27 protein-coding genes and 1 tRNA gene are annotated in these 43,514 nt (G+C 43.3%); 16 read left to right on the top strand and 12 right to left on the bottom strand.

Annotation, left to right across the window (positions count from 1 at the left end; all coding sequences use genetic code 11):
- The first annotated feature begins 155 nt into the window (after positions 1 to 155).
- From ACYVRA_RS05500 to ACYVRA_RS05490, 3 genes are read left to right on the top strand one after another with little or no spacing between them, the layout of a single operon-like run.
- The gene (locus ACYVRA_RS05500) at positions 156 to 1,697 is read left to right on the top strand and encodes a glycoside hydrolase (protein WP_461251747.1); all 1,542 of its coding nucleotides are present in this window, start codon (positions 156 to 158) and stop codon (positions 1,695 to 1,697) included.
- Between the two features lie 13 nt (positions 1,698 to 1,710).
- Positions 1,711 to 3,000, top strand: a complete 1,290-nt coding sequence (locus tag ACYVRA_RS05495; RefSeq protein ID WP_461251746.1) for a hypothetical protein — start codon at positions 1,711 to 1,713, stop codon at positions 2,998 to 3,000.
- A gap of 15 nt (positions 3,001 to 3,015) precedes the next feature.
- Positions 3,016 to 4,191, top strand: coding sequence for a hypothetical protein (locus ACYVRA_RS05490; protein ID WP_461251745.1), 1,176 nt, complete (start codon positions 3,016 to 3,018; stop codon positions 4,189 to 4,191).
- A gap of 85 nt (positions 4,192 to 4,276) precedes the next feature.
- On the opposite strand, the gene ACYVRA_RS05485 is transcribed toward ACYVRA_RS05490, so the two are convergent.
- The gene (locus ACYVRA_RS05485; protein ID WP_461251744.1) at positions 4,277 to 5,890 is read right to left on the bottom strand and encodes an Ig-like domain-containing protein; all 1,614 of its coding nucleotides are present in this window, start codon (positions 5,888 to 5,890) and stop codon (positions 4,277 to 4,279) included.
- Positions 5,891 to 5,959: 69 nt separating this feature from the next.
- Positions 5,960 to 6,041 (bottom strand) — tRNA-Leu (locus ACYVRA_RS05480).
- A 95-nt stretch (positions 6,042 to 6,136) separates the two neighbouring features.
- Between ACYVRA_RS05480 and purH the strand changes: the two genes are divergently transcribed.
- Positions 6,137 to 7,774: a bifunctional phosphoribosylaminoimidazolecarboxamide formyltransferase/IMP cyclohydrolase gene (purH, locus tag ACYVRA_RS05475; RefSeq protein WP_461251743.1), complete on the top strand. Its 1,638-nt coding sequence runs from the start codon at positions 6,137 to 6,139 to the stop codon at positions 7,772 to 7,774.
- Positions 7,775 to 7,964: 190 nt separating this feature from the next.
- On the opposite strand, the gene ACYVRA_RS05470 is transcribed toward purH, so the two are convergent.
- Positions 7,965 to 11,696, bottom strand: a complete 3,732-nt coding sequence (locus ACYVRA_RS05470) for a phosphoribosylformylglycinamidine synthase (RefSeq protein ID WP_461251742.1) — start codon at positions 11,694 to 11,696, stop codon at positions 7,965 to 7,967.
- Positions 11,697 to 11,812: 116 nt separating this feature from the next.
- On the opposite strand from ACYVRA_RS05470, the gene ACYVRA_RS05465 reads away from it, so the two are divergent.
- Together ACYVRA_RS05465 and ligA are read left to right on the top strand one after the other, a co-directional pair.
- On the top strand, positions 11,813 to 12,622 hold the full coding sequence (locus ACYVRA_RS05465) for a formylglycine-generating enzyme family protein (RefSeq protein ID WP_461251741.1): 810 nt from the start codon (positions 11,813 to 11,815) through the stop codon (positions 12,620 to 12,622).
- A gap of 71 nt (positions 12,623 to 12,693) precedes the next feature.
- Positions 12,694 to 14,679: an NAD-dependent DNA ligase LigA gene (gene ligA / locus ACYVRA_RS05460; protein ID WP_461251740.1), complete on the top strand. Its 1,986-nt coding sequence runs from the start codon at positions 12,694 to 12,696 to the stop codon at positions 14,677 to 14,679.
- Between the two features lie 192 nt (positions 14,680 to 14,871).
- Here ligA and ACYVRA_RS05455 read toward each other — a convergent pair whose 3' ends face one another.
- A complete protein-coding gene (locus ACYVRA_RS05455; RefSeq protein WP_461251739.1) occupies positions 14,872 to 15,519 on the bottom strand; it encodes a hypothetical protein in 648 nt (215 codons plus the stop codon).
- Positions 15,520 to 15,625: 106 nt separating this feature from the next.
- Between ACYVRA_RS05455 and ACYVRA_RS05450 the strand changes: the two genes are divergently transcribed.
- From ACYVRA_RS05450 to ACYVRA_RS05425, 6 genes are all read left to right on the top strand, one after another.
- Complete coding sequence (locus tag ACYVRA_RS05450; protein WP_461251738.1) at positions 15,626 to 20,134, top strand: translocation/assembly module TamB domain-containing protein; 4,509 nt, start codon at positions 15,626 to 15,628, stop codon at positions 20,132 to 20,134.
- An 8-nt stretch (positions 20,135 to 20,142) separates the two neighbouring features.
- Entirely contained in the window at positions 20,143 to 22,668 is a 2,526-nt protein-coding gene (gene bamA, locus ACYVRA_RS05445; protein WP_461251737.1) for an outer membrane protein assembly factor BamA, read from the top strand.
- A 30-nt stretch (positions 22,669 to 22,698) separates the two neighbouring features.
- Positions 22,699 to 23,229, top strand: a complete 531-nt coding sequence (locus ACYVRA_RS05440) for an OmpH/Skp family outer membrane protein (protein ID WP_461251736.1) — start codon at positions 22,699 to 22,701, stop codon at positions 23,227 to 23,229.
- A gap of 8 nt (positions 23,230 to 23,237) precedes the next feature.
- A complete protein-coding gene (mutS, locus tag ACYVRA_RS05435; RefSeq protein ID WP_461251735.1) occupies positions 23,238 to 25,961 on the top strand; it encodes a DNA mismatch repair protein MutS in 2,724 nt (907 codons plus the stop codon).
- Positions 25,962 to 26,020: 59 nt separating this feature from the next.
- On the top strand, positions 26,021 to 27,310 hold the full coding sequence (locus ACYVRA_RS05430; protein ID WP_461251734.1) for a uracil-xanthine permease family protein: 1,290 nt from the start codon (positions 26,021 to 26,023) through the stop codon (positions 27,308 to 27,310).
- 136 nt (positions 27,311 to 27,446) lie between these two features.
- A complete protein-coding gene (locus tag ACYVRA_RS05425; RefSeq protein ID WP_461251733.1) occupies positions 27,447 to 31,586 on the top strand; it encodes a GLUG motif-containing protein in 4,140 nt (1,379 codons plus the stop codon).
- 88 nt (positions 31,587 to 31,674) lie between these two features.
- Here the strand turns inward: ACYVRA_RS05425 and ACYVRA_RS05420 are convergent, their stop codons facing one another.
- The 4 genes from ACYVRA_RS05420 to ACYVRA_RS05405 form a co-directional block, all read right to left on the bottom strand.
- Positions 31,675 to 31,851 carry an addiction module antidote protein gene (locus ACYVRA_RS05420; protein ID WP_461251748.1) on the bottom strand — a complete coding sequence of 59 codons (177 nt, stop codon included), beginning with the start codon at positions 31,849 to 31,851 and terminating at the stop codon, positions 31,675 to 31,677.
- A 136-nt stretch (positions 31,852 to 31,987) separates the two neighbouring features.
- Positions 31,988 to 32,251 (bottom strand): hypothetical protein, encoded by a 264-nt coding sequence (locus ACYVRA_RS05415; protein WP_461251732.1) that lies wholly within the window; start codon positions 32,249 to 32,251, stop codon positions 31,988 to 31,990.
- Entirely contained in the window at positions 32,244 to 32,504 is a 261-nt protein-coding gene (locus ACYVRA_RS05410) for a hypothetical protein (protein WP_461251731.1), read from the bottom strand. Before ACYVRA_RS05410 ends, ACYVRA_RS05415 begins: the two co-directional genes overlap by 8 nt.
- A 187-nt stretch (positions 32,505 to 32,691) precedes the next feature.
- Positions 32,692 to 32,985, bottom strand: coding sequence for a hypothetical protein (locus tag ACYVRA_RS05405; RefSeq protein ID WP_461251730.1), 294 nt, complete (start codon positions 32,983 to 32,985; stop codon positions 32,692 to 32,694).
- Positions 32,986 to 33,140: 155 nt separating this feature from the next.
- On the opposite strand from ACYVRA_RS05405, the gene ACYVRA_RS05400 reads away from it, so the two are divergent.
- Positions 33,141 to 33,857 carry a double zinc ribbon domain-containing protein gene (locus ACYVRA_RS05400; RefSeq protein WP_461251729.1) on the top strand — a complete coding sequence of 239 codons (717 nt, stop codon included), beginning with the start codon at positions 33,141 to 33,143 and terminating at the stop codon, positions 33,855 to 33,857.
- Here ACYVRA_RS05400 and ACYVRA_RS05395 read toward each other — a convergent pair.
- Genes ACYVRA_RS05395 through ACYVRA_RS05380 form a run of 4 tightly spaced genes read right to left on the bottom strand, consistent with a single transcriptional unit; the run spans position 33,854 to position 40,580 of the window.
- Complete coding sequence (locus tag ACYVRA_RS05395; RefSeq protein WP_461251728.1) at positions 33,854 to 35,194, bottom strand: dihydroorotase; 1,341 nt, start codon at positions 35,192 to 35,194, stop codon at positions 33,854 to 33,856. The two genes, ACYVRA_RS05400 and ACYVRA_RS05395, sit on opposite strands and share 4 nt — an antisense overlap.
- A gap of 4 nt (positions 35,195 to 35,198) precedes the next feature.
- Positions 35,199 to 36,824 (bottom strand): hypothetical protein, encoded by a 1,626-nt coding sequence (locus tag ACYVRA_RS05390; protein WP_461251727.1) that lies wholly within the window; start codon positions 36,822 to 36,824, stop codon positions 35,199 to 35,201.
- Between the two features lie 25 nt (positions 36,825 to 36,849).
- Positions 36,850 to 39,627 (bottom strand): transcription elongation factor GreA, encoded by a 2,778-nt coding sequence (gene greA / locus ACYVRA_RS05385; protein ID WP_461251726.1) that lies wholly within the window; start codon positions 39,625 to 39,627, stop codon positions 36,850 to 36,852.
- A 17-nt stretch (positions 39,628 to 39,644) separates the two neighbouring features.
- Positions 39,645 to 40,580, bottom strand: coding sequence for a tetratricopeptide repeat protein (locus tag ACYVRA_RS05380; RefSeq protein ID WP_461251725.1), 936 nt, complete (start codon positions 40,578 to 40,580; stop codon positions 39,645 to 39,647).
- Between the two features lie 59 nt (positions 40,581 to 40,639).
- Between ACYVRA_RS05380 and rpe the strand changes: the two genes are divergently transcribed.
- The 3 genes from rpe to ACYVRA_RS05365 all read left to right on the top strand — a co-directional run.
- Entirely contained in the window at positions 40,640 to 41,302 is a 663-nt protein-coding gene (rpe, locus tag ACYVRA_RS05375; protein ID WP_461251724.1) for a ribulose-phosphate 3-epimerase, read from the top strand.
- 267 nt (positions 41,303 to 41,569) lie between these two features.
- A complete protein-coding gene (locus ACYVRA_RS05370) occupies positions 41,570 to 42,514 on the top strand; it encodes a tetratricopeptide repeat protein (protein WP_461251723.1) in 945 nt (314 codons plus the stop codon).
- Positions 42,514 to 43,514: hypothetical protein (locus ACYVRA_RS05365; protein WP_461251722.1), on the top strand; the 1,001-nt coding region annotated here is incomplete at its 3' end. The genes ACYVRA_RS05370 and ACYVRA_RS05365, both read left to right, overlap by 1 nt.

The following is a 43,514-nucleotide window of genomic DNA, read 5'->3' as shown; positions in this document are numbered from 1 at the left end:
TTCATTAGAAAATCTCTCCTATTTTACGGTATAAGGCCTCTTTCTTGGCTCAAAGTGTCTGGAACCGCCAGGAATAGATGTCCATTCACCCTTAACCATGATCGATATTATGTTTCCTAGCCGTTATTCGGCGGGTAAACCAATTAGGCGGCTACGTGTACGCGAATCCATGGACGGCACCAGGTAATTTTAAGGTGAACAACGCGGTACGGGGCGGCTTCATCACTGATACTCCATCAAATTTTGTAGGTTACGCGGAGTGGTTACGTGACTTCCTTAAATGGCTCAACGAAAACAACGCGCCTATTTTTTCGCTCGGCATCCTCAACGAACCGGACAATGGCGCGACTGCCGCTTATGAAGGCATGGGGATGTCCTCGTCTGTTCATAGGGACTGGTTCAGGACCGTAGGGCATTTTACTACCCAACGGGTAACAAACCCGAGCGGGGCGGGCGTCACCTCATCGATATTTGAAGATGACATTATTCCAGGCTACGGCGGCGGCAAGGCGACCCACCACGTATTAGCCATGACGGCCGACAACATGGGCGATCCTTCATATTATAATGATATAATAAACAGTCAAGAAAGCCTTAACCCAGCGAATAATAATTTTGAAATACTTGGCCACCATTGGTATAACAGCACTCAAAGGGTTTCCGCGCTTGCCGGATCAGGCCCTAACAGCGGCAATCCAGTCGGCACCGCGTGGGCAGACCGCCCTCAGACAAATTATACAGGCCGCTTTGAAGCGGAATCACTTGCCGCGTCCCCGCAAATGTACGCGCCCGGATCAACGGCAGGGAATATAAAACGGGAGATTTGGCAAACGGAGCATGACTTCAACTATTGGGGAAATTCGACAAATATACCCGGCAGTAATGTGCAGCGTTACTGGAATTCCGCGTTTGCCGCTATGAACGATGTGGATTGGGGTCTGCGCGTTGTCCACGAAAGCGTTTTTGACTGGTGGTTTTCTTCCAGCTACTCCGGCCTAGTAACAAGTTATCAGGGTACTCCGATAAACGGTAATGGACAAAATGGGCAAGCCGGAGCGACACCGTGGCCGCAATATACGTATACTCCAAGAGGGCGGGCGTTTGCCCACTACGCGCGCTATGTCAACGAGACATGGCTCTTGGACATAACCCGCACTCGGGGGACCATTGGTGATTTTAATAAAGATATTTCTACTTTCAACGCGGGTTCAAAAGATCCTAAGATAAGCGCGTTTGAGGATACCGATGGCAAGTTTATCAGTATTGTCATGTTTACTCCGAATGCCTCCACCAACACTCCTAACATCGCCAACGCTTCCTTCAGCGGCGCTATCAGCAACGGCTTCGGCGCTGGCGGTTTAAATGGAACCAACGATCCTACCCGGCTCAGCGTCAATGTGGGCAGGATAGAGATTGTTTTGCCCGAAGGTTTTACGGCGACTAGCGCCAGCGCTTTGCGGTCTTATGGATGGGAAAACGCGACAGGCGAAACATGGGATGATGTGCCGACAGGCACGCCCCGGTATTGGATTAACGAGCCTGTGTTTCTGTACACCACAGCCGAAGGCAAATCAGCCGTAGAGGTCACCCTGCCGGGAGGAAACATAATATCGATCATGGTTAAGGGTGAATGGACATCTATTCCTGGCGGTTCCAGACACTTTGAGCCAAGAAAGAGGCCTTATACCGTAAAATAGGAGAGATTTTCTAATGAAAAAAACTTACCTTGTACTTATTGCCGCTCTTACGGCGGTTGGGTCGTTGTTTGCCCAGGAGACGATATATTCCGGCGAGATCAAGACCGGTTTTTATATTCAACAGGAAACGATAGGAGAACAGGAACCCGTGGCGACGGGGGGGATGACCAATAATGACGGCGATTCCGGCACAGGCCAGGGGCGGCTGCGTCTTGATTTTCATTTCTCCTACCAGAACCTGGGGGTGCGCCTCCGCTTCCAGATAGAGCCGAATTCAACGAACTTGGGCCCATATTACCCCGCGTGGAGCTTCGTTTATGCCTACGGTAATTTGTTTAATGACCAATTTAAAATTTCCATGGGACTTTTGGGTGAATCGCCCTGGGGTACGGGCGGTCCCAGATTTCGTGGCGAGCCTGAATCCCGTGAATATATTGAGTATAATGAATTGAGCGGAGATCCTTATAACGCGAGCGAGGGGCTTATGGGGATACGTTTTGAATTAAAGCCGTCCTTTATTCCGGGCTTGAATATTGGTTTTGTGTTGAACCAGCCCGATCGTACCCAACTTCCCACTGTGACGCAAACCTTCGGCGACGTGCTTGAAGAATCTGTCGTGGGAGCCGCTTATGAGAATCAGTACTTTGCCGTCCGCGCGGGCTACCGTTTTGACAGTAAAGTAGACGTTTACGCGGATTCTAAAATAAATGAAGGAGGCCGCCTGACCTACCGCCTTGAGGAGAAGGTACTGAGAACGGTTGTGGACGATATGCGGGTATGGCTTAACGGCTATTATTACGGGATAGGAGGCGAACTGCAGAATATTGACAGAATGGACGAGGCTGGTAACATTATCAGGAAAAAAATGGGAGGGGGAGAATATTTTATCAACTGGCTGTACTGGCTGTGGGACACGGATAATTTTATTGCCCAATTTGACGCCGGTTTTGGCATATACAAATCATACAACAATATGGAGATAAGACCGACCGAGAGGGATGAATACCAGAGCCTGGAAGTCAGACCGGCGTTTTATTATAAATTTTTTAACAGTCTTCTTCAGGCCGGGCTGGCTCTTGGTGTCGGCATGGAATTCGGCGCCGGAAAGACTTATAAGTCTTCCCCATATCAGTATATTTCCGTTGAGCCGCAGATTAGGCTTAATATTGCCGGCGGCGGCTACATCGCGGCAGTGTACAATTTTACCGACAAATACGCGTGGTTTGATGAAAGTAAAATGGAGCGGCGGGGGGAAAAGTCCGTAAAACATTCGGTAAACATCCGCGCGGTGTACGCGTTTTAACAAAGGGGGAACCGCATGAAAAAGACAGTTACCGCGTTGCTCTTAAGCCTGATTGCGGCAAGCTCTGCTTTCGCGGTGGAAGACATACAAATTACAGGGGAAATCAAAACCGGATTTTTATTCGAGAAGCGGGACGAGGGCGGCGAGACTACTTCTTACGCGAGAATAAACAACAATGACGGCGATGCGGGCGCGTCTGAAGGGCGGATACGTATCGGCATTGCCTTTGAATTGAAAAATATCGGGATACGGACAAAATTTTATCAGGATAATTTTAGACGCGGAACCGGTTCAAATGATCCGAACCTGCTCAAACTCCGCACGGAGTTCGCTTATGGCTACGGCGGCACGTTTAACAACCAGCTTAAAATTTCAGCCGGACTTTTGGGTGAGTCTCCATGGGGAACCGGCGGGCCTGATTTATATCAGGAACTGGAATATTCAGGCGGCGCTCCTATAATGGGGATACGCGTCGAATGGAAGCCACTTGGTATTTTACGCGGCCTTAACCTGGGTTTTGTGCTGAACCGCTCGGATGAGGGGGTGCCGTGGGACGCGAAGGAGCAATTTGGCGATCTTTTTAAGGAGTCAATAGTAGGTATCGCATGGGAGCATAAATATTTCGCGTTCCGCTTTGCCTACCGTTTTGACCGTGATGTAAAAAGCGACGCTGTATTCGTAACCGGGGAAAAATTTGTGTACCGCGTTGAAGAACGCGTTCTTTGGCAGTTGTTGCCCGGTATGCAAATATGGGCAAACGGGTACTGCGAGGGCATTAACTCGGAAAACAGGGGAAGCGGGTATGGTCCGCCGGGTTATATTCAAAACTGGTTCTATGCCCACTATGATTCCAGATATTTTAACGTTGGCATTGACGCCGGATATAGGGATAATTTTGTAAAAAAAACAGGACAGGTACTGGAGATTAGGCCGTCTTTCTACTACAAATTTATCAACAATTATTTGGTCGCCGGCGTTATGGGCGGTCTTGTAATGGGCTTTAACGGCAGCGAGTCTTATCCCGATGTTTTTTACAATAACTGGTATCTTGAACCGCAGGTAAAAGTAAACTTCCATAACAATTTTTATATTGCCTTCGTCTACCGCTATACTTCCAACGCGTACCAAACGCTTGACAATAATGACTATTACACCCAATGGTTTAATATGCGTTTGTGTTATACATTTTAAAAATACAGTTTTCCAAAAAATGTCTGTCCCTAATAAAAAGGCTGCCCGGAATCTCCGGACAGCCTTAATAAGCCATTTAGCCATGTTATTCGGCGGTTGTGTCACCGCCGTCAATAGTAATAGATTCAATGGTGATAATCACTTTTGGGAAACCTTCTTTTACAGAATCAGGATTATCTTTATCATCTTTAAACATTGCCTGTATTACGAAAAAGCCCAACGTAGCCGCTTTTTTATTACTGGAGAACGGCCGGTACTCCACCAGATGATCATTCTCCGGATCAGTATTGCCTGTGAATGGGGTTTGTTTGCCGGTTTCGGTTCCATTCCAATTGCTTGTGGCAGTCGGGTCAGCCAAATGCAAGCGGAACGCGGCAAACCCCAACTCACCAGAAGCGATTTGCGCATTTGTCAGCGTCCCTTGAGTTCCTCTTGCAACGGTTCCGACAATTCTGAAGGTGGCTCCGGTTAATGCCGGATCCATCAACTCATAGATTTGGTCTGCATTAAGAGGTATGATCGCCCTTTGCCTGTTGCGGCCGTCGAAGGTAATTGTCAATTTGCCGTCCGCATAAGCGGTTTCCGCATATTCCCTTGGAATGATATAGGAAGGACTGCCGCCTGTGATAGCCCCATTCTCCGGAAGCGTACCCCATAAAGAGGTATCCAAATTCAGCTTCATGTCTACAGGCGCAGGATCGCCGTCCGCCCACTTTGCGGTAAGGATGTAATCTTTATTAATAAGGGTTTCCGCGTCAAACAAGTTTTCCCCGTCGTACCATCCGAGGAACGTATGTCCTGACCATTTCGGTTTATACGGCAAAGTAACTTTTAAGTCGGTTTTAACTTTAATGGGTTGGATTGATATATTCGCTCCGCCGCCTGCGAAAGATACGGTGTATTCGGTAACCTTCGAGAAAACCACTTTTTCTATTTTAACGGTTGCCGGACCGCTTTGATTGCGTTGGAACCCAATGCCGGAACCCGCGTCTGTAATTACGGCTTTATATGAATATTTTCCCTCGTTGTCGGTATTAAGCGTAATATTCGAGCTGCCGCTAGGATACGGGCTAAGATCAACGTTTCCGCCGGATTTTTTTACGAGTACCTGTACGCTCCCCTCAGTGACTTGTAAAAATACTTCAACTAGGCCATAGTCGGAAAGTCTCCATGTGTCATTAGCTTTTGGCGCGGGGAAGTTGTACTGAGCGCCGCCGCCTGAATATTGGGCGGCAGTTCCGTTAAAAGTATAGCTGCCGTCAGCATTTGTGGTACCCAGATCTGTTCCAAAGTGGTTGACTCCCACCAACTTCGCCGTCTTGTGAACCAGCGTTTCGCCTACAACTTCAACGTCACTGTCACTGGTGATCGCGGGATTTACCGTTACGGAGCAGGTGGCTTTTCCGCCGTCTTCAGCGGTAGCGGTAATGGTTGCGGTACCTGCGGACATACCGGTAACCGTGCCGATAGGATTCACAAAAGCCACTGCATCATCGCTGGAAGTCCATGTTAGCTCCACGTCAACGGGATCTGTCGTAGCGGTAATTTTGCTAGCCCTGCCAACTTCCAGGGTAAGAGTGGTTGGGTCCAAGGTAACAACTGTCTTAGGCTTAGTATTATTGCCGCCGTTTTCGCAACCTGTCATAAGAATAGCGAGTACGGCAAGTACCGCTAAAAAAACGTAAATGCTTTTTTTCATTAATATCCTCTTGATTTTATTAGGAAAACTGTCCCTGGCAGCCTTATCATATATGGAATTAATAAATTATGCGGCCTAGAAGACTTGAACTTCCATGGCTCTCGCCACTAGCACCTCAAGCTAGCGTGTCTACCAGTTCCACCAAGGCCGCAAAACACTATTCTTTTCTATCAAAAACAAAGGCTTTTGTCAATGCCATAATAGACAGATAGCCGTTAAGATATTAAAATTATCTACGGAGAAAAAATGAAAAAAAGAGCTCTTTTAAGCGTATTTTATAAGGACGGTCTGCTTGATTTGGCGTCATTTTTAAACGGCGACGGTTGGGAAATAATTTCTACGGGCGGCACTTCCAAATTTTTACAGGAAAATAATATCCCTGTTACCGAGGTTTCACAAGTTACAGGATTTCCCGAATGTCTGGACGGGCGCGTAAAAACCTTGCACCCTGCGATTCACGCGGGTATTCTTGCGAAGAGAGGCGATAAAAACCATATTGATACTTTAAAAAGTTTAAATATCGAGACTATTGACCTTGTGTGCGTCAACCTTTATCCGTTTTTCGAGAAGGTACAGGCGGGTTTATCACTGGAAGAAACAATCGAATTTATCGATATTGGCGGACCGAGCATGCTCCGATCCGCCGCGAAAAATTTTAACGATGTTATTGTTCTGACCGACACTGCCGATTATGCCGAAGTTATCGAGCGTTTAAAAAACGCTAACGTTCCGCTTGAATTTAAAAAACGCCTTGCCGGCAAGGTTTTCGATTTAACGTCGGCTTATGACGCCGCTGTCGCGCGCTACCTGCTTGATGAAGAATATCCCCAATATTTGCCGCTGTCATTAAAAAAAGGGCAGCAGCTGCGTTACGGTGAAAACAGCCACCAGCAGGCGGCTCTTTATTTAAATACCGACAGTTCGGGAGTTTTTACAGGCATGGAACAACTGCACGGCAAGGAACTTGGCTACAATAATATGAGAGATTTGGATATCGCGTGGAAAGTGGTTTGCGCTTTTGGGCTTGAAAGCGACGGAACAGAACCTTTCGGAGAATCCGACGTTAAACGCCTTATTCCTTCCGCGGCGGGCGGAAAAAAAATCTGCTGCGTAGCCATTAAACACAACACTCCCTGCGGCATCGCGCTTGGAGATACATTGCTCGACGCTTACAATAAAGTTTTTGCCTGCGACCCAATATCGATATTTGGCGGAATTATCGCCTGTAACGCGAAAGTAAACGCGGCGACCGCTTTAAGGCTTAACCAATTGTTTTTGGAAATTGTCGCGGCCCCGGACTTTGACAAGGACGCGCTTAATATTTTAAAAATGAAAAAGAATCTGCGTATCATAAAAATGAAAAACGCTCCAAAAGAAAAGCATGAATACATCGCGGTTGACGGCGGCGTTTTGGTTCAGCAGAACGACCGTACTTTGCTTGAAAAATGGGAAGTGGTTACAAAGGCTTCTCCAAATGAAAGCGATATTAAAGACATGATTTTTGGAATGAGGGCGGTAACGTTTGTAAAATCAAACGCGATTTTAATCGTTAAAGAGCAGGCCTCGACCGGCATCGGTTGCGGACAAGTAAACCGCATCTGGTCCGCAAAGCAGTCCCTTGAAAGAAGCGCCGCCCTTTTAATAGCGGAATCTTTAGAATCGGCGGACACAGGCGGCAGTTTCTGGAAAGATGATCTTCCCGCAAGAGTTCTAGCCTCCGACGCCTATATCCCATTCCCAGATGTTGTCGAAGCCGCGGCGCAGGCTAAAATTAAATCGATAATACAGCCCGGCGGCTCCATAAACGACAAACTTGCGATAGAAGCTTGTAATAAGCACGGCATAGCGATGGTCTTTACCGGTATCAGGCATTTTAAACATTAGCAGTCTGTAACAACTACATATTTCCAAGAATATCCTCTCGCAGAGGCGCAAAGGCGCAAAGTTGTTGTTCGCAAGATCATCGTTTTTCCTTCAAGATTTGTAGTTATACTAATATATTTAGTTAATAATGGGCTATCGGACGAAAACTTTGCGCCTCTGCGCCTCTGCGAGAGTAAATTCGTGAATAATTTTATCTGAAATAGTTAACTGCTCCGGTGAATATATCCATCTTTTTAATGCCAGGGATGTTCCTGTAAAGCCCGTCCTCAAATCTTTCGTTATGAGCCATGCGGCCAATGACGCGGCCATCGGGGGATGTGATTCCCTCAATGGCGAAATCGGAATTGTTGGGGTTAAAACGTATGTCCTTAGAAGCGTTGCCGTTAAAATCAACATATTGGGTGGCGATTTGGCCGTTAGCCGCTAGAGAGCGAATTAGGCTTTCCTGCGCGATGAAACGTCCTTCGCCGTGGGAAATTGGCACAATGTACTGGTCTCCAGCTTCAAGATGGGAAAGCCACGGCGATTTGTTGGAGACTATTTTTGTGTTTACCAAAGTGGACTGATGCCTTCCTATTGAATTAAACGTGAGAGTGGGGGAGTCTTCAGTCATGTCGCGTATTTCGCCGTAGGGGACAAGTCCCAGTTTTATAAGGGCTTGAAAACCGTTGCATATTCCGCAAATAAGGCCGTCCCTCTTTTGCAACAAATCGCTAACCGCTTCAGAAATCGCCGGGTTTCGCATAAACGCCGTAATAAATTTCCCCGATCCGTCAGGCTCGTCTCCGCCTGAAAATCCTCCGGGAATAAAAATTACCTGCGCTTTACGCGCCGCTTTTTCAAAATCTTTAACGCTTTGCGCGATTGCGGCGGAAGTTAAGTTTCGTATAACAAATATTTGCGCTTTTCCTCCCGCTTTTTCAACCGCCTTCGCGCTGTCATATTCGCTGTTAGTGCCGGGAAATACGGGTATAAGAAAACTTGGCTTTGACAATATTCCAACTGATCTTTTTTTATCGCTTTTTATTTTTTCTTTTAGTGATTTGTCCTGATTCCAAATAAAATTCTCAACTTTACCTTCCTGTTTAATCAGGTACGGATAAACAGGCTCAAGAGTTTTTTCCCACGCGTCTTGTAATTTATCAAGGGCAATTTCATAAGTTTTTGTTTTAAGCGTGTAATCGCCTATTGTGCGTCCTAAAAGCATAGCGTCTGTTTGTAACGGAGACTGTGTTTCAATTACAAAACCGCTAAAACCGGCTCCCGTGAAAAGTTCTCTTTCCGCCGTAAAACCGATACGGTTTCCCATGCACATTTTCACGACAGCCTCCGCGCTGCCGCCGCTGCCGCAAGCCCATGCGGAAAGTATTTTTCCTTCTTTAATTAATTTTTCTACAGAGTCAAAAAATCCGCGAAGGGCGGTAAAATCGGGCTTTTCATAAAGAGAGAAGGGAGGTTTTAACAAATAGACATAACTGTCAGTCTTTTTAAATTCAGGCGTGATAATGTTTTCGATTTTTGACGTGGAGACGGCAAAAGAGACTAGGGTAGGGGGCACGTCGATTTGCCCGCCGTCAGATAGGGAAAAACTTCCCGACATTGAATCTTTTCCCCCGATAGCGGCCGTCTGTAGGCCGATTTGCGCGTCAAGAGCGCCTAACAGTGCGGAAGCTGGTTTTCCCCAGCGGAAAGGGTCGTCGCGTAACTTTTCAAAATATTCCTGAAATGTAAGCCAGCATTTTTTTCTGCTTCCGCCCGCCGCTATTATTTTCGCTACCGAATATAAAACGGCGAAAACCGCTCCGTGATACGGGCTTACAGATGAGATATATGGATCAAACCCCCATGACATTAGGGAACAGGTTTTTGTTTCGCCGTTTAAAACAGGTATTTTTGCAGCCATTGCCTGAGCGGGAGTGTTAAAGTATTTTCCGCCAAAGGGGGCTATGATCGTCGCCGCCCCTATACATGAATCAAAACGGTCAACAAGCCCTTTTTGAGAGCAGATGTCAAGGCTGCCTAAAAACGCTTCAAGTTCTTTCGCGTCTACTTCACGGTTTTCATCTTTTATTATCTCAATTCTTTTTATACGCGCTTTTGCGTGTTTTTCCGCGCCGTTGGAATTTAAAAATTCCCTTGAAATGTTTACAATTGTTTTCCCGTTCCAATTCATTACAAGTCGCGGGCTTTTTGTAACTTCAGCGATTATCACGGCTTCCAGATTTTCACCCTCGGCAAGTTCGATAAAAGTTTTCGCGTCTTTTTTTGAAGTGACAACAGACATTCTCTCCTGGCTTTCGCTAATCGCAAGCTCAGTCCCGTCAAGTCCTTCGTATTTTTTTAGAATTTTGTTTAAATCAACCGTCAGCCCGTCGGCAAGCTCCCCTACTGAGACGCTTACCCCTCCCGCGCCAAAATCATTGCAGCGTTTGATTAGGCGCGCCGCTTTTGGATTGCGGAAAAGGCGTTGCAATTTCCGTTCCTCTGGCGCGTTGCCTTTCTGCACGTCGGCGCCGCAGGTTTCCAATGAAGAAGAAGTGTGCGACTTGGAAGAGCCTGTAGCTCCCCCAATGCCGTCGCGCCCCGTTCTGCCGCCTAACAGTATTACAACGTCTCCCTGTGACGGAACAGTTCTTACTACATTCTCTAAAGGAGCGGCTCCTATAACTGCTCCTATTTCCATGCGTTTCGCCTCGTAACCGGGATGGTATATTTCATGCACAAGGCCTGTCGCAAGCCCTATCTGGTTTCCGTAAGAGCTGTAACCTGCGGCGCTAGTGCGGCAAATTTTTCGCTGAGGCAATTTGCCGGGCAAAGTTTCACTCGCGTTTTTTAAAGGATTGGCGGCTCCCGTTACGCGCATCGCTTGATAAACGAATACGCGGCCTGACAGCGGATCGCGTATCGCCCCTCCAAGACAAGTTGCCGCTCCCCCAAACGGTTCAATTTCTGTGGGATGGTTGTGGGTTTCGTTTTTGAACATTAAAAGCCAATCTTGCTCTTTGCCGTCAACGTCAACTTTAATCTTTACGGAACATGCGTTTATTTCTTCAGACTCGTCCAGATCGGGAAGAAGCCCTTTTTGCTTAAGCGCCTTTGCCCCTATTGTCGCCATATCCATCAAAGTAACAGGCTTTTCAGAGCGGCCGCAAAAAGAGCGAAGGTCAAGATAATTTTTATAACTTTCTTTTACCGTTTCATCGTCAATTTGAATATCATTAAGTTCCGTTAAAAATGTCGTGTGGCGGCAGTGATCCGACCAGTATGTGTCAAGAAGGCGTATCTCAGTTACAGTCGGGTCGCGTTTTTCCACATCACGAAAATATTTTTGGCAGAATAACAAATCCTGCAAATACATGGCTAGATTTAAATTCGCGCACAACTTTTCAATTTCTGAAATTTCAAAAGATATAAAGCCTTCAATAACGGGAACGTCGCAAGGAACGGATAAATTTTGCTTAAGCGTTATCGGCATATCCAATGACGCCTGCCGGCTTTCTACAGGGTTTATAAGCCATGACTTTATACGGTTAAAATCTTCATCTGAAACATTGCCGTATATGGCGTATATTTTAGCCGATTGAATGTCCGGCCTGTCTTTGCCTGTGGCAAGGGAGATACACTGGGCGCATGAATCGGCTCTCTGGTCAAACTGGCCGGGCAAGTACTCTACGGCAAATACTCGTGCCGTTTCAAAATCGGGCAGTTCTTCGTAAACCGTATCGACCGGAGGTTCTGAAAAAATCGTGTTTTTTGCCGAATGAAAATCATCCGCCGAAATGCCTTCGGCAAAATAACGGTTAATAATCCTTACCTTTGTTATTCCGTCAATTTGAAGCCCAAGATGCAAATCTGCGGCAACTGAAGCCGCTTCTTGTGCAAAACCGCCGTTTTTTTCAACATAAATAGCATAAACGCCCACATTTTTCTCCTTTTTGCATTATACTTACTATTATAAAAATACGGAAGGGCAATAACTGTTTAATAAATTAGTTGTTTTAGGGTATAATATATTGTAAAATAAGATTGGGGTTTATATTGAAAAAAGCAATTATTAAAATAAGTTTGTTGTTTGTTATAGGGTTCTTTACGCTTCATGCCGCGTTTTCGCAGGTAAAAAATGAGATGATACTCATAAACGGGGGTACGTTTCTAATGGGAAGCCCTGAAACTGAGAAAGGAAGAAACTTTACAGATGAAGGCCCCCAGCATAAGGTTACCGTAAGTTCGTTTTATATCGCAAAATATACTGTGACTCAGGCTGAATATGAGGAGATAATGGGAGAGAATCCAAGCCAATATAAAGGAGAGGATCTTCCCGCAGAAAAGGTAACATGGCTTAATGCCGTTGATTATTGCAATAAAAGAAGCGTAAAAGAAGGGTTGACCCCTGTTTATACAATTAACGGAAATAATGCTACATGGAACCGTTCAGCTAACGGATACCGCCTGCCTACGGAAGCTGAATGGGAATACGCCTGTCGCGCCGGAACTCAAACGCCTTTTTACACCGGAGATAAAATTGAAGACGCAGGTTGGTATAAGGGCAATTCACGTGATATGACAACATTACAGCGTTCCACTTTTCCGGTAGGTCAAAAACAACCAAACGCTTTCGGTCTTTATGACATGCACGGCAACGTACTTGAATGGTGCTGGGATTTTTTTGGAAATTATACCGCAGAGGCTCAAGTTGACCCAACAGGACCCGCGACAGGGGACAGGCGGGTTTATCGCGGAGGTTGCTTTGATTTTGATGAATTAAACTGCCGTAGCGCGTACCGGTACAGACAGCATGTAAATTTTAAGTTTTTTTATAACGGTTTTCGGGTAGCTCGGTCTTTGTAAAATATATTCGAAAAGACTTCACACAAAGAACACAAAGATACAAAGATCACAAAGAGGAAATAAGAGGTTTTATGGAGTCTAAGAAAAAAAGAATAAAAACTCTTGAGGCTCTGATACGGCGGTATCAGGCTTCTTACTACAACGGGGAAGCTGAAATTTCAGACGGGGAATTCGATATTCTTTGGGATGAGTTAAAAAATCTTGACCCGCAAAGTGAAATATTAAAAAAAATAGGGACGGGGACTGAGACAGACGGTTTCCCGAAAGCGCGTCATCTTATTCCGATGGGCAGCCAGGACAAAGCGTCCAATCCGCAAGAATTTATTGAATGGGCAAAAAAAATGGGAATGGATACGCAAACAGAGACTTCGTTAACCGGTAAAAAAAATAAGTTTACAAAAAAATTCATAGTACAGTATAAATTAGACGGCGCAAGCCTTGAATTGCAATACGAAAAAGGGAATCTTAAACGCGCCGTTACAAGGGGAGACGGCATAACAGGCGATGACATTACCGGCAACGCGCGGCGCATGGCGGGCGTAGTTCAAAAAATGGGAGTTTCCTTTACAGGCGGCGTAAGGGGCGAAGTTGTCATGACCCACGATGTCTGGAATAACAAATACCCGTCTAAGGCAAATTGCCGCAATGCCGCCAATGGGCTGATGCGCCGCAAAGACGGGGAGGGCTGCGAAGATTTACAAGTCATTGTTTATGACGCGGCGGCATCGGATGACGACAGGTTTTTTAAAGACGAATTGCAAAAACTCAAATGGCTGAAGGAGCGCGGATTTAAAACCACGGAAACAAAGACCTTTACCACGGCGCGGGATATTATCGCCTACCGTGAAAAAATAGCCGCCGAGAGGGAAAAACTCCCCATTGATATAGACGGCCTTGTGGTAAAGGACATAGAGACTGATATGTCAGACCTTCGCAAGGCTCGCCCTGAAAAGCAAATCGCGTTTAAATTTGAGTTAGAGACGGCGTTCAGTATTTTGCGCGAAGTGATATGGAGCGAATCAGGGGCGACATACACGCCAATCGGCGTTGTCGATCCAGTGCGCCTTGCGGGAACCACTGTTAAACAGGCGAGTCTTAACAACCCCGATATGATCAGGTCTATGGAGCTAAAAATCGGCTCGGCTGTTTCCGTTGTAAAACGAGGGGAAATAATCCCTAAGATCGAAGGGCTCGCGCCTGTCCCGTCAACGGAAAAAACGCGGGAGATTGATTTTCCAAAAATATGCGGCGTGTGCAATACCCCCCTTATTGACGCGGGGACAAGGCTTTACTGCCCGAACCCCGTCTGCCCAAAGAAGCCTTTGCACAGGCTTGAAAAATGGGTGAAGGTGTTGGATATTCGCGAATTGGGAGAAAAACTGCTTCGCCAATTATTTGATAAAAACAGGGTAACGCGTATTCATGAACTGTATACATTGACGACAGAAGAACTTGCCGAATACGACAGAATGGGAGAACTTTCAGCCGCGAAAGTAATCCGCCACATACAGACAAAACGGGAGCTTTCCCTTGCCGTCTTTATCGCCGGTTTTGATTTTGAAGGAGTAGCCGAGACCACCATGGAAAAAATCACTGCCGCCGGTTTTGACACTTTGGAAAAACTTCGCGCGGCATCCGTAGCCAACCTTGCCGCTGTTTTCGGTCTTGGTGAAATAACAGCTACTGTAATTACAGACGGCCTAAAAGAATGCGCCGCCGAAATTGACTCAGTCTTAAAGACCGGAATTATAACGATAGCGCCTCCGCCCTCGGAAGAATCACAGCCCCTGCGCGGTTTATCTTTCTGTTTCACAGGCGAATTAAACTCCATGAAAAGGGGAGAGGCGGAAGAGAAAATAAAATCGCTGGGCGCGCAGTCAAAGTCCTCGGTAGTAAAAGGCCTTTCCTATCTTGTCACAAACGACCCCGCCTCCGGCTCCTCAAAAAACAAAAAAGCGTTGGAACTGGGTATCCCCATTATTGATGAAGAGCAATTTTTAGCCCTGTTATCGGAACCCCAAAAACAATCCGCTCCAAAACAAGGCGAATTATTTTAAGAATTTTTTACATAAAATATTATTCTCAAATTTTCTCTCGCAGAGGCGCAAAGGCGCAAAGCTGTTGTTCGTAGGATTGTCGTTTTTCATTCAAGATTTGTAGTTAAACTAATATATTTAGATCAATAATGAGCTATCGGACAAAAACTCTGCGCCTTTGCGTCTTTGCGAGAGGTTTTTTTGTAAAAATTCTTACTTAAATGAATCTTGTATCGGGTAATATTTTTCCATTGCTTGAAATTTTTCGCGTACTTTTTGCAGGGAATCAAGTTCGCGGTTAATTGTTTTCGCGTAGTTTAACGTGCCGTTTTCAATTCTGAACGCCTCATCTTGCCAGAATTGAACCTTGGGAAGATCAATCCATCTGAAACGCCTGTCATTGGCTTTCTTCCACCACGCGAGGGCTTCATTCCAGTAATAAAGAGCGGCGCGGTAGCACCTCTCCGCCGTTTCAAGGCTTTCAAGATTTTGATCCTTCCATGGAGCGTTGTAAAAATAGGCGTTGCGTTTGTTCCATTTGTTGCCTAATAACATATATTGTTCTATCAGTTTTATATTTATGTGCATAGAAAACAGATAACGGTATTTTTCCCATTGGGTTTCATTTTCGATTAAAGCAAGGGCGTATAACGGATTGGCAAAATCCGCTTTTACCGCGTGTTCAAGCCAGTAGATATTTTCCATAGTGTCGTCGGGATATTGGATATAATGCAAGTGGAAAAGCCTGTAATACTGTTCCTTATAGGTTACATAATATCCGTTTACGGGAATCGCGGCGGAGAGTAAAAAGAGGATGGCTGTTATTTTAAAGGCAGTTTTCACTATATTGAATATCGGCATTATGCGGAAAAGTTATCATAAACCCATAATCATAATAAATAAAACCTTGATTATTTATAAAAACTGATACTTTTAACCGTAAAATATGTTATAATATAGTAAAATTATGTCAATATTTATCGTTAAGAGCGGGAAAAAGACGCTTCCCGGTTCGATATATGTAAAAATTCTCATTTTTCTATGGCTAATAGCCATTTCGGCTTTTATTATGAAGCCTGTTCAATACGCTTTAAACAAGGAAATGATAAAAATCAAGGTAGGTTTTTTTGCAAAATTAGAGGATATTACGGGTTTTACTGTCCGTTATTCTTCAATTCGCCCTTCAATTTTTGGTTCCTTTAATATTGATAATTTGGGTCTTTTTAAGGAAGAGAAGGCTTTTTTTTCAGTATCACAGGTAAAAATTCATTATTCAATAATGGAATTATTACTGCATAGAAAAGCATTTATCCATACTGTTCAAATTGACGGGCCCGAAATTAACATAGATACGGCTAATGACGCTGACACATTCGATTTTATTAAAACGATTAATGAGAAAAGAAAAAGCGGCGATGAATTTGATTTTCATCAAATAACGGAATTTTTGCCCTCTAATGCCGAATATCAAATCCGGCATTTAAATTTAAATTTAACGGACAAACATACTTCCTATAAAATTGAAAACATGAATCTTAACATAAAAGAGCATGAAGGAGAGATAACGTTTTTTGCGAGATTTTATGCTGAATTAAAAAGGACTGGTCTTTTTGATAAAATTATTATTTTAGGCGCTGACGCTGGAATTAGCGGAACATGTTCCAGCGATTTGGATAAAGGAAACGCCGAACTTTCAATTTATTATTTAAATTGCTCAGAACAGGATGACGCGAAAAAAACGGCTTCTTTCTTCAAGCTTCTTTCCAATGACGGCGGAACTCAAAGAAGACTCTTTAACATGCTTCCTTTTAAAACTTATATTTCTTATAATAATCACGTGGTAAGCGTAAAACCGCAGTCGGAAGATGAACGGAATAATTTTTACTTTAATTACAATACCGATTCAGGAGGCATACATGCGGGAATAATGCTTGATAATTTTAATCTTGAAAGCCTGATTAATTTTTCTGATTACTTAAAGAACGCGTCTGATTTGCTCTTTGTGCAGATAACCGGAAATTCTTCGTTTGTTTATGAAAACGGTTTTTTTGATTACAATATAAATTTTAAAGGGGGCGAAAACGGCGCGTCTTCAATTAACAAAGATACTTTTACTATTGACGTTTACGGTGATGAAAAAGAAATAATTGTAAATGATTTTTTTATGTCGTCTATTAACCCTAAAAAAGACATATTTTCCGGCAGTTTGGGAATTTCAGGCAATTTGGAATTTGCTCCGCTCGTATCGCAGGGTAGCGCATATTTTGACGGTTTCAGCTTAACGGGAACTGAAAAAATAAACGCCGAATTCATCATATCAAGCCATGATAAAGGCATTCTTATTTCAAGCGACGAAGTGAAAATAGCCCAAACTGCGATTAACGATTTTTCCATATTCCTGCTGCCAACTGAAAAGGAAATAGGCTTCAATGTTTCAGGATTCTTTATTGAAGGAGGTTCCGTTTATCTTGACGCGGTTTATAACGGTAGTCCGGGAGAAATAGAAGCGTCTGCCGCATTGGATTCGCTTTCATTATTTTCAATAACCGAAGTTTTCCGCCCGTTTTCTGAAAATTTAAGCGTTCCCTCCGTAATCAGGGGAATATTTAAAGATTCGTCAATAAAGACTGATATTTTCTTTTCCACTGATTTTAACAATATTGTATATAACGCTCCAAGTATCGCTTTTTATATTGGAAAAACAAACGGATTATTGTCGTTATCCGGCACAGGCCGCCAAATTACATTAAGCGAAGGGATCATATTTCAGAATGAACAGGATGAAAACGAAATAAAATTTTCATCTAATATTAATTTTTCAAATATTATGGATTTGACGTTTTCATTTAACGCCGGTTTTCATGATCTCGCGTGGAATATAGAAGGGCAAATATTGGACAGAACTACGTTGATTATTAGGGATCAAAACGGGTTTCACGGCTATGGAACCATATCAAATAACGGCGCTTTATCAGGATTTATTGAAGGCGTTAATTATCCAATATTGTTAAATTCACAGACAATATACCTGAATTTTTACCTGTCTTTACGCTATGATTCCTATGATTTTTGGCGGCTTAACATGGATAATTTTTCCGCCCGTTACGCGTCTTCAAATGACGGTTCTGATTTTTTTAAAATTTCAGGCTTGGCGGATCAGAACGGCGCAAGTTTCAGGGAAATACTGTATACGGATGAGATAGGCATGCTTTTGGGAAACGCGGACTTTTTCTGGGATGCCGATTTTTCATATTGCAGTTTTAATCTTAATATAACTGACGGGCATGAATCGGGCGAATATTATTACGCAGACGGAAAACTTAAAAAAGACAATATGAACGTTAATATTTCAGTTTCTGAAATGCATGTTAACCGTTTTTTAAAAATAAATTATCCTGTAATCGCAAGCGCAGACGCCTCCATCTCATGGAATTCGCTAGATTCATTCCTCGCTAAAATTAATCTTTCGTCATTACGCACAAGAATAAACGGCAGCGCCGTTTATGCGGAGGTTAATGTTAATTTTTCCAATGATGAATTGTTTGTACATAATCTAAGACTGGATTACGCGCAGTTAAAAACAAATCTGTCTGAATTAAAGTTTAACATAACGGAAGGCGCCGCAAACGCAAAAGCGGATATTAGCGGAGCTGTTCTTGAAAAAAAAGTTGAAGGGAATATTGAATTTAACGCTGATTTCATAAAAATAAATTCATGGTTTGATTTGAATAATATTCTAAAAAATATTAACGGGAAACTGTCATTTGAAAATTTTACTTATGGAAATATTAACGACGAAGAATTTATAATTGAATATTCAGTAAACAATGGGGCAGTTTCCGTTAAAGGCGGTCCAAGAGACATGATAAGGCTTGAAATGGACAGTGACGGAATGTTTTTTTTAGGGTTATCGGCCCCAATGTTCATACGCGGCAACGTTGTAGGGACGTATAAGAACGGAATAGTGGACGCTAAAACTAATTATTTCTTTATTGACCTGCCAACGTTATTCAACATATTCTCCGCTCAGAATGATTTTCTTATTACCGGCGGTTATATTACGGGGAAAGCCGGTTTTACAGGGCCATTTTGGAATCCTGAATTTCACGGCACCGCGAGAGCCGAAAGCCTGCGTTTTAAAGCTCCGAATTTTGTAGTGGAAGATATAAGAGTAGCCCCCGTTGACGTTATCGCCGAAGGATATGAAATGACTTTTGGCCCGATAGCGGTATTGTCTGGGAACGGAAGCGGGACGGCGAACGGCTGGTTCAATTTTGAAAATTGGGCTCCCGCAAACATAGGTATTGACGTTTCAATTCCGCGTGAAACTCCGATTCCATACGGTATTAACGTAGTAGGTTTTCTCGCGAAAGGAAACGGTTCTGGAAAACTTAATTTGAATATAAGCCTTAACAATAAATTAATGGAAATAAAAGGCGATCTTTTTACAAATGAATCGGATCTAAGCCTTAATATGGAAGAACTTACGGCCAATATGGAGAAAGAAAATGTTGAAGCTGATTTTAATACTGTTGTAGATTTAAAATTAACCGCAGGGTCAATGGTAGAATTTATCTGGCCGTCCACAAACCCGATTATAAGGGCGAATCCGGAAATGGGAACCGTTATTTATGTTACCGCGGATTCGCAAACCCACCAGTATTCCTTGAACGGCAATATAAAAATTCGTTCAGGAGAACTGTATTATTTTGACCGCAGTTTCTTTATCCGTCAGGGAAGCATGGTTCTTAAAGAAAACGAAAGCAAATTTGAACCTAGAATAAGCGCAAGAGCTGAAATTCGAGACAGATCCGATTCCGGCCCTGTGACAATAACAATGATTATTGAAAATCAGCCTTTATTTAGTTTTGAACCCCGTTTTGAAGCAAGCCCGGGCATGACACAGCTTGAAATTTATTCAATTTTAGGGCAGAATTTCAACAGTATCCAGGGGGATGAAAATCCGGAACTGGCTCAACGTTTTTTATGGGGTTCTACCGCTGATCTTGCGACGCAGTTTTTTGCGAGTTGGGATGTTTTTTCCCAGCTTGTTTTTTTACGGCAATCTGAAAGGCTGGTAAGGAATTTCTTGAAACTGGACGTGTTCAGCGTCAGAACGCGTCTTATTCAAAATATGTTTGTAACAGGCGCTATGGGTTTAGGGGGACTGGGGCAAAACACGGGGCAGGACTATACTGACAGGAGTAACAAGGTTGGTAACTATTTCGATAATACGACTGTTTATATAGGAAAGTATATAGGCAAGGATATGTTTTTTCAGGGTATGGTTACGATGAAATACGATGAAAATAATAACGTTTTTGGCGGTTTAAGGCTAGAACCGGATATTGGAATAGAATTGCAGAGTCCTTTTATCAATATCCGATGGGATTTTTCTCCGGATTTTTACCACTATCGTCCTGAAAATTGGATGATAGGCAATTCAATTACTCTAAGTTGGAGTAAGTCATTTTAGGAGTTTTGATGAAATTTAGAGTATTTGTTTTTCTTTTATTTACAACGGCAGTATTGGGTTTTTCTCAAAATTTTGACGATGAATCATCACAATCGTCTGATGAATGGTATCAGGGCAAACCGATAAGGGAAATTGTTTTTAGCGGTTTAAAAAACATAGCCCAGTCGGAACTTGACGCGCTGATGAATCCGTACAAAGGACGTAATTTTACCAATAATATATTTCTTGAAATACAGGGAAAATTATACGCCCTGGAATATTTTGAAAGATTGGAACCGGGCATTCTGCGCTATAACACGGCCGGGAGCGAAGTAATTATAAAATTTACAGTGGTTGAACGCCCTGTTGTAGGCCGCATTAATTTTACCGGAAATACAGGATTGCGCCGCAATGAATTAATTGACGCAATTACAACAAAGACAGGCGATGTTTTTAATCAGGCTAAAGTCAGGACTGATATTGAGGCGATAAAGAATAAATACATAGAAAAAGGCTATCCAAACGTAATCATTACGTCTTCACAAACCCAATCGGGAGATTCAACCATTTTGCTTGTTTTTCATATAACGGAAAATGAAAAAATCTCAATATCAAAAATTGAATTTCAAGGCAACTTCAGATTTTCAAGTAACGCGTTAAGAGGGCAGCTCTCGTTAAAGGCGAAGTCCCTGCTGAATGACGGGGCTTTTCAGGAGTCAAAACTGCTTGCGGACAGGGAAGCCGTTACAAAGTATTATCACGATAGGGGATATATAGAAATGTCTGTAAAGGACGTTACCAAAACCGTGACTGAAACTGATAAAGGCACTAATTTAACGCTCACCTTTTTGATAGAAGAAGGAGAAGAGTTCAGATTTGGCGGCGTAACGTTTGAAGGCAATGTGATTTTTACATCGGAACAATTGGACAAGCTTGTAACTTCTAAAAAAGGCGAAATTGTAAACATGACAAGGCTGGAAATGGACTTGCAGCGCGTTGCTGATATTTATTATGAAAACGGATATATTTTTAACTCAATAATCAGATCCCCGTCCCGTAATTACCAGACAAATATTATTTCATATCACATAACAATTGTTGAAAGAGACAGGGCTTATATAGAAAATATTGTTATTATTGGAAACATAAAAACAAAAACCAGCGTAATTTTAAGGGAAATACCCATGGAAAGCGGCGATATTTTTTCTAAGGTAAAAATAATGGAAGCCCTGCGTAATCTTTATAACCTTCAGTATTTCTCCGTAATAATTCCTGACACTCTTCCGGGCAGCACTGAAAATTTAATGGATTTGGTTTTTACCGTGGAAGAACAGCCTACTACCGAAATTCAATTTGGATTTACTTTTTCGGGCAGCGCGGATCCAGACACGTTTCCCATATCCGGCCTTTTAAAATGGAATGACCGCAATGTCGCGGGAAGCGGCAATGAATTGGGAATTGAATTAAACTCGTCTGTTATTGATTCAAGCACTTTGTCCGTTAATTATTTGCATAGATGGGTGCTTGGCCTTCCTCTTTCGCTTGGAACTGATTTGTCGGCAAGTTATACAAAAAGGTACGCCACGATGGATAACCAGCCCCCATTTTTTAACGGTAATGAATCTTACGCTTTTCCCGACGGTTTTTCTTCTTATAGCGATTATTTTAATAAAAGTAAAACCCCTACTAGGGACTACCTGATGCAATATGAACAGTGGTATATATCATTAGGTTTTTCAACAGGTTACCGCTGGACTACTTTTATGGGCATTTTAGGCGTAAATGGGGGAATGCGATTTGGCATAATTAATAATTCATATAACGCCGAATTGTACAGGCCTTTTGATCCCGCCCTTAGGGAAGGCAATAATGATTGGAATCCAAAAAATTCATTGTGGTTTTCATTATCGCTTGATCAGCGCGACATTTATTACGATCCGTCTAAAGGTTATTACCTGTACGACAGAATTGGTTATTACGGAATCTTTAACGCTGAAAGGGAGCATTATATGCGTAATGACGTAAAAGCGGAATATTATTTTACTTTATTTAATATTCCCGTCACGGAAAAGTGGAATTTTAAAAGCGTCTTCGGCATTCACGCGGGACTGTCAACAATATTCCAACAGCCGGGACGTGACGGATTTACTGTTGAAGACGTAAACAAACTTGCCGTAGACGGCATGTTTATAGGAAGGGGCTGGAGCAATGAATACCGCAACAAGGGGTATTTGCTTTTAGACAGTTGGTTGGAATTGCGGTTCCCTATTGTGAACGGCATTCTCGCGTTTGATCTATTCTTTGATTCAGCGGGGATTGAGAGCGAACTTGGCGATTATTTTAACAATTTCACTATTGAAAATATGAGATTCAGTTATGGCGGAGGGTTTAGGTTTACATTGCCGCAATTCCCAATCCGCATAAGTTTGGTCAAGTGTTTTCAAATAGAAGATGATAAAGTTAAATGGAAACCGGGAGCCATTTTTGGATCTTCAAAAGAAAATGAAAGATGGATGGGTATGGACATTGTAATGTCTTTCGTGTTATCATATTAGAAATATTTATGTTTAAACTTTGGAGTATTTATGTCTAAACATGTTATTCTTTTTTTATCATTAAACGTACTGTGTTTATCGTGCGTTTTTGGCCAGCAGATTACCCGTTTTGCGGTGGTAGATCTGTCAAAAGTTTATATGGCTCATTTCAAAGACTCAAAGGCGGTAAGGGATTTTGAAGAAAAAAGCGCCAGAGTTCAGGCGGAAATTGACAAAATAACCAAGGAAATTCAAGCTCTAAGATCAAGGCATGCCGACGCTGTTAACGCTAACAATGAATCTGAAGCGCTTAGGCTGGAAAACCAAATCTACAGAAGGTCTGAACACTTAAAGGAGTATTACCAGACAAAAACGGCGGAACTTGATGATGAAAGAAGCAAATTGATGCAATCGGGAACATTTCTTAACCAAGTGTATGATGAAATACGCTATATCGCGGAAAGTGAAGGGTACACAATGGTTTTAAACATGAAAAACAATCCAAACATTATCTGGTTCAGCCCAATGATTGACATAACGGAAAAATTAATTCAGAATTTGCAAACAAGAAACAGACGTTAGTAAAAAAAATGGACGAGTTAAAAACCAGTCCTATGCTCGAACAGTACAGGCGCATAAAAAAACAGCAGGAAGGGAATATCCTTTTCTTCAGGCTGGGCGACTTTTATGAAATGTTCGCGCAGGACGCCATAGAAGTTTCAGCTTTATTAAACCTGACTCTTACAAGCCGTAACGGGCTTCCCATGTGCGGCGTTCCGTATCATGCCGCAAGAACGTATATTGCAAGGCTTTTAAAACTGGGAAAAAAAATCGCTATTTGCGAACAGCTGACCGCCCCCGGAAAGCAAAAAGTAATTGAAAGGGACGTTATAGAAATTATAACTCCGGGAACGACCGTAGACGATGATTTTCTTGATAAAGGCAGTTCCAATTACCTTTGCTGTCTTGCCTCCTGCGGACATGGCAAAAATGAAAGCGGCGTTACGCGCGATATTTCTTTTTCTTATATTGATCTTTCAACAGGGGATTTTTTTTCCACTTGTTTTTCAAGCGGGGGTGAAATACTGCGCCAGGAACTGGAGCGCCTTTCAATAAAAGAACTGCTTGTTCAGGAATCGCTTTTGGAAGAAAACAAAGAAGTGGCGCAGGCGGTTTATGACCGCCCGTCAATTGTTTTAAACCGCTGGGCTGACTGGCTTTTTGATCCCGCCTCGGCAAAATCAAGACTTGAAAAACAATTCGGTCTTGCAAACTTAAAAAGTTTCGGCATGGAAGAAACCTCAGGCGAAATAATTTCTGCGGGAGCGTTACTTGACTATCTTGAAACAACTTCAAAAAGCCTTTTGCCGCACATAAGGACGATTAAAGTTTACCGTGACGGCGAGTATATGGGCATTGACGAATCAAGCCAGAGAAATCTTGAGCTTTTGTGCAACCAAAGAGACGGGGACGTGCGTTTTTCGCTTTTAGAAGTAATGGATGAAACCCGCTCCTCGATGGGGCGCAGGCTCTTAAAAAGGCGCATTCTTCACCCGCTTCGAGACGTGGAAAAAATAAACAGGCGCCTTGACATTGTAGAGGATTTGTACCGCAGACAGGAGCGTTTAAGCAAGTTACGCGATATTTTAGGAAGAACTCCCGACCTTGAGCGACTTTGCTCAAGGCTTGCGATGGACAAGGCCCACGCAAGGGATATGCTTGCGGTAAAAAACGCGATATCCTATTTTTTTGCCATTACTGAACTTTTTAGCGAAGAATTAAACGAGGGGAAAATCTGTTTTGAGCGTGATGACGGTAAAAATAACAGTAACTTTGACAGCCTTTTACAGATACGGGATTTGCTTGAAAAGGGAATTCTTGAAGAGCCTTCGGTCTTGCTTAGCGAAGGCAACCTTATAAAAGACGGTTTTAACAAAGAACTGGACGATTTGCGCCTGATGAGGGACAACAGCAGGCAGATTCTTGAGAAGTATCTGGAAGAAGAAAAAATAGAAACGGGAATATCAAATTTAAAAATACGTTACAACAGGCTAATCGGCTATTTTTTTGAAGTTAAGAAAAACAGCCTTGATAAAGTGCCAAAACATTTTATAAGGCGGCAGGGAATGGCCGACGGAGAGCGTTATTCGACAGACCATCTTGCCGAAATTGAATCTGATATTAATGGGGCTTCTGACAAGGTAATCGAGCTTGAAAAAAAACTCTTTTTAGAAATACGGGAAGAGGCAAAGAAAAGCCTTGAGCTTCTGTCCGCCGCAGGGCGCCGTCTTGCGGAAATTGACGCGGCGCAGTCTTTGGCAAAAGCGGCTTCGGTAAGGGGTTGGACGCGCCCCGTCCTTGATGAAAGCCCATGTCTTGAAATCTACGAAGGGCGTCACCCCGTAGTGGAAGCGCATCTTGGACGCGGCGAATACATCCCAAACGATATTCTCTTAAATACTTCCTCCGCAGACATATCCTTCGCAATGATAACAGGCCCCAACATGGCGGGAAAATCAACTTATCTGCGCTCCGCCGCCCTTATAACAATTATGGCGCAGGCTGGCAGTTTTGTACCCGCTTCACAGGCGCGAATAGGGCTTTGCGACCGTATTTATTGCCGGGTAGGAGCCTCTGACAACCTCGCTCGCGGCGAATCGACCTTCCTTGTAGAAATGAATGAAACCGCTTTTATATTGAATACCGCAACTGTTAAAAGCCTAGTAATCATGGACGAAGTGGGCAGGGGAACCGGCACGAATGACGGGCTTTCTATCGCGTGGGCGGTAAGCGAGGAACTGCTTAACAAAATAGGATGCAGAACGCTTTTTGCGACTCATTTTCATGAGCTGTCGCTTTTATCGCATCCGCGCCTAGCGAACTATTCAATGGAAGTGTTGGAACAGGGGGAAAAAATTGTCTTTTTAAGAAAACTGAAAAACGGCCCCGCCGCCGAATCTTACGGCCTGTTTGTAGCTATGCTTGCCGGCCTTTCACGGAACGTTCTTGAAAGGGCGGGGCAAATAATGAAGCTTTTAAAACAACGGGACGCTGATTTAAGCGATACTTTTGGAGAGAATATTGTAAACCAATCTAAAAACAAGGTTTACGAAGAAAAAATTAATGATAATGACAGGTTTGAAAAGATGATGAAGGAGATAGAGCCTGATAAAATGACCCCTGTCGAGGCGTTAAACACATTATGCCAATGGAAAAAACTTATCAATGCGGGAATTTCATTTATTCCTGAAAAACAGTCAAAAACGCGTCAATTTAATAAGAAAGAAGACTCATCTCCCTCCCTGTTTGATTAGCTTATTTTGTTATATACAATCCCCAATTTTTAATATATAATGGGTGTTTGGAGGTACTTATGACAAATCAAGATATACTGCGTCCGCAGGATAAACCAAATCTGGCAAGATGGATTCCCTTATCGTTACAGCATGTTTTTGCCATGTTCGGAGCGACTATTTTAGTCCCAATTTTAACGGGGTTGCAGCCGTCAGCCGCGCTGTTTACGGCCGGCACCGGCACTTTAATTTTCATTCTTTGTACCGGAGCGAAAGTTCCGGCTTTTCTTGGCTCTTCATTTGCTTTTATTCCGGCATTAATCGCCATTGGTCAAAGCGCTCAATACGGCATTCATTACGCCCTTGGCGGCGCGATAGCCGCCGGTTTGTTTTACGCTTTAGTCTCGTTTGTTATCAGGTTTGTCGGAACAAAATGGCTTGATAAGGCGCTTCCGCCCGTCGTTATCGGCTCCGTTATCATAGTAATCGGCCTCTGCCTCGCGCCTACTGCGATAGGTATGGCGATGAATGACGGAAACGGAAATTACAGTTTAGTATATCTGTCAATAGCGGCTTTTACATTGGTAACTATAATAGTCGCGAATGTTGTACTAAAAGGCTTTTTCAGCACAATTCCTATTTTAATAGGCCTTGTTTTAGGGTATTTATTTACTTATATAATGGGATTAATTTTTCCGGCTTACGCTATTATTAATTTTCAAGTGGTAAAAGACGCCCACTGGTTTGGGTTTCCCACCTTCTACACTCCAAAGTTCAGTTTAGTTCCTGTTTTAACATTTATAATTATTTCGCTTGCCACAATCTGCGAACATTTAGGCGACGTGCTTGTTACAAGCAAAATTGTCGGTCAGGATTTTTATAAAAACCCCGGGCTTCACCGCACTTTATTGGGAGACGGTCTCGCGACGGCATGGGCTTCACTTTTCGGCGGTCCTCCAAACACGACTTACGGGGAAAATATCGGCGTTATGGCGATTACCCGCGTTTATTCAGTCTGGGTTATCGGTGGAGCGGCTGTAATAGCAATACTTCTTTCGTTCTTTACAAAAATAGGGGCGTTAATTCAAACAATTCCCTCTCCTGTTCTTGGCGGCATCTGTATGCTTCTCTTTGGAATTATCGCGTCAAGCGGCTTACGCACAATCGTAGAAAGCGGCGTAGATTTTAAGGATAAGCGAAACTTAACGATTAACTCCGTAATTTTAGTAATAGGCATCGGCGGCGGTCGTCTGGCGTTTAATATTACCAATGACCTTCATTTTGTGCTTTCTGGCGTAGCCCTTGCCACAGTTGTCGGAATTATTCTTAATCTGGTAATTCCTAAGACTCAGGTGGAAAAAACGGAGTAATTCGCAAGAGGTTCTCACAAAGAAGAGGGAAGAGGGGTTTTTGTCTGAAATCTTAGCATGGAGTTCATGATAAGTAGTGAACAAAGCCCCTTTTTACTACTTTACAACTTTCACAAAAAATGATAATATAATCTTAATGAAACAAAAAGTCGCTATAAATAACCAATTCCTGACACAAAAACTGTTGCTTAGTACCATATTAGGATTTGTTCATCCCCACCCCTTGACGGCGTGCATAATTGGCCCCCCCCCCCCCCCCCCCCACGCCATATCATCGGGCAACAAAATGAAAATAAAACCAATATCACTGCAAATTACCAGCCGCCCGCTTATTCTCGCTCTTTCCTTTCTTCTTTTTTCTCTTTTCATTTTTCTTTCGTCATGTGATTTATTCACCGCTCCCAAAGTTGATCTGTTTAAAGTTATCAGCGACGAGGTGGATTGGGCAAACGCGGCAAAACTGACGGTAACCGTCGCCGTTCCTTCGGATTGGGGCAATAGCCCGCAGTTTGGGGAAGGCAAGTGCGGCGATACGCGGTTGGGCTACCCGTTCAATGCGGAGTTTACGCCTAGTCCGGGGTACGGCTTTAGGGGGTGGCTTGCGTTTAACAGCAATGAATATAACCAGGCGGGTATAATCGCCCTTGGTTATGAAGAGGCGTTAAGCGGTTCGCTGAACGGAAATGGCGTTGACGTAACCGGCGGAGAGGTTACCAATACCGGCGCGTATCCGGCAACAGTTACTATCCGCGTGAACATACCTGTCACCCTTGTCCCGTTCTGCGACAACCGTCCGCAGGTAATACGTTCCAACCCGCCGCTTATACCCGCTTTAAGCGCCTTCCCATACGATCAGAGAATCTCAGTCTGGTTCAATATGGCGGTAAAACAAGACACAGTAGTCATGGGCGATACTGTTAAGGTGAGCGCGATTTACAATTCGGGCGTAAATAACGGAAAGCTGTTTGTAAAAGAAACGGGCAGCGTGTACATTACGGACGGCGACATATCGGGCTACTTTGAAGCTTCGTTCCCGGAAAATGACGTTCTTATGCTTTCCGTAAAAAATTCGGGCGGCTATCCGGCTAACGATCTGCAACTGCTCAATATCAGCGTGGAAATAGGGCAGGGGGTGCAAAACCTGAACGGAATTACGATGGCCGCCGCTCAGACCATAACTTACCTTACCAGCACTAGCGAGGCGCAAAAAGTTTATGAGGCGTTTAACATACAGGCAAGGCGGAAGAATGACGGCGGCGGAAATGACGCGGTATGGTTTGCGGACGGGCAGAGGTGGAACGACCCGGAAATAGACCGCCGATTTAATTGGAAGGTAACGGACGGGTATCAATATGACACGGTATATATCAGGTTTACCGTAACTAACCCCGAAGGGGTGTCGGTTTTGCCGAACCGCTTTATCGTTACAGAGCAGTTCGCCAATTATTTAAACGGTTTGTCCGCAAGCGGAAGCGCCACGCCTGAAACGTACTATGACATTACCCCTGTTGGCGGTTACTATTATATTAACCATAAACTGAAAACCTTAGCGCCCGGGATTATCCGCATGGTAATCCGGCCATGGTATGAAGATACTGCCAATGACGGCAACAGCATAAGAGAGCAAGATTTTGATTCGGCGGTGAACGTCTTGCATTTTGTAACGGTGGTGATGGACACCGACGCGCCCGGCGGCAAACTTAGCGACCTAGGCGCGGCGATAACGGGCGGATTGACGCCTGACGCTGTCCCAAACGCGGCAAGCGCATACACTTTTGGTTCAACATCGGATATGACCTTTTCGCTGAACAACATTGAAAATCTTTCCGACAACGGGAGCGAAGGCGGCATACCGTATACCGGAGCTTATAACAAACCCTGGACGATGGACGAGTGGGGCAAACTTGAATGGCGGGTATGCGTCAATAGAATATCGGGCGATACCTTTACGGTTGACTCAGGCTGGCTCAGCGTCAATGACGAATTGAATAGGTCGCTTACCAAAAGCGTTTCTGGATTGATACAGGGGAATGATTATACGGTAGAGGTGTATTTCCGCGACAGTATGGGGAACGTATCCGTTATGGCTCCTTGGGGCGTGATAAGGACGATGGCAGGAACTCCTGTTTCCGTTACCGGGCTTGAAGCGAATGTAAATCCGGCAGGGGACGGGATAACGCTTAATTGGAATACGCCGCCGAATAACCCGCCCGGTAAACCGTTGGAAGATAACAACATGCTCGGGGCGCGCGTGTATGTAAACGGAATTTTACAAAAGACAGTCAGCGGCGTATCTGCAACCCAAACTTTGGACAAGAGCAGTTTTATCACTGTTCCTAAAATAAACGCGTCCAACGTGAGGGACGGCCAGGCGGTAACTGGCGTGCAGAGATACGACATCAGCGTAGTAGGATATAACGCCGCCGGAGACGCGGCTCCCGTAACGCTGTCGGTCTGGAACATTCCCGATATGAGCGTAAGCGTGTCAAATCCGGCAATCGAACTTTCGCAGAATAATTTTACTGCAACATTGAACGCGAACTTTTCAGGAACGTTAGTGCTTACAAGCGATGTCAATGTGAGCGATTGGGTTCCACTCGGCGCCTTTACCGGCAAATTTTACGGCAACGGGCATACGGTTAGCATTAACGGCTTTGCGGCTGCGGGCAGCGGGAACGCCAATATCGGGCTGTTCGGCGAAGTGTCCGGCGGCTTTATCCGAGACCTTGCCGTGCGGTATTCGGGTTCTGGCGACGTAACTAGCTTCGACGTATCCCGTTCCGGCGAAACCCGCTTCGGCGGCATAGCCGGCATTATGTCGGGTACGGCGAGATTGGAAAACACGCTTGTTTTGGGCAGTTTTTCAGTTACGGTGGTCACTGACGATAATATGGAAGTCGGGGGCTTCGCTGGAAGAATGAGAGACTCGTCAAGTATAGAAAACGCCTACGGCGGGCTTGATCTTACGGTGAATCACCCCACCAATAGAAACGATATGAAAGGAAGTTCTGTTTACATGGGCGGTATTGCAGGAGTTATTACGGGTGACGGAAGGAATAAAGGCGTAATGGTTAACGTTGATAAAGTAACAGTTGTAGGAAATATCGACGTTACTGCCAGCGCTTGTTATACAGATGAATTATATGAATATGAGGGGCTTGTCACAGGCGGGCTTGCGGGCATTGTTTTCGATGCTGTAATAAAAGATTCCGCTTACCGGCAGGGAAATATTACTGTAAATTTACTTTCCGGAAGTTTCTATATTGGAGGCGCCTTTGGGATAATTGGATTTTTAGAAGACGCATTAAGTGTTTATAGTAATGGATTTTTAGGATTGTTAATTGATAGCCAGCTTTATGCCGCAATAACCAACTGTTCCGCCAGTCCCAGAACCTTTGATGTCATAATACCTTCTGAGGTCAGACTACTATTTATTGGAGGTTTCGTAGGCCAGTTTAACGAGTCAGATGTTTATAATTGTTATTCTGACAGCCCTTTAACGGTAAATTCAAGTAGAACTCCCTTTTATATAGGAGGTTTTGCCGGTTATATTATGAAATCTAGCATTACATACTGTTATTCAAAAAGTGATATAAATGCTATAAGAGGTAATTATGTAGGCGGTTTTGCAGGTTGGACATTAAACAGCAATATCAAATACTGTTATGCATCGGGAAATATAAAAGGAATAGCCTGTTATTCGGTAGGGGGGTTGATTGGTGCGAGTGAAGGTTCAAACATCGAAAACTGTTACTCTCTGGGGAATGTATCTGCCTATGCAACTATGTCTGGCGGTTTAACAGGGGAATTATATTTGTCAAATGAATATAAAAATAACTTTTCAATGTGTGAAATAACTAGTAATTCAAATACAGGAGGTCTTTTTGGTGTCGCATATGATGGGGCGTCTTTACAATATAATATTGCTTTGGGCGCAAGCATCACGGCTACCAGTTCAAGTACCATAAACATCGGGCGGGTCTGTGGAAATTTAGACGGCACTTCTATTTATTTATCTAACAACTATGCTAACGGTGATATGACGCTCTCAACGCGCACGGTCAGTGGTGCGGCATGGACTACTGTTACCCCGTCTGCGGGAACCGACTCAAAAGACGGCATAAGCGCTTCCGAAGTCAGTTTACGCAACCCGACTTATTGGAAAAATACTCTACATTTCTTAGACGAAGACTGGATTTTCACCACCACAGTCGGTATGAACCATCCCATTCTTAGGTTGGGAAAAAACGGTCCAGAGATGGGGGGACAGAGGTAGGGGGGAAAGAAGTGAGAAGTGAGAAGAAAGAGAGGGATCGAATTATTACGTGGGGATGGATAAGGGCAAAGCCCCAGCACGTCTGCCATTATGTCGGTACTTTCTGCCTGATGCTTAACTGAAATCCTAAATTGTCCAGTACCCGTACTATGGTTATAAAGGATGGGTTTCCCTGCGGAGACAGAGCGGTATACAATCCCTCCCTGTTGAGGTTCAATTCCCTTGCAATTTGCGCCATGCCTTTTGAACGGGCTATATATCCAATTGTTTTGAACAGAGTACACGCTTAGTGTCAGGCAACAATATTCCGATTTGGATTTATACAAAAAAATTCTCACAAAGGACACGGAGAAAGAGAAGGACACAAAGGGGGAAGAAAAATGAAGAATGAGAGGTAGGAGTTAGTGGGTAGTGGACGCTGGAGCGTGATCAAGTGAAGTTGAAAGACCCAGTTCGCGGCGGATCATACTGCTGATGATTTCCGTAGGACTTTGTTTGGTTGATAACATTTTAGCTGTAAGATACTGCGCTGAAAACTGATCAAGAATAACCATCATATTGCGGTGCTTGATAAAAGGCCCCTCCACTGTCGGGCTTACCTCTGGGGTGGTCTTGGTTAAAAGCTCGTCCAGTTCCCATGCTTCTTGTTCGGTCATATCAGACATAATAATTCTCCTCCGCTAAATGATAAAATTCTTTTCTGCATTTCATGGCATGAAAGACATTATAACTCCCATCCGTCCTTATATTATACATGATTTCAAGCAAATTGCCATTATGGTCAAAACCAATGAGCAAGTACTTGTTCTGATACTTTGGCATAAGGCGGTCAACCAGAGGAAACGCCAATGCCTTGAGTATATCTTCCTCGGTTATGTCCTTGTGCTTTAATGCTGATTCATTGATTATGACATTCATAAAATAAGTATATCATGTCGGGGAAAAAGAAAAAAGAAGAGAGAAAAATGAAGAAAGAGGGAGGAGGCAGCGCATCGTGCCTACTCTCTCTTTGTGTTCTTTGTAAGCTAAGAGTATGGCAATAAGTTCAGTTTACTAATAATAACGCTAATCACTACCCGTTAATTACTAACCACTTTTGTCTGTCTCACAACTTGGCGATTGTCTCGGTCGATAACCCGGTAACAGCTTGTATCTGTTCCGTTAAAAAACCTATTGTTTTCATCTTTCGGGCGTTTTCAAGTTTTTCTTCTTTACGGCCTTTGTCTTCAGCGTCTGCTATCATGCTTCGCCAGTCAAGTTCGCTCTTTATCAGAGTAGTCATCCGCGCATATTCTATTTCGTCTTTGGTGATGTTTATCAATGTGTCTACCGCCATCGCTATGCCCTCTTCTTGATTTATTATTTTAATAATTTTAGCCCTTTTTTCTTCGTCTGTCAAAACAACTCCATAATAGTTTTTTCCTGAACCTTCAAAAAAAGGTTCATCTATATATGGCGTGCAGATGCGTGGCGCTTGACCGTTTTTATAAATATTTCGAAAAAAAATTTTCAAATTCAGTCAAGCGCCACGCATCTGCACACCCATATAGGGTTATGAAAACTTTTAAGAAAATCTTTTTGCAGGCGAAAAACCTGCTCTTTCCGGAAAATTGCGCTCTTTGCGAAAGCGCGTTAATCGGGAGTGATGAAATACGGTTGGGGCTGTGTAGGGACTGCGTTTTAATGATTGATTCCGTCGCGGCTGACAATGGCAAATGCATAGTATGCGGAAAACCGCTGATTAGCGAGGAGGAGACATGCCTGTCCTGCCGTAACGCGAGGCGTTCTTATGACAGGTTATGGGCGCTTTTTCCGTATACGGGAAAATACCGCAAGCTGCTTACGGCGTATAAATTCGGGAAAAAACTGCCTGTCGCGGATTTTTTTGCGGAAAAAATCGCGGAAGTTATTAACAATGAGCCGCTTCTGCGAAACGCGGTAATTGTTCCTGTTCCGCCGAGACCCGGTAAAATTAAGGAGGCGGGTTGGGATCAGGTTGATTATCTTGTGAAAAGACTTAAAAAGTATTTGCCCGGCGTTGTTGTAAGCCGCTGTTTAAAACGCGGCAAATCAAAGGCACAAAAACAGTTAAACCGCTCACAACGCCTTGAAAATTTAAAAGGACGAATTGTCATAAACGGCGACACGCCGGATGTAGCGTTAGTAATTGATGATGTAATGACGACAGGCTCTACAATGGAAGTTTGTTCTAACGTATTAAAAGAGGGCGGGGCGGAAAAAGTTTTTGGGATTTGCCTTTTTTATGATTAACGCAAGCATTTTGGTTTAACGTGTATTCCATGTCCTTTAACGCCTGTGAGCTTTCCGTCCTTCACTACAAATTTTCCTCTTACTAATGTCGATACGGGACAGCCTTGCACTTCCATTCCCTCATAAGGGGTTGTTTTGCTTTTTGAATGAAGTTCGCTTGCCCTGATTACTTTTTTCATGTTCATGTCAACAATGGTAATATCAGCGTCCGCGCCGTCGCGAAGATTTCCCTTTTGAGGGTAGATATCCCAAATCCTTGCGGGCGCTTCGCTTGAAAAGCGCACAAAATCATTAAGAGACAAGTTTCCTTTGTTTACTTCGTTCAACATAAGGGGAACTGTAGTCTCAACTCCGCAAATACCCGCCGGCGCGTCCCAAAGCGGAAGAGCCTTTTCCTCTTTAGTATGCGGGGCGTGATCGCTCGCTATAAAATTAATTTCGCCTCTTTTTAAAGCCTGCCATAGGGCTTTATTGTCTTCTTGTCCGCGAATCGGCGGGTATACCTTGTGCGCGTCTTGAGTATCGACAAATAAAAGATAGTGGGGGCATACTTCCGTTGATATGTCCATTTTTTTTTGTTTGGCCTGCGCGATTAGCGAAAGCCCTCTGTCGGACGTTATGTGATGGATATGTATTTTAGCCTTTGCATATTCATTGTAATAAATGACAGTCTGAACCGCTAACGCTTCCGACATTACCGGCCTTGCCTGAGACAGCAATTTGCCGTCGCTTAAATTTGTTTTGTTTTTACAGACGCTTGTAAAGTACGAATTTATCTCGCTTGTTTCGCAATGAAACCCTATTCGCAAATTGAGTTTTACGCTTTTTTCCATCTGTTGAATTAAAATACCGGCTGATGGGCAAGCGATGTCGCCGGTTGAAGTTCCAAAAAAAACTTTAAAACCCAATGCGCCCAATTTTTTTAATTTTTCCATTTCGTCCAAATTATCGTTTGTTAATAGCGCGAATAGGGCGAAATCAACATAAGATTTTTTTTGCGCTATTTTAATTTTTTCTTTTAAATTCTGCGCGGTTGACGTAACGGGAATTACATTCGGCATATCCGCGACCGTGGTTACGCCGCCAAAAGCCGCCGCGACGCTGCCTGTTTCAAAATCTTCTTTTTCAGTAAGGCCTGGGTCGCGAAAATGAACGTGGGCGTCGATAATGCCCGGCAGTATATGTTTGCCTTCCGCGTCATATATGTCATCGGCGGTGTCGTTATGGTGCAAGTCGCCCGTTCTGCAAATTATTCCGTCTCTTATGGCGACATCAGCCTTATAAGTTCTTAAATGAGTAACAAGAATCCCGTTTTTTATAATCAGGTGGTAATGCAAAATGTCAGCCCGGCACTTTAACGGACATAAGCATGCGGTTCAGCGCGACAAGAGGGTCTTCATACATTTCAAACCTGAAACGCATCTCGTAATTCTTATCTGAAACAACTCTTATTGATTTGTTTATGCAGTCCTTTACTTCATTCGAGCCGATCTCTGGGAAATATTTCGGTTTTTGCGGGATAAATGAAAGCGAGGCGCCGTTCCTCCGTATTTCACCGATATGCGACGGCATTGGAACAAGGAAAATAAGATAGTCGTCCGCTTTTCCGCCGCCAACAGACAGGCCGTAACCCGATTTTAAAGAATGGATATTCCTTTTTCCTATTTCCGTATTTTGATCTTCTACGATAAAATTTAAAAGGAGCGGGCCTGACGCGTTAATCGCGGGCTGTTTGTCTTTATCAAGTTTTACAGGCCTGTCTTCGTAGGGAGTCGTCCTCCTGCCCTGAACCGCCGCGTAACTCGCAAGGTCTTTGCTGTGATCCTTGAATCTGGTTTTGTCTTCGGAAGAAGAGACTTCCGCCATCACGCGGTTGGGGCTTGAGCCGAGCCTGCGTGACGCGAAATAAATAATAAGGCCTAAAATTACAAGGGCGATAATAATTATTAAAAGAATAAACGGCAATGAGGAAGAAAATAATCCGCTTCTTTCTTTATCTTTATTTGTAACCTTGGAAGTATTGTCAGACGCTAACGCGTTATCTGAAACGGAAGCTTCGTTTCCTGATTCAGTTTTTGATGGCTGTGATACGTTTGAGCCAGTGGAGCCTGTAGAAACTTGCCCTGCCTCTCCTGCGTCCGTTTTCGCCGCTGAAGACGCGCCTTCCGTGGAAGTCGTACCCGTCGCGGCGGCTGAACTTGCACCAGAAGTTGAATTTGCCTCGGATGTCACATTTGTTCCTGAAGACTTATTTGTTTCAGAAGCCGCGTTTGTACCGGTCACGCTTGTTCCTGACGCCGTTTCTTTTGCTGCTACCGCCCCTGAAGTTTTACCCGCCTGAGAAGTTGTATCCGTTTTTGTTTCAGTTTGAGATGGGGGACGAGACGCCGCATTTGATGATGTTGGTTTATTAGCAGCCGTAGTTGTTTTTGCTTCTGGACGGCCTGATTTTGGCAAATTGGAAAGAGGACGGCCTGGAGTCACCTGAATATAATCCAGCGTAGTATTTCTGGAATTAAGGCGCTGTTTTGAAGCGTTTACAAGGGTAACAGTATCAGGGCCGCCCGTGGTAATAAGGACGATTTTTTTCGCGCGCGGGGGAAGGGAAGTCACGTAACGTTCGGCAAAGGCAAGCGCGTTTGTAACATTGCTTCCGTTTTCTACCGGATATTGAATAAGCATGCGCCCTATTATTGTTTCAATATCGCCTATTCCCAAAATGATCCTCGCTGAATCAAGTTTGGGATTGGCGGAAAAAGTAACTAAATGAAAAGTGTCGCCTACCCGCAGGAAATCGTTAAGAAATTGACCTGTGATATAATCATTTACATTATCATAAGAAGAACTCATTCCTGATGAAGTGTCTAAAAGCAACACAAGATCAATGTTGGCAGGGGAATTATTTTGTCCGTAAGCGCAAAAAAGAGCGCTTAAAATTAATAAAAATATAAAAATGTTTCTTTTCATAAATTCACCTCTTTATTAACAAGCGTTAAATTTCCACCGCTGATATTTTCTCAATTAAATAGGAAATCTTCTCTTTGTTAATGGCAAATTCAAATTTCTCACCTTCCGTCCTATTAAGTATAGCACTGCCAAACGGAGAAAGATAGGAAATAATGAATTTATTCGGATCAGATTCCCACGGTCCAAGAATGGTAAATTCCTCTTTTTTGTCCGCAGTTTCGTTGAAAAGAACAACTTTTGTGCCAAAGGATACCTTGAGCGTATTTACGGAATTCGGGTCGAAAAGCTGCGCCCTCTCGATTTCTTCCTTGAGTTTTGCCACCTGTGAATTGAGCTGTTCCTGTTTTTCCTTCGCCGCCTTGTATTCAGCGTTCTCGCGCAGGTCTCCCAAAGAAAGCGCGTATTCGATTTCCTTTGAGTTGGCTGGGACTTCCACTTCCATGATGTGCGCGAGAATTTTCTTTTTCTCTTCGTACATGCCCTGTGTCACCAAAAGCCCGCGGGAAACTTTCTTTTCCGTATCGCCGAAAAATTTAAAGCCCGGGTATTTATCAAGGATTCTTGAGCGCAGATTGAGTTTGTCCTGCGGGTCAAGGTCTTTTACGTCGTTAATAAAGGTGAAAATTCTAATAATCGCGTCTTCGTCTGAATTATCGATAAATGATTTTAATTCGCCTTCTTTAAAAAGTATGTTATGAACCAGTTTGTTAATTTTTCTGTTTTCTACGGTGTCCTTGGAATTTTCTATGTCGCGGAAAGTAACGTCTAAAATGTGAATAAGGGTGATAAGCTGTTTTTCTTTGCCGATATTCGCCGACTTAAACCATGATTTTTCCATCGCGTTTTTATAAAGCCAGACGACAGCCTCTCTGCATTCACGGTAGCGGTCGAAACAGTCAACGCAAAGAGCGGAAAGTTTGTCTTCAAAACCGGCTTGTTCAAGCTGTTCTGTAATAGAGGCAAGCTGTGAATAGGGAAATAGTTTTATATAGATGTCAGGCCAATTACCGATATAATGTTTTACATTGCTAAGCAGTTCCGTTTTTAATTTTGTGTCTTTTAAATTTTTAAACAGCGCGGGAACGTCTTTAATGCTTGAAAAAATTTCCGCGAAATCCGAAGAAAAAGACGATTTAAGATGGGAATAATTTTTATTCGCGGTAATTTCATTTAACAATAGAAAGGACGCTACCGCATACTCGGCGTTTTGATTCACGGTATCGGCGGATCTGCGCGAATCTTCCGCTTCCGTTCGGGAAGGAAGGCGCAGAAATGCCGTAAAGTAGGAGAACATTTCCATAAACAATTCCGAATCAGAAGAGGCGTTTTTATTATTGACATAATCCCGAATCGCGGATACTTTGTCGTAAAAATTCTTCTGGGCGCAGAATTCATTGTAGAGTTTCTCGGTAACGCTTACCGGCCTGTCGCGCACGATGAAAATATCGCTGTCCTCTGGACTTACCCCGAAATCGGGATTTGATTTTAATATGTCGCGCGCCTTGGAACTCCAAGTCGCCCATTCGCCCGCGGAAAGCAGGGCGGGGGAGAGCTCCGCTTTGATCCTTTTCATGTCGCAGGCGTTGCCGAAACTTTTTATTATTGTTTTTAAAGTCCAAATAATATTTTCGTCTTTATCTTTAATTTTTTCGCGGATTTCTTCTTTTTTCTTTGTGGCTTTTAACACCCATATATGGTCTTTTGAAAGCGTTTGAAGGGCGTCTACCGCCATTTTAAGCGACATCACATGACCGCGCTTTTTTGAAAAGTCGATTTTTATTTCATCGCCGACAATGCTCGCGATGCGCCCGACTCCCCACGTGCGGTGATACACGAAATTGCCTTTGTCAAAGGCTATGTGTTTTTCAAAATCGGCAATCGCCTGATGAACGGCGCGGTAATTCTGGGAAAGATTGGAAATGCGGACGTATTCCTCAAGCTGGCTGTGGGCGGCGTATTTTTTTCTGAAGCACTCGATTATTTCCCTTCTCCCGTGAACGTCCTTTTCGTCGTATTCAAGAATGATTTTTAAAATATTAATCGCTATGTCAATATCAATGTTTTTGTATTTTGCGTAAAGTTCATTTAACAAACTTACGGTCTTGTCTTCGCTTATCGCCTTCGCTATCTTTTTCTGAATGTGAAGGAAGAAATCAATATCTTCGTATGATATGCTGATAAGTTTTTCCCAAATTTCCTTAACGCTGGCGAAATTCCCCTTATTAATGTAACGGTGAAGGGCTTTTTTATAGTAATCAATAGTCTCTTCTTTTTTGCCCTGTTTTTCATAATGCTCAGCGAGGGATTTTGTTATATCGGCTTCTTCAAAATCCACTTTTACAAGCCTTTCCCAAACGCCTAATATTTTGTCTTCTTCATTGTCATTTTTATAACATTCAGCTAACGTCCTTAGCGCGTACTTTGATTCGCCGTGATCTAGAATCCTGTCGCACAGATATTTAACGATACCCCATTTGTGGTTATCTAAAAATATTGATACAAGGTTGATCATGGCCGAGTCGTCGATAATCTGGCGCGATAAGGCGATCATGCCTGACAGATAAAGGGCGATTAAACTGTTCCTTGTGTGCACTAAATGTTCGTCGCAGTCTTTTTTAAGCTCGTCAATAGCTTTTTCTTCACGGGCAGTTTTAAGAATCGCGTCAAGTTCCTTGAATTGGTTGGTTGAGTAATTGCTCAAGCTCGCTCTGGTCCATTTTTCTTCATTTAACGTTTCATGCAAATTTTTTAAAAGGGTTTGCGCGTTTTCTGACAATGTTACCGCCGTATCAGCATTATTCATACAATTTTTCTCCTGTCCTACCGGGCATACATACTGTAAATATCCGGATCGGTTACTTTTATTTTTAATAAGGTCTCTTCAATCAATGAAGGATCCTCATGGCTGTTTTCATAATAATCAATAAGCCAAAAATAATGATTTAAAAGCTTCGGCTTTAAAATTGGCTTCCTTGCGGGGTTTGAATCATATTCGGCTTCCAGCGCAAAAATCGACTGTTTAAGCCTTCCCGCTTCGGTTTGTTTTAATTCTCGCTTTACGGAAAATACCCCCCATAAATATCCGTAAACGGGTATCCATTCGCTTAATTCTTCGCCTCTGTAACCAAGCTGTGAAACGCTGTCGCGAAGTTTCAAAATAAAAGCCGATTCCATAAACCGCATGTCAATCTTTAACGGATCTATGAAAAAAGCTTCCCTAAACAATGTCTTGGCAGTTTTTGTCCGCGCTAATAAAGCGTTAATATCGGCCACTTCGGCAAGAGTCTCGGCGTCGTCCTTTTTTATTTTGATTGCCTGCACAAGGTAATTAAGCGCCTTGTCATAATCGCCGATTCCCTTATAACAGCGGCCAGCTAAAAGCAATAAACCGCCGTCATGCTGGTTTGCCGGGTTTGAAAGTAATCCTTCAAAAAAAAAGAGCGCTTTTGAATAAACAAAGTACCTTATGGAATATTGGCACTGTTCAAAATTTTGATTTAGCTGCTCCAGAAAAACATAGTATTGCTTTAACAATGAAATTAAGGCAGCTCCTTTTTCGTAAGGGTTTTTTATATCGTCAATCCTCCTGATGTGTTGAAGCCACCAGTTAACGCATTTAAGCGCGTGTTTGATTTCTTCGTTTTCATAGTCACAATCCATGGCTTGTTCTAAAAAATTACAAGCCGCCGCAGGATCAGAGGCTTTCAGTTTTTCATAGGCTATTTTTAACAGCCCCGCAACCTGCCCATTTTCCATTTTTTCCTTTTTTCAGTATACCATTTTTTTTATGTTTGACAATAGTATGTCTAAAGTGTATGATGTTAAAAATGAACAAAATTGTCGTTTCACCATCTATTTTATCAGCGGATTTTGCCAATTTTGGCAATGCCGTTTCAGAGATCGAAGATTCGGGCGCTCCGTGGGTACATCTGGACGTAATGGACGGTTCTTTTGTGCCGAATTTAACCTTCGGGCCGCAGTTAGTACGCGCTTTACGCTTAAAATCAAAGGCTTTTTTTGACGTTCACTTAATGGTAGTCAATCCAGAGCATTTTTTAAAGGATTTTGCCTACGCCGGAGCCGACGCTATAACTTTCCATTATGAGGCGGCGGTTCATTCCCATAAATTCTTAACGGAATTACGCGAACTAAGGGTGCTTGCCGGCATAGCGATTGCCCCCTCCACGCCCTGTTCCGTATTGGAGGAAGTTCTGCCCTTTATCGACATAGCTCTGATTATGACCGTAAACCCCGGTTTTGGCGGGCAGGAATTAATTCCCGAATGTCTTAAAAAAGTTGAAAAACTGGCAAAAATAAGGGATAAAGAGGGTTATAAGTTCAGAATTTCCGTTGACGGCGGAATTAACGAAAAAACCGCCGAAAAAGCCATAAAAGCCGGTGCTGACACGCTGGTAATGGGGTCAGCGTTTTTCGGTAATACTGACCAAAAAAGCCTTGTAGACAGGCTTCAAGGCTAAATATTCACAAAAGACATCTCGCAAAGGCGCGAAGGCGCAAAGTTTCTGTCCGATAGCCCATTATTGATCTAGATATATTAGTTTAACTACAAATCTTGAAGGAAAAACGATGATCCTGCAAATAACAACTTTGCGCCTCTGCGTCTTTGCGAGAGGAAATTTGAGAATAATGTTTTGTACTAGTTCGTGTGGTTCGTGGTGGAAATTTTTCTTTATTGGACGCATCTTTTATTGGAAATTTCAGCCGAAATTTAATATAATATGAGTATGAAACATAAAAAAGGCGTTTTGCCGTTTGTTTTGTTATTACTGCTGATTTGCGCTGATTTTCTGGGAGCGCAGGAAAGTCCGCAGGCGCAGTATACGCGCAGGTATCAAAACGGAATACAACTTTATAAGTTGGCTCGTTATCAGGAAGCGGCTGTTGAATTCCGCCGCGCGCAGGAAATTGCCCCAACTGTCAATGATAAATCAGCGGCTCTTTATTGGGTTATTTTAAGCCAACTGGCGTACTCAGATTTCGGTTCCGCGGTAAAGGACATGGAAGAGCTTATAAAAATCGCGCCTAATTCGCCATATACAAGAGATATGCTTTACCACCGCGGCAGAGTTTATTATAACCAGGGCTATTACGAAGAAGCGCTGTTTTATTTAAACCATTACAATCAATCCACGACGGACGCCGACCGCCAATCCGCGGACAGAAGAGCTGCGTCTTTTTTCTGGATGGGCGAATGTTTATACGCGATGGGGCAGTATGAAGAAGCGGAAAAATTTTACGCGTGGGTAATCGCAAGATACAATGACAGCCCTAAAGTGGAAGCCGCCGCTTACCGCATAGATTTAATTAAACAAAAGAAAATAGAATCCGAACTATTAGCTCTTTTACAGTGGAGTCATGAAGAAGCTCTTCGCACGAGCGAAGATTACCAAAGAACGATAAGAACTTATGAATATACCCTTAACATGTATCAAAGGCGGATAGCCGAACTTTCAAACAATGAAAGCGCTATTTTAAATATGAACAATCAGGAATTCAGGCCAAGCGGCGCCCAGCAGCAAACAACCGAAGAATCTGCCGCGCCCGAAGGAAGATTACAGGAACCTGAAAGCGTGGAGTATACATATAATGATTATTTAATTGAAAGGGCAAGACAGCTTGGAAACAACGTTCAGGAAATTTTAGATCATACTGAAAGCGGAGGGCGCTGATGTTCTCCCGTAAAGTTTTTACTTTTGCCTTGTTTTTATTAATTTTTACATTTGGCGGTTGTTTATCTTTAATGCAGATGGAAGAAGGCAATGAACAAAGCAAACGCGGCGATTCAACGAAGGTTCCCAATGACGGATATATCAGGCTGGTTCTTAATAATAAGACAGGCAGTTTTTTGCTTTATTATCTTACAGATACTAAGACGCGGCGTTATGAGCCATTATTTAACGTCGAAGAGCCTTTAGCCAGTTTTTTATCAATTAACATAGACGGCAAGGTTTACCGTCTTGGCAACAATAAGCAATTTCAAACTAAAATTGACCGGATAAACGGGGATCCGGCCATTGTTTTTGAATCGCCATTTGTAAAAGTGACCCAGATTTTTACGCCGGTTAAAACTTCCGGTTCAGAAGCGACAAACGGGGTTATGATAACGATTAAGGTTCAAAATACCTCATCTGTGAAATCCGCTATTGGAGTGCGGTTGCTGCTTGATACGACTTTGGGAGAAGGGCGAAGGAGGGTTCCGTTTCTTACAAATACGCAGGTTATTACGTCGGAAACTCTTTTAGAAGGCCATTCAAGCGAATTATTCTGGCTTTCACGCGGAAGTAAAACTTCTTTAATGGGAAGCATCGTTAATCCTGTAGAAAGTTTGGGAAAGGGTCCTGAGCTTATACACATAGCAAACTGGAAAAGATTAAATGACGCGCCGTGGAAACTGAATTTTACGCAAGGCCGGTCTTTTAATAATCTGCCCCATTCTGTAGGCGATTCCGCGGTATGTTATTACTTTGGTCCTGAAATACTTGATCGCGAAAAAATATTAACTTATACGTTATTCCTTACAACGGAAGATTTAGCGTGGTACAAATTGACATTTGTACCCGCGCACATATCAGGTTCAAGAACGCCAGCGTCAAAACCAGCGGAAGCGGCTTCAAACCCTACTGAACCGGCGGCGCAAGCTGGCGAACAAGTGGTAATTATAGTTTCCCC

This window comes from Treponema sp. R8-4-B8 (assembly GCF_054786175.1).
The sequence above is the reverse complement of the archived record's forward strand: the minus strand, read 5'-3'. Positions and strand labels throughout refer to the sequence as shown.

Excerpts from the sequence above, each read along its gene's own strand:
- ACYVRA_RS05495 (WP_461251746.1), top strand. The coding sequence starts at position 1,711 with ATGAAAAAAACTTACCTTGTACTTATTGCCGCTCTTACGGCGGTTGGG.
- ACYVRA_RS05490 (WP_461251745.1), top strand. The coding sequence starts at position 3,016 with ATGAAAAAGACAGTTACCGCGTTGCTCTTAAGCCTGATTGCGGCAAGC.
- ACYVRA_RS05485 (WP_461251744.1), bottom strand. The coding sequence starts at position 5,890 with ATGAAAAAAAGCATTTACGTTTTTTTAGCGGTACTTGCCGTACTCGCT.
- purH (WP_461251743.1), top strand. The coding sequence starts at position 6,137 with ATGAAAAAAAGAGCTCTTTTAAGCGTATTTTATAAGGACGGTCTGCTT.
- ligA (WP_461251740.1), top strand. The coding sequence starts at position 12,694 with ATGGAGTCTAAGAAAAAAAGAATAAAAACTCTTGAGGCTCTGATACGG.
- ACYVRA_RS05455 (WP_461251739.1), bottom strand. The coding sequence starts at position 15,519 with ATGCCGATATTCAATATAGTGAAAACTGCCTTTAAAATAACAGCCATC.
- ACYVRA_RS05450 (WP_461251738.1), top strand. The coding sequence starts at position 15,626 with ATGTCAATATTTATCGTTAAGAGCGGGAAAAAGACGCTTCCCGGTTCG.
- bamA (WP_461251737.1), top strand. The coding sequence starts at position 20,143 with ATGAAATTTAGAGTATTTGTTTTTCTTTTATTTACAACGGCAGTATTG.
- ACYVRA_RS05440 (WP_461251736.1), top strand. The coding sequence starts at position 22,699 with ATGTCTAAACATGTTATTCTTTTTTTATCATTAAACGTACTGTGTTTA.
- mutS (WP_461251735.1), top strand. The coding sequence starts at position 23,238 with ATGGACGAGTTAAAAACCAGTCCTATGCTCGAACAGTACAGGCGCATA.
- ACYVRA_RS05430 (WP_461251734.1), top strand. The coding sequence starts at position 26,021 with ATGACAAATCAAGATATACTGCGTCCGCAGGATAAACCAAATCTGGCA.
- ACYVRA_RS05425 (WP_461251733.1), top strand. The coding sequence starts at position 27,447 with ATGAAACAAAAAGTCGCTATAAATAACCAATTCCTGACACAAAAACTG.
- ACYVRA_RS05415 (WP_461251732.1), bottom strand. The coding sequence starts at position 32,251 with ATGTCTGATATGACCGAACAAGAAGCATGGGAACTGGACGAGCTTTTA.
- ACYVRA_RS05410 (WP_461251731.1), bottom strand. The coding sequence starts at position 32,504 with ATGAATGTCATAATCAATGAATCAGCATTAAAGCACAAGGACATAACC.
- ACYVRA_RS05400 (WP_461251729.1), top strand. The coding sequence starts at position 33,141 with ATGAAAACTTTTAAGAAAATCTTTTTGCAGGCGAAAAACCTGCTCTTT.
- ACYVRA_RS05390 (WP_461251727.1), bottom strand. The coding sequence starts at position 36,824 with ATGAAAAGAAACATTTTTATATTTTTATTAATTTTAAGCGCTCTTTTT.
- greA (WP_461251726.1), bottom strand. The coding sequence starts at position 39,627 with ATGAATAATGCTGATACGGCGGTAACATTGTCAGAAAACGCGCAAACC.
- ACYVRA_RS05380 (WP_461251725.1), bottom strand. The coding sequence starts at position 40,580 with ATGGAAAATGGGCAGGTTGCGGGGCTGTTAAAAATAGCCTATGAAAAA.
- rpe (WP_461251724.1), top strand. The coding sequence starts at position 40,640 with ATGATGTTAAAAATGAACAAAATTGTCGTTTCACCATCTATTTTATCA.
- ACYVRA_RS05370 (WP_461251723.1), top strand. The coding sequence starts at position 41,570 with ATGAAACATAAAAAAGGCGTTTTGCCGTTTGTTTTGTTATTACTGCTG.